Here is a 57,671-nt window from a genome sequence, read left to right as displayed (position 1 = left end):
TGCGTCTCGATCAGCAGATCAATCACCTTGGCCAGATTATTTCGTCTACGTTCAAATATTTCGGTCGCGCTCATCTTGGTTTGCTGGTCTATTTTTTATGCATGTGATTCAAATACATTACAATAAAAAAGCCCGCAATTGAATTACAGGCTTTTTAAACTTACATAAGGGGAATTAAGTGCCCTGTACCAGACGGCGCGCGCTGATAATTCCCGGCTGCTGCTCAAGACGGGCCAATAGCTTGGAAAGTTGTGCCAGACCTTTGACTTCAATCAGCAGCTTCATATTGGCAATACCGTCCGCTTCCGAAATGGTATTCACCTGACGGATATTGATCTGATCAGAGAAAATTACCTGGGTCAGATCTTTGAGCAACCCACGTCGATCGTAAGCTTCCACCACAATCTGTACGCTCTGACCACGTGTTGGCTGCATTTCCCAATCAGCTTCTACAGCACGTTCAGGCTCTTGGGTGATCATGCGAATATAATCTGGACAGGCCACCTTATGAATGCTCACCCCACGATTCAGGGTAATATAGCCAGCGATCGACTCACCATGCACCGGTTGGCAACATTGCGCGACATGCAGTTCCACGTTATCCAGACCGTCGATCAGAATCCCGTGAGCTGAAAGTGTATGACTAGCACGCGGATTCAAGGCAGGTTTTAGCACCAGTTCAGGTTCGTCCTGATCCAGATGCATATGACGATTCACCTGATTAATCAGGGCATGCAGGCTGATATCGCCATTGACCAGATTGACCAGAATGTCATCACCGGTTTTGACATTGAAGTGGTTGCAATAATCACTCAGATCAATCGATTTCGGGTGAATTGCCAGACGTGATAGTTCCTTGTTCAGTACTTCACGGCCAACTTCCAGATTCTTGCTGCGATCTTGCTGGCGGAACCAGTGGCGCAGCTTGTCCCGCGCACGGGCAGTTTTGATATAACCCAGCGAATTAACCAGCCAGTCCCGGTTCGGTTCCCGGTCTTTTTTGGTCAGAATTTCGACCTGTTCACCAGTTTTCAAAGTATAGGTCAGCGGTACATAGCGCTGATTTACCCGTGCGGCATAGCACTTGTTCCCTACTTCGGTATGCACATGATAAGCAAAGTCCAGCACCGTCGAATCACGCGGCAGCTCTTTGATATCACCATCACGGCTAAACACATAGATCTTTTCAAAACCTTCGAAATCTTGAATATGCTCAAAATTCTCTATTTCATCTTCAGATTCTTTATGTGCACTGCTTTCATTGCGCTCTTGATAATGCTCAAGTACCGCACGTAAAGAATGCAGACGATGGTTAAAGGAGCGATCTGTAGTTTTCGCGCCTTCTTTATAATTAAAGTGTGAACACACCCCAAGTTCAGCTTCGTCATGCATTGCATGGGTACGAATTTGTACTTCTAGTGACTTGTTCTCGGCAATCACTGCTGTATGTAAAGAACGATAGCCATTGGCTTTCGGGTTGGTAATATAGTCATCAAACTGATGCGGAATATGGCGCCAGATCTGATGCACAATACCTAAAGTGTGATAACACTCCGGCACACTTTTCACCAGTACCCGTAAAGCACGAATATCATAGAGCTGGTCAAAGCTCAGGTTCTTGCTTTTCATTTTTCGATAAATCGAATAAATGTGTTTCACCCGGCCATTAATTTCAGCTTCGATACCATGCTCGGCCAATTCATTGCGTAATTTATCAATCACAAACTGAATATACTGTTCACGCTCCAGACGCTTTTCATTCAGTAAGGAAGCAATTTCTTTATAACGTTCCGGCGCAAGATAACGGAAAGCCAAATCTTCCAGCTCCCACTTCAACTGGGCAATACCCAAACGGTGTGCCAGTGGTGAGTAAATGGTCAGAATTTCTCGAGCCACCCGTTCCTGACGCTCACGCGAGGAATTGGCCAGTTCACGCAAGGCATAAGTACGTTCAGCCAGTTTGACCAGAACGACACGTACATCTTCAGTGACCGAGATCAGCATTTTGTAAATGCCAGACAGATGTTCACGCTGGTTATTATTGAAATGATCTTCCAGGCGTTTATTTTTTTCGATCAGCTCAGACAGCTTACCCATGGCAAGCGTACCTTTGACCAGGCTATGCACCTGTTCGCCGAACTGTTCCAGTACTTCGCCGAGTGGCATGACGCCTTCACGAACAGCACGGTACAGCATGGCTGCGGACAAAGTATCTTCATCGACATGCAGATGCGCCAGAATATCCGCCATCTCAATACCGGTATAAAAGGTATTGGAGCGGTGCTGAACCGTACTTTGCAGCTCTCTTTCTAATGTTAAGTGGGCGACTTCTTCGAGCTGCGTTAAAGGTGCGCCATCTAATATGCCACGAACCCGATCCAACCATTCAGTCAGATCCTGGTGTGCTTGTTCGGCATGTTCTACAGTCGTCTCCTGTGACAACTCATTGAGTCGTCCAGGGAGTTGCTCACGTACTGTGACCATACCCGTCTCCTACTTTTAAAAACATCATTTCTTTAATCGTTTATTTGATTTTCTTTTTCGAACAATGCGATTGATTCAACATGTCCAGTATGTGTAAACATATCCATCACGCCCGCTTGGGTGAGACGATAGCCCTGTTGTACCAAGAGTCCTGCATCTCTGGCGAGTGTCGCAGGATTACATGACACATAAACGATTCTTTTAGCTCCAAACTGAGGGATATAATGCATTACTTCTTCTGCCCCGGCACGTGGCGGGTCGATTAATAATGCATCAAAACCTTGATTTGCCCAAGTGTGGTGCGAGAAATCTTTGGTTAAATCTTGTGAATAGAACGCTATTTGTGCAATACCATTGTTTTTGGCATTTTCCGCACCACGTCGAACCATTTCATCACTTCCCTCGACCGCAATCACCTGACCCGACGCACCAACACAGCGCGCCAGCGGCAAAGAAAAGTTTCCTAATCCACAAAACAGATCCAGAACCCGTTCACCCTGTTGTAGCTGAAGCAAATCACATGCCAATCGTACCATTTGCGGATTGATGCTTGAATTTACCTGGGTAAAGTCCAGAGGATTAAAGCCGAATTTCACATCAAAGTCATCAAGACCATAGTGTAAGCGTGCAGATGCTTCTGTATCATCTATTCGCGAAAGCGTTTCTTTGCCGGCAGGCTGCAGATACAGTTGCCAGCCTTTCTGTAACGTAAATTCGCGCAATTGGTTGACATCATCGGCAGATAATTTTGCAGTTTCACGCACCAGCAGCGCAATGTCCTGATCCCCCATGGCCAATTCTATATGACCGATGTCGGCCTTACCATTCAGACCTTGCAGCAATTGTTTAAGACGTGTAACCGAGCCAAACTCGCGATCCAAGATCATACAGCGATCAATCGGTGTCAGTTTGTTGGACTGATTCTCACGAAAACCCACCACCAGCTGATCCTTGGAAGGTAGATAACGCACCCCAATCCGGGCTTTACGGCGATAATCTTCACGTTGTGAACGTAAAGGCGGTAGCCATTGATCAGGCTGGATTCCAGCAAAATGCTGTAGATGCGATTTCAGCACATTCTGTTTCAGTTCAATCTGCGCATCCGCAGCGATATGCTGCATATTACAGCCACCACAGATCCCAAAATGCGGACACACCGGCTTCACGCGAATCTCGGAAGCGTCGCTCAACAATTCAAGACTGTCGGCTTCTTCGAGTTTTTTAACTTCACGGGTAATGCGGGCACGCACGGTTTCACCCGGCAAGGCATAACGGATAAAGACTTTCTTGCCATGTTTATGCTGCGGATGATCCGGATGTGAACCATAATGAGCGATACCACGTCCCTCATGCGATAGTGACTCAACCTGAAAAATGTACTCGGGTTGCTGGATAGGACGTGCTTGTGCTCGATGTTTCATGAAAACCTAGGGTATGGAGATGGGAAAATCAAATTGGGTAAATTCAGTTCGTTGCGAAGTCTCACGCCAAACTGATAAAAAGTCCGCATGCTGCGGTTGAGTCTGCAAATATTGAGTCGTGCTTTGCAGCAGATGCTGATAATCCGGCAGTAACAGCTGGCCTTTTAACAGCAACCAGCGGATATACACCAGCCAGGTATTCAGGACATCACCTTCACAATAAGACGTCAGTTCGGTCCATTGCTGATTGCGGACATATTCCGGAACCCGATAGGCTCCGTCACCGCGCTTGCCTGGATAGCCCAGCAAATGTGCAACATCATCCAGCTTCTGGAAATGACGGGCATGAAACATGGCCATCACATCCATCAAGTCGACATGACGATGATGGTAACGATTCTGGTAGTTATTATAACGCTTTTGCGTATCAATTTCGCCCTGATCGAACAGACTCGGTGCAGAGAGTCCATGATACATGGCGCGGTATAAAATTACTGGTAAATCAAACTGTGAGCCATTCCAACTCACTAGAGTCGGATGTCGCTTGTCAAAAATGGACAAGAATTTTTTCAAAATTTCTGCTTCAGAATGCTGTTCTCGACTAAAGGAAAACAGCTTCATACCCTGTTCATCCATCCATAAACCGGAAATACAGACAATTTCATGCAGCGGTAAACGCTGAAAATCAGAGCCTGAATCCTGACGGCGTAATTTGGTCAGGGCCTGATCCAGATCTGCTTCGGGCAGGTCCAGACCAAACAGATGCGCGCCTGATTTGAGATCGGTTTGGGTTTCAATATCGAAAGTTAAAACAGGCAGGCGCATAAAACAGTGCTCAAATAATTATTCAGGATCTTGTACAGAGAATAACCCTGTAGACAAGTAACGGTCACCACGGTCACAGATAATACACACAATCACTGCATCCGGATTTTCTTCTGCCAGTTTAATCGACGCCCACACTGCCCCACCAGAAGAGGTGCCGGCACTGATGCCTTCTTTCTGTGCCAGCTTGCGCATGGTTTTTTCAGCTTCAATTTGTGGAATATCAATAATGCGATCCACGCGACTGCGGTCGAAAATGGTTGGCAAATATTCTTCTGGCCAGCGACGAATTCCGGCAATGCTTGAACCGTCAGATGGCTGTAAACCCACGATCTGAATATCAGGATTCATTTCTTTCAGGTATTTTGACACACCCATGATGGTGCCGGTGGTGCCCATTGAGCTGACAAAATGGGTAATCTTGCCACCGGTTTGCTGCCAGATTTCTGGACCCGTAGTCAGGTAATGCGCTTCAACATTGTCCGGATTTCCGAACTGATTCAGCACCAGACCCACGCCATCATTTTGCATTTGAGCAGCAAGATCACGTGCACCTTCCATGCCCTGCTCTTTGGTTACTTCAATCAGCTCGGCACCATAAGCACGCATCGCATCCTTACGTTCCTGACTCATATTGTTCGGCATGATCAGCTTCATTTTATAGCCACGCATTGCTGCGACCATCGCCAATGCAATCCCTGTATTTCCGCTCGTTGCCTCAATCAGGGTGTCACCCGGTTTGATCTGACCGCGTTTTTCCGCTTGCATGATCATATTATAGGCCGGGCGGTCTTTCACCGAACCTGCCGGATTATTGCCTTCGAGTTTCGCGAGTACTGTAGCTTGAGTGTGACTTGCCAGACGCTGCAAACGCACCAGTGGCGTTTTGCCTACATAATGGTCTAACAAAAATTCATCTGCTTGAAAATCAGGGGTGGTATTACTCATTATTTGCACCTATATCGAGGTGCGGCTATTGTATGAAAAAATGCTTTTCCCTGCACCCATTTAGCAAGGCTTTTTCAGAAAACTCACTAAAACTCACACACTATCAAGCCATAAACTACATTTCCCGATAATTTAGCCAGGTGAAGCAGCTCGCTAATGAAGATGAAAATACTATTTCAGTCTGGCACTTTTACAGATTGAAATTTCGTGCGTCTTAGTCTTGCTGTACCTGAGCAAAATTAACTGAAATCTCTTGTATTTTTAACTGCTAATCCGAAGCTTTATAAAAATTATGCTTAAATTTTAACTGTCGATTTAAAGCATGCTAATATGCCAGGCATAAAGAAAATACTGCTTAAATCATGTCAACGATCAACAAAAAGCTGTTTAAACGCCTACACTTAAATCATGCCTATGGACAGCTGATTGCGCTGATTTTTGTGCCGATTACCATTTTGGCCTGTGTCGGTGCCATGCTGGTGTTGACTGAGACCTCGAATGCCGCACGTGCCCAGCAGAAGCAGATGGCCATTGCGATTCTCACCCGTTTTCAAGGCACCTCAGAATATGCACTGGATATCTTGAATCTGTATCCATGGCAATATGACCAGGCTCACAACGCCATGCAGAACATGCTGAATGAAAAGCATCTGGTTCGGGCAGCAGTTCTGGATGAAAATGGCAAGAACCGTTTGGGCATTGGTTTTCAGGAACAGGCGCCTTGGCCAGAATTTGAGAAAAGCGGCAATTTTGTTGGTCCGATTCTGCATCAAGATAATCATATCTATGCCATTAAAGTGAATGAAAACACTTTTTCTACCGGCTGGCTGGCGATCGAACTGGATAACCAGCCGCTAGCAATTGCCCGTTACCGGGTACTGATCGTACTGATTGCGACCGGATTACTGACCTTATTATTGTTATTACTTTGCTTGAATTTCTACTCACGGCGCTGGATCGCCCCAATGTATGAGATTCGCATGCAATTGCAACGCCTGAATGCCGATACCCTCGGCCAGCATATGGTGATTAACAGCACCGGCGAGCTGCGTTTATTGCAACGTGATATCGCCAATGTGGTGAAACGTTTGCATTTCAGCTTTCTGGAACTGCGTGAACATACCGAACAGACCGAAGACGATTTACGCCGCACCCTCGACACTTTAGAAGTCCAGAATATTACCTATCGTCAGGCACGCGACCAGGCGATCTCGGCCAACCAGGCCAAGTCGGTGTTTCTGGCCAATATTTCCCATGAATTGCGCACCCCGCTGAACAGTATTGATGGTTTTATTCATCTGTTGTTACGTCAGGGCAATCTCAGCAACGAGCAGAGCCTGTATTTGCAGACCATTCGTAAGTCTTCGGCGCATTTGCTGGCACTGATCAATGATGTTCTGGATTTTTCCAAAATTGATGCCGGCAAACTGGAACTGGAAACGGCACCTTTTGATCTGGAAGAAGCGATTTTTGATGTGATGGACATGTTGTCACCTCTGGCAGCACAAAAACATATTGATATGGCCTTCTATTATGCAGATGGTGTGCCAAAACACATTATTGGTGATGCGCTACGATTTAAACAGATTCTGACCAACCTGATTTCCAATGCGATCAAATTCACTCCGGATGGAGAAATCATTGTCCGGGCACGCATGGAACATGATGGAATGGATCAGTGTGTGCTGCATTTTAGTGTACAGGATAGCGGCATTGGCCTGAGTGGTACCGACCGTAAAAAGCTGTTTGAGTCCTTCTCGCAGGGTGATACCTCGGTGACCCGTCAGTTTGGCGGTACCGGGCTTGGTCTGGCAATTTCCAAACAGCTGGTCAGCCTGATGCATGGCCAGATTGGTTTTGAAGACAATCAGGAACGTGCTCCAACCGAAAAAGGCTCTACTTTCTGGTTTACTGCCCAGTTCCTGGTCGATGAAGATACCGTGATTGAGCATCCAGATTTTAGCGAATTGACCGTGGTGTCTTATCTTGCACATCCGGCAACTGCGAATGTGCTGCGGCATTATCTGGAAAATTATCAGGTTAAACATATTGAATGTGCATCAATTCTGGATCTGTTTAGCCGTCTGAATCATTTACAGAATAGCGAAAATACCTGGCTGATCGTCGATCATAGTGGTGACAGTGAGGTCTTGTTACGCGAAATCCGTTCACGTTATCAGGGTCATCTGGCTGTCTATGGTTATCAGATGCAGCTGGATCCAAGCATGCTCAACGACCATCGTGCCCGTGCCCTGCATCAGCCACTCAGCCGCAGCGCGCTGATTCAATTACTCGGCAATCAGCCGGTCTTCGATCAGGAGCAGCATGAAGAATTTAATGGTCAAGGCCTGCATATTCTGGCCGTGGATGATCATTTGCCGAACCTGATTGTTCTGGAAGCCTTACTGGGCGAACTCAATGTCACCACAACCAAAGCCCTCAGCGGGCAGGAAGCGATCGATATTATTCAGCGCCGTTATGAACAGGAACAGCCGGCATTTGATCTGGTCTTTATGGACATTCAGATGCCAGTCATGTCGGGGATCGATACCACCCGTGCTATTCGCTCGCTGGAATCAACTTTTGAAAATCATAGCCGTCTGCCGATTATTGCACTGACGGCACATGCGCTTTCTGATGAAAAACATAAACTGCTGCAAAACGGCATGGATGATTATGTCACCAAGCCGATTCAGATCGAGCAGATTATCCAAATTTTGACGCACTGGACCACCGAGCATTTTAAACGGATTCCGGTACTGGAACGTGCCAATGTGATTGATGCTCTGGATCCAAATATTCTGGACTGGCAGCAAAGCCTGCAACTGGCAGCCAATAAGGAGGATCTGGCGGTAGACCTGTTACGCATGCTGGTAGACAGCTTTGCAGATGAACTCGATGAAATGCAGCAACTGATTGAACTGGAAGATTTCCCACAACTGGAACATGTGCTGCATCGTTTATACGGCGCGACCCGCTATGTCGGTGCACCGACTTTACAGAAAGTCACCGGTGGCTTTGAACAGTTCGTTTCAACCCTGCGCAAAGAACGCCGTAAGGCCGATGAAAACTTTGTTCAGGACGTGCTGAAATATTTTGATGAACTCAAAGCCGTGGTTGAACAGGTTGAACAGGCTGCCCAGCAAATTTTGAAGCAACATTTGAATTAAACCTCTGAAGTGGCTCAGTCCATGACTTAAGAAGTGTGACTGAGCTGTCATGCAAGCCTAAAGGCTGCATGCTATGCTCAAGCCAGGAAAAATAAGGAAGAATGCCATGTCACTCGTGCGCTTGGAAAAAAATAACGGCATTGCCACTGTTACACTGAATCGTCCGGATAAACGCAATGCCATGAGCTTTGCCCTGCTGCGCGAACTGGTCGCGACTGCACAAAAAATCAAAAAAGATAAAAGCATCCGATGTGTGATTTTAACGGGAGAAGCCCAGGTCTTTAGTGCCGGTATTGATCTGGCAGATTTAAATAATCCTAAAAATCGTGCTTATGCCGCATGGGAACTGATCCGTCCGGGTCAAAGCTTATTTCAAAAAGCATTTCTGGTCTGGCAGGAATTGCCAGTCCCGGTGATTGCAGCGATGGAAGGCTTCTGTTTTGGTGCCGGCATGCAGCTTGCTCTGGCCGCAGATATCCGCATTGCCCATCCTGAGACCAAAATGTCAATTATGGAAACCCGTTGGGGACTGGTACCAGACATGGGACTCAGCCGCTCACTGAAAGGCCTGATTGGTATTGATCTGGCAAAAGAGCTGACTTTGACTGCCCGGATTTTTGAGGGCGAATATGCCAAAGAAATCGGTCTGATCACCCATGTCGATGAACAGCCATTGGCGAGAGCACAAGCCTTGGCTGAAGAAATGCTGCAACGTTCTCCAGATGCCCTGATGGCTTCTAAATTTGTACTGGATGCCATGCAGCATCGTCCGAATAAATCCCTGCGTATGGAAAAAATCTGGCAATTGAAATTGCTGCTGGGTAAAAACAGTCAATTGGCCCGTAAAAAAGACAAGAACCCAGAGGTTCAATTTGTGCCACGCCAATACAAATAAGTCGAGTCTGAGTCAAAGCAAGGAATAAGAGAAAGTATGCAATTGAATCTTGATACTAAAATTGCCTTCTTAGGGATGGGATTAATGGGCGCTCGCATGGCTATGCGTCTGCTTCAGGCAGGTTTTCAGGTGGCGGTCTGGAACCGTACACCTGCGGCCTGTTATCCGCTGTTAGACTTAGGTGCGACTGCGCTATCTTTAGACCAGATTGCAGATTACCCGGTGATACTCACCTGTCTGGCAGATGATCAGGCAGTGCAATCTGTTTTTGCTCAGATCGAACCGTATTTGCTTACGGAGCAAGTGATTGTGGATTTTTCCAGTCTTTCGGTACAGCAAACTCAAGCACTTGCCGCGCAAGCACAGGCCAAGAAAGTAATCTGGATTGACTCTCCAGTTTCAGGCGGTACCGCCGGAGCTGAACAAGGCAGTCTGGTGATTTTTGCCGGTGGTAATGCCGCGACTATTGAAAATCTTAATCCGATCTATGCAGTACTTTCACAGCGCGTCACCCGTATGGGCGACACAGGTACCGGTCAGGCGACCAAAATCTGTAATCAGCTGATTGTGGCTGCCAATAGCACCTTGATCGCAGAAGCGGTCGCCTTGGCTGGACTTGCTGGAGTGGATACACGTTTACTGGCGCCTGCGCTGGCAGGTGGTTTTGCCGACTCCAAGCCTTTTCAGATTCTGGCACCACGCATGGCCACGCAGACTTTTGAACCGGTGCAATGGAAAGTACAGACCTTATCCAAGGATCTGAATAATGCCGTGCAACTGGCCCAAAGCTTTGATCTGGATGTTCCGGTCGCGACTCAAGCTTTAACGCAGTTACATGCCCATCAAGCCCAAGGCTTTGCCGAAGCAGATCTGGCCACTGTGATCCAACAGCTGAAACACTCATAACGCTTGATTGATGCAACCCTGAATATTGAAGAGACCTACATGATTAAACTTGCCGTCAACCTGTCGATGATTTTTACCGAAGTGCCGCTTATAGAACGCTTCGCGCTGGCTCGTGCACAGGGCTTTAATCATGTGGAAATCCAGTTTCCTTATGAGCTCACCATTGGCCAGATTCAAAACCAGCTCAGCATGCATCGGCTGAACTTGTGCCTGATTAATGTGCCAGCGGGCGATTTAATGCAGGGCGGTCATGGCCTGGCCGGCATTCCAGGACAGGAAATCGAGTTTCGTCATGCTGTTGAGCAGACCATCCAGTATGCCACGGCGTTGAATGTACCGCGGGTGAACATTCTGGCAGGAAAACAGCCTAGGGATTGTGATCTTTTACCCTGCCTGAATACGCTGGCGAGTAACCTGAAAATGGCCTGTTCAATGCTGCTTGAGCATCAAATTGAACCGGTCTTCGAAATGATCAATGGCACCGATATGCCACGTTTTTTGATTCAAAATATTGCCCAAGCCCAGGAAATGCTGGAAGCGGTACATCATCCGGCCTTAAAAATGCAGTACGACTGTTACCACATGGCAATGATGGGCGAAGATGTCCTGGAAACTTTGCAAGAAAATATTGCCTCGATTGGTCATATCCAGTTTGCAGATTGTCCGGGACGGCATCAACCCAATACGGGTTCAATTCAATATCATGATATATTTCAGTGGTTAAAACATAGTCAATATCAAGGTTATGTCGCTGCCGAGTATAAACCTAGCGGACATTCCAACGATTCCTTTGACTGGAAAGCTGAGTTCTTTCCGGAGCATGACTGAGTGGACTGCGGCTTCATTTGAAATTCAGGACTAAAACCGCTATATTAGACCATGCATAATTGTTAGGAAATTACACTCCCCATGAATTTAGAACCATCGCCCAGCGCTTCTAATTCTCACGATCTTACTATGAATTCAAATTCTCAAGCTGTACAGGACTGCTTAAAAGTCGTACATGCTGCACTTGAAGATGTAAAAGCAAAAGAAATTGTTGAGCTTGATGTCAGCGGTATCAGTAATGTGGCTGATGCTATGGTCATTGCAAGCGGTACATCGACACGTCACATCAAATCATTGGCCAATAACGTTGCTGAAGAAGCACGTAAAGCTGGCTTCCGCCCTCTTGGTATTGAAGGCGAACGTGATGCTGAATGGATCCTCATCGACCTTGGTTATGTGGTGGTTCATTGTATGCTTCCAACAGCGCGTAAATTCTATGACCTAGAAAGCTTATGGCGCAATCCTACAGATACTGACTCTGTAGCGTAAAAACCGAATATTCAAAAAAGCGACCTGTGTAGGTCGCTTTTTTATTGCCTGTTCATCTAACTTTATAAGCATTAATACAACTCAATCTGTTCGCTATTTTTTAATTTCCATCTTGTCTTATGCACCGATTTGATTGGTATTTTAGGATCAATTCATCATCAACATAGACGTTCGATGATCACTCAATCATCCTTTTCCCAAGATATAAAATAAAAAATCCCCCTTTATTAAAAGGGGGACTTAGGAGGATTCTAATGATTTAGATGATTAGTGACCCGTACCATTAATGGCTTTAGTCATATCTTCCACCACTTTCTTGGCATCACCAAAGATCATCATGGTCTTGTCATTATAGAACAAGTCATTGTCGAGACCCGCATAACCGGTTGCCATAGAACGCTTGATCACCATAATCGTACGTGCCTTATGGGCTTCCAGAATTGGCATACCATAAATTGGCGATGTTGGATCATCTTTCGCCGCAGGGTTCACAACGTCGTTCGCACCAATCACTAGCACTACATCTGTTGCCGGGAAGTCCGAGTTGATCTCATCCATTTCCAGGATGTCTTCATACGGTACGTCCGCTTCAGCAAGTAGTACGTTCATATGACCTGGCATACGACCTGCTACAGGATGAATCGCAAAACGAACCGTTACGCCCTGCTCTTTTAGCAAGTTAGCCAATTCTTTTACCGCATTTTGTGCACGGCCTTGCGCCATACCATAACCCGGTACAATCACCACGCTGTCTGCATTTGACATCAGGAAGCCTGCATCATCTGCCGAGCCAGAACGGTGATTACGTTGGACCTGTTCACCTGCTCCTGCTGTCGGCGCAGCTGCACCGCCCATCGCACCGCCAAACAAAACGTTGATGATTGAGCGGTTCATCGCTTTACACATGATGTAAGACAGAATAGCACCTGAAGAACCCACCAGTGAGCCTGCAACGATCAACATGTTGTTTTCTAAGGTAAAACCAATACCAGCTGCTGCCCAACCCGAGAATGAGTTGAGTAGCGATACCACCACTGGCATATCACCACCACCGACTGGTGCAATCCATACCCAGCCGAATGCCAGCGCAAGACCTGTCATCGCCCAGAACGAGGTCATATTGCCAGTCAGGAAGAAGTGAACACCAAAACCTAACATTGCAATAAAGATAATTGCCTGAACCGGTTTCACCCATGCACCTGAAATGGTTTTCGCCCATTTCTTTGCAGCCAGTTTGCCGTAAGCAAAGACTGATGCTGTAAAAGTAATCGCACCTACGAAACAGCCCACAAATAGTTCAAATAAATGAACACGACTCATTTCATGAAAATTGATACCATTGGCAGCCAACAGGTCTGGACCTAGTTCAATCAATTTGTTGTTGTGAATAATGGCAGCGACAGCAATCAAGACCGCAGCCAGACCCACCAATGAGTGCATCAACGCTACAGTCTCAGGCATCTGGGTCATTGGAACTGTGCGTGCACGGGCAATACCCACGATTGCACCCAGTACCATTGCACCAATAATCATCCAGACCACTGGATTCTCAGCCACAAAGAAGGTAGTCACGACCGCAATGGCCATCGCGATCATCCCGTAACGGTTACCGGCAATCGCAGTTTTAGGACCTGATAAACCACGTAGCGTCAGGATAAAAAGAACGGCACCAATCAGGTAGAACCAATCCGCATATTCTCGAATCATTTCCATGGATTAACCCTCTTTTTTCTTTTGCTTAGGTTTAAACATTTCCAGCATACGAGCAGTCACGGCAAAGCCACCGAAAATATTAATGCTCGCCAGGAATACTGCAATCGCGCCAAGTACGCTCACCACGTTAATGGTCTGGAAATCCACGCTACCTTCAACGCCAATCACCGGCAGGCCAACAGTCTGAATCATTGCACCGACAATAATGATCGATGACAAGGCATTGGTGACCGCCATCAACGGCGTATGCAATGCTGGTGTTACACCCCACACCACGTAGTAACCTACGAAAATGGCAAGGACAAAAATCGTAATTGTTTCAACCATGAGTCTTCTCCTTAACCACGTTTCAGCAGCACTTGGCCGCCATGAGTGACGAGTAGGGCTTTTTGAATTTCTTCTTCTTGATTCAGGACAAAATTCTTATCTGCATCAAATAGTGTTTCAACGAAGTTAAATACGTTACGAGCGTATAAAGCAGAGGCTTCAGTTGATACAGTCGACGGAATATTTGGAATGCCGAGAATTTTGACGCCATTGTCGGTATGGACTGTTTCGCCACATTTCGAACCTTCGACGTTGCCGCCAGACTCTACTGCCATGTCCAAAATTACTGAACCTGGTTTCATTTTCGCAACTGTTTCAGCACGGATTAAACGCGGTGCATCACGGCCCGGTAAAAGCGCTGTGGTAATCACGATGTCAGCATTTGATACCGCTTTATCAACAATTGCAGCCTGATCGCGGATGTATTCTTCACCCGGCATCCAGCCATAACCATTTTTGGCAGCATCAGCCGCTTTTTGCTGCTCTTCAGCAGACATCGGCACGTCTAGCCATTTACCGCCCAGAGATTCAACCTGATCTTTGGCAGTTGGACGCAAGTCCGTGGCTTCAACGATGGCACCTAAACGTTTTGCAGTGGCAATCGCTTGCAGACCCGCTACGCCGACACCCATAATCACCACACGAGCCGGTTTAACCGTACCCGCAGCAGTCATCAGCATCGGGAACATGCGCTGGTATTCAGCCGCAGCCAAAAGCACCGACTTGTAACCTGCAAGGTTGGCTTGAGAAGACAAGACATCCATGTTCTGCGCACGAGATAAGGTTCGTGGCAAAAGTTCCAATGCAAATGCAGACACGTTTTGTGCCGCGAATTGGTCAAGCTCAGTATTACGGTAAGGATCAAACATTGCCACGATAGTGGTATTCGGGTTGAGTTTTTGAATTTCCTCACCTTTCGGTGCACGAACTTTTAAAATCAACTGACTGCCGGTGTAGGCATCATCCGTAATTTTGGCACCAACTTGTTCATAGGCACTATCGATATAGGCAGCTTTAACCCCTGCACCACGTTCGATAATCACGCTATGTCCTGCGCTGATCAATTTCTTTACTGTCTCTGGCGTCGCAGCGACGCGATTTTCACCGACAACAGTTTCGGCTGGAATTCCGATCTGCATGAGCGTTCCTCAAGCTAATTTTTCTTAAGTAAACATCGTGTAAAACGATGCTTCCCCTCAGGATGTGTTCTTGTTGAATTTTTGGATTCTAATCAAACTGTTTGAAATTACCACCTACTATTTATTTAATAAATACCTATATTTTGAACTGATGATTCATAAAAATGATGCTGCAATAGCACATTTATTTAATTCAACGGCTATTCATATTCGATGCTTTTATAAACGATATTCATTCCGCTGAATGAAATATCCAGATTTTACTGGTGTAAATAAGCGCAGATTTCTGATTTATTTTGTTACATTGATGATTCTGACAATGATTGCTGTATTTCCTGATTTAGAAGCAGACTTTCAATTTCTCTAGTCCCTATAGATAGCGGCACTTTAGCTGCGCCGTTTTTTTAGTTTTGACTTTTTTGACAGATTTAGCACTCAAGCAAGAGCACTGTTTTTAGATGTTAAAATCGTATTTTATGAAATGATAGAATTTGATTTGAGCAGATCTTCATCAGACACAATTAATAGATCTGACAAAAAGTAATCGCTAAAATTTTATAAGACTCAGGTCTCAAACAGTCAGATAAAGGGTAGAAAAAAAGCTGGATGACTATTTATTATATTAATGTACTGAACTTGATTCAAAATGGAAAATCTCATTTTCGCACCAAATTTGCGCAATAAAATAGAGTAAATATTCCACTTTTTTGACCTCAGTGCTCTTTTTTATTGTTTTTACTTTAAGCTGCGCTTTAATGAAGCAACCCCATCATTAAAAGATAAAAAATTCTGTAAATATTCACTCATACTTTCTATTTGAAATTGCACTTCTTTCATTAAGCTGCCTGAGTTCTAACAATTTTCAATGCTGGCAATATTTCTCTACTTTTAAAGCAAGAACTTCTGGCCTATAGTGCCCTCAATTTGAACATTATTCTCATTCCTCATTTAAGTTCTTCCGGTCTGAATACAAGGTTAGCCCTATGCACACGCCCCTCGATATTAGTCAAAATAAGCCCTTATTATGGCTGATGGCGATTGCATGCGGCTTATGTGCCGGCGCTAACTATTATTGCCAGCCGCTGATTTCATCGATTCAGCAGTATTATCAGGTGCCTGAATCACAAGTAGCGCTCACCGTCACCTTTGCTCAAATCTCTTATGCCTTGGGCCTGCTGTTTATTGTGCCTTTAGGGGACATGCTAAATAAAACCAAACTGATCCCCTTTCTCATGCTGGGTGCGGCAGCAGGTTTATTTATTTGTGCCAGTGCAGTGAATCTGCCGATGCTCTGGGTCGGCACTATCATTGCCGGACTGTTTTCCGTGGCTGCACAGATTCTGATTCCCTTGGCCACCATGGCGGTCAAACCGGAAAAAACCGGAGAAGTGGTGGGCTTCCTGATGAGCGGATTACTGGTGGGCATTCTGCTCTCGACCAGTATTGCCGGATTACTTTCCGACCTGTTTCACTGGAAAATGATTTATATCGTCAGTGGCATAAGTATGCTGGCTTTAAGTTTTTATTTGAAAGGAAAACTACCGAGCCTGCCACGTCTGAGAATCAGCTATACAGCGATTTTTAAATCTATGGGGATATTACTCAAGCAGGAACCACGTCTGGTATTGCGTTCACTGACAGGTGCGTGTGCTTTTGCTGCCATGAGTATGTTGTTCTCCACCATCGCTCTACTGCTAACGCAGGAACCTTTTCAGCTTTCTGATGTCATGGTCGGACTGGTCACGCTGGTCGGTGTATTTGGCGCACTTTCCACGCAGTTCATTGGCAAATGGGCCGATCGTGGCCATATCAAAACACTGAGCTGGATCGGCTGTTCTATCCTGGTGGGGAGCTGGCTGTTTTTATATTTTGGTGCAGTGTCTTTGCTGAGTTATATTTTGGGTTATGGGCTGATAAATCTTGGACTCGCGATTACGCACAGCTGTAACCAGAACGTAATTTTCCGCCTGCGCCCGGATGCCAAATCACGGGTCAATTCACTCTATATGACCTTGTATTTTATTGGTGGTGCATGTGGTTCAGCCTTAGGGGTTTATGCCTGGCATCACGGTGGCTGGAGCATGACCTGTCTGGCAGGACTTGGGCTAGCTTTGTGCGCTACCTTATTCGCCCTGCTGGATCAATGGTATCAGGCCAGAACAACTGCATAAGTATTTTGACTATATTTAGCTGACTTGCGCCGCCGGATAATAAGGCTTATTCAGATCAAGAGTTTGTGAATTTTCCAATAAAATACAGATAAAAACCGGCAATAAGGCTGCCAGAATCCGGCAGCTTTCCTCTAATGATTTATAATTCAGCGAGCTGTGATACGTGGCGCCACCCTGCATTATCTGATGGTGCAAGGTAGATAAACGCTGAAATATTCCAGCTAAAATTTCAACAGAATTTCGTTCTTTTAAAGCATGCTGTATATTTTTTTTCTGTGTTTCCAGATCAGCTTGACAGCTTTCCAGACTAATTTTCTGATGGCGATAATCCCAAAAGCTTTGTTCCACATAGGGATTGGCCAAGAGTGAGCGAATCGGCTGGTGGTATTTGTCCCAGAGAATATGATTAATTTTCTGATCCAGATCCTTTTGGCAGAGCATTTCCAGAAACTGCTGTAGCTTGCTTTGATCTTGAACTAGATCACTCTCATCTGCATAAATCGCCTGAAAGCTGATCCACAGGCTGATAAACTTAAAATCCAGATCCTGATCCAGGTCTAGCGATTTTTTAAACCAGCCTAAGCCCCGATGAATTCTTAAATTAAAATGTGCCGAATTTTGTGCTTTATGGCTTTTATAAATTTCCTCCAATAACAACATGATTATTCTCCTTATTTCTAGCGTTTTTATCTTCATCTTTCTCCTATCAAAATATACCATTCCAACCTGACTGGGAATTCCAATTTTATTTCTTGTTTCATTCCCTGGATTTATTGGCTTGGTTTAAGTTCGCCGAGTGGTTTTTCTGATTTTATGCTAGTATTACGCCCTCTTTTTGCGACGTCAGCCGATCCGGTTTTAGCCAAGAACCAATAGCTGAGTGATCGCATGGATTGCTTCTTCTTTCTTCCATTTCGTTAAGGCGTGATTTTGAATGACTGATCTGACCACCATTGAAAATAAACTTCAACCACGAATCAGTGTTGCGCCGATGATGGATTGGACCACCAAAGATTATCGTTTCTTTGCACGTATGTTTAACCCGAATGTGATTATGTACACTGAAATGGTCACCACAGGTGCGATCATTTATGGTGATGCCAAACGTCATTTGGACTTTAATGCGGAAGAGCAGCCAATCGTTTTGCAACTCGGCGGCTCGAATCCAAAAGATCTGGCAATCTGTACCAAGATGGCGCAGGACTGGGGCTATAACGAAGTCAATTTAAATGTAGGTTGCCCAAGTGACCGGGTACAAAATAATAAAATTGGTGCCTGTCTGATGGCGGAGCCTGATCTAGTCGCAGAATGTATTGCTGAAATGCGTCATGCGGTGGATATTCCAGTGACCGTAAAACACCGGATCGGAATTGATGATATGCAATCTTATGAAGAGATGCTGCATTTTGTCGATACCGTGGCCAAAACCGGCTGCAATAATTTTATCGTGCATGCGCGGATTGCCTTATTAAAAGGTCTATCACCTAAAGAAAACCGCGACGTGCCACCCCTACGTTATGAAGATGTCTACCGTTTAAAACAGGATCGTCCTGATCTGCTCATCGAGATCAACGGCGGAATTAAAACCTATGCCGAAACGCTGGAACATCTCAAACATGTGGATGGGGTGATGATTGGCCGCGAAGCCTATCATAATCCTTACTTACTGGCTGAACTGGGCCAGTTATGGAATCTGGATGCACCAGACCGTTTTGACATTATGCAACAGATGCTGCCTTATATTGCCCAGCGCATGGCCGAAGGTGCACCTTTATCCATTATTACCCGTCATATTTTAGGACTGTTCCAGAATTTGCCGGGTGCACGTAAATGGCGTCAGGCTTTAAGCGGTGGTAATGCCAAAACCTTGAAAGATGTAGAGACTGCACTTTTTAATATTCAGGAAGCGATGCAGCGTACCGAAGATTATGTACGTGAACATCAACAAGTTGAGTCCTAAACACAAAAAGCACCAATGATCGGTGCTTTTTTATAGCGATTGCGCATGAGTTATTGCGTATACGCCGTGATATTGCCGACCGGAATCGGCTCTTCCTGATAAGAAACATCTTGTAATGCAGGTTCAGCCACTGGTGTGATTAGAGAGCCGGAGACATTCTGGTTCGGTTCATCTACAGGTTCCAGATCATCCAAGGCTGAGGCCAGTTGCTGTAATTCTCGATCCAGTTGCTGACGATATTTTTCAATTTCAATTTCATCAATAAAAGCAAAGGCATCATCTTCAATCGACCAACTATACCCGCCATCTACCTTAAAGACTTTTACATGAATGGGATATTCCTCACCCTGATAATTCAGATGAGAAATGGCCTGAAACTCATTCCCCTGACGCTGGACAATTTTGACCTTTTTCACGGTAAAACGATAGTGTTGATAATCTCGATTGGAATTAAATTCACGTTGCATCTGCGTTTGAATATTTCTGGCCAGTTCATCCATCGAGACAAAATAACTGCATCCAGCCAGACAGGCGACCATCCATAACATCATGATTTTTTTCATAGCGCCCCCTCTTTTTTCTTTCCACTTCCTGCTTATAGCCGATATATACAGTATTTTTATCTTTGCTTATTCTGTGACCCATTTTATGCTTTTTTGCAAAAACAATAAACAAACAGCGCTTCGATTAAGACTAAATATTTATGGTTTCTATAGTTTTTTTGAATTAATGATAAAAAATCAGCTATAAAAAAACCCTGATGGATTCAGGGTTTTTTCGATACAGATCATTTTAAAAATCATCATCACTGGATGGATCACGATACAGGGCATCATGAATAGCTTCGATCAACTGCTGGGCAATCTCCTGCTTGGAGGCTTTTTCCAGATCACGTTTGTCTAGCTGATAATGCTCGGCAAAGAATACTGTCATGGCATTTTCATCCGAAGCAAAACCAATATCTGCACGTGAAACATCATTGCAGGCAATCATATCCAGCTTTTTCGCGACCAGCTTTCCGGCAGCATATTCTTCAATATTGCGGGTTTCTGCAGCAAATCCGACCATAAATGGACGTTTTTCCTGCTGGGCAATGGTGGCGACAATATCCGGATTTTTCACCAAGGCTACATTCAGTTCATCACCAGCTTTCTTGATTTTATGCTCGGCTACTTCTGCCACACGGTAATCGGCTACTGCAGCTGTCGCAATAAAGATATCGCAACCATTTTCCAGCATCTGCATGCTTTCATTCAGCATTTGTACGGCAGAAGAAACATTCTTACGTTTTACGCCATTTGGGGTATCCAGACTGACCGGCCCTGCAATCAAGGTGACATTTGCCCCTGCTGCATAACAGGCGGCAGCCAATGCAAAGCCCATTTTTCCGGTACTGTGATTGGAAATATAACGCACTGGATCAATCGCTTCGCGGGTCGGGCCTGCGGTAATCGTGACTTGTTTACCAGCAAGCAGGCCAAATTTTTCCGCAATCGCACGTTGGGCTTTATGGAAATATTCGGTTACCTGATGCGCTAAATCTTCCGGCTCAGGCATCCGGCCCAAACCTACATCACCACAAGCCTGTGATCCTGCGTCCGGCATGATCACATGCACACCATCTTCGATCAGTGTCGCAAGATTACGCTGCGTTGCTTTCGCCGCCCACATTTGCTGGTTCATGGCGGGTGCCACCCAGACGGGTGCTTTTGTTGCCAGATATAAAGTACTTAAGAGATCATCAGCCAGACCTGCGGCAAACTTTGCCAAGGTGTCACAGCTGGCCGGTGCTACCAGCAACAGATCTGCCCAACGTGCCAGCTCGATGTGGCCCATGCCGGCTTCTGCTTCAGTATCCAGCAATTCGGTATGTACAGGATTGCCCGATAAGGCTTGAAAGGTTAAAGGTGTAATAAAAGCCTGTGCACCGTGAGTCATGACGACCCGCACATCAAATCCGGCATCTTTCAGACGACGAACCAGAATTGCACTTTTATAGGCAGCAATACCGCCAGTAACGGCCAAAATGATATTTTTATGAGGAATTACACTTAGATCAAAGCTCACGAACAGATTACCTTGCTGTTGCAGTGGGGCTCACAATAGCATTAAATAATCGCATCCCCAAGAGATCAGCTTGCGGGAAAACTGATAATTCATAATAAATAAGTCTAATAACTATGCAATTTTCTATTAAAAACTGGCCGGAACAAGAACGGCCGCGAGAACGCTTAATTCAATATGGCGCAGAAAGTCTGTCCGATGCCGAGCTACTGGCCATTTTTCTACGTTCCGGTTCTCAGCAACATTCGGCAGTTGATCTGGCGCGTTTGCTGATTCAGCATTTTGGTCATTTGACTGCGCTACTGGATGCACCTTTACAGGAAGTCAGCCAGTTTCATGGCATGGGCATCAGTAAATATACCCAACTGATGGCCGTCAAGGAACTGGGACGGCGTTACATAGCCGAGCACCTGAAACAGGATGCACTAGAACTCACCAATTCCAAACGGCTGAGAGATTACTTACGTTTTGAACTGCTCGGTGAAACTCAGGAGGTATTTGCCGTGCTGTGTCTGGATGCCAGTTTAAGAAAAATTGCCTTTAAAAAACTGTTTTATGGCTCAGTGAATGCATGTGATATCTCTATTAATCAATTACTACGTTATGCCATTAGCCAACAGGCGACCTCGATTGTCATTGCGCATAATCATCCGCTGGGTCGGCCCTCTCCATCCAAGGCCGACCTGTTGTTAACCCGCCAGATTCAGCAGGCCTGCCAGCTGGTAGATATTCATCTGATTGACCATTGCATTATCGCTTTGGAGGGCAGTTTTTCCTTTGCTGAGCAGCAACTCATCAAACCGGAAATGCAGTATTGAATAGCACTTGACAAAGCAGGCACAACTCAACAAGATCATGAAAAAATTGTGATGATTCCAATAAATGATCGTACGTGACCAGCCGACTGTTTTTAAACTGCTGTTTTCCTGGCGGGGGACGATTTTACCTAAAGTTTTGCCACCTTTAGGCGTAGTGATGCTGATGTCAGCCATCATCGGTGGCTTGTCACATATTGGTTATTTTCATTTTCCAGAATTACCCCTGGTCGGCTTTACCCTGATTGGAGTGGTACTGTCGATCTTTCTCGGATTTAAGAACTCGGCCTGTTATGACCGCTGGTGGGAAGCGCGCAAACTTTGGGGCATTTTGATTGCCAATTCTCGTCATTTTGACCGTGATTGCCGGATGCTGTCCCAAGGTCGCCGTGAACGTGTAATTCAGCATGTGATTGTCTTTGCCAATGTCCTCCGTGACCGGCTACGCCATCAGACAGCCAATCCGACGGAACTGGTGGAAACCAGCGGCATGAGCCAGCAGGCTGTGACCCAACTCTATCAGCAGGCCAATGCGCCGCAATATACCTTAAGCCTGATTCAATGGGAGTTAATGCAGGCGCTCAAAGAAGGTGAAATCTCCGACATCATCTATATGCAGATGAATAATCATGTAGCAGAACTAAGTATTGTCCAGACCGGTTGTGACCGGATTGCAACAACGCCTTTGCCTTTTGCCTATTCGGTCTTGCTCAACCGCACCGTCTATTTTTTCTGTTTTATTTTGCCTTTTAGTCTGGGTTCAACGCTTGGTCTGTTTACGCCTTTGCTGGTCGGAATTTTGGCCTATACCTTTTTGGGACTGGATGCTTTAAGTTCGGAAATTGAAGAGCCTTTTGGTACTCAAAGCAACGACTTGCCTCTGGACTCGATGGTGCGTACCATTGAAATTGAACTATTAGGAACGTTGGGTAAACCAACGCCACCACCGATTCAGGCCAAAGATCATAATTTGCTATAATTTATAATTCTTTCCTCGCCCTTTGCTATTAGTAGCGAAGGGAAAATCTTCTCTCAAATGAAAAAGATCGAGGTAAAGGAATGACTAAACAAAACTCTCCCAAATTCCGACCTGCCCCGGTTTAAGACTCGGGACATTACCGAGTTTAATCCAGGGCATATGATCGCCATGAAAATCACTGCCAATCGAAACTTTAAGATCATGTTCAGCAATCATTCGATCCACCATCTGCCGGGTGGAACTTGGCTCAATTGCCGGGGGTAGTTCCACCGCATCTCCACCGAACTTGGCAAAGATTTCAATCAGGTAGCGGATATTGGTCGCAGATAAATCATATTTGGTCGGATGTGCCAGCACGGCGAAGCCGCCACTTTCATGAATCACATGAATCGTGTCTTCAAGACTCAAGCCATCAAATTTGACATAGGCTTTCTTGCCTTCCTTAATATATTTATCAAAAGCCTGTTGTGCACGGTTCACAATCCCCTTTTCTACCAGCGTTTTGGCAATATGCGTCCGTGTCACCCGATCAGAGATATTGTCTACTTTGGCGAGCACATCAATATAAATATCCTCCCCAATTAAAGGAACCAGCAGATCACAAATCTGTTTAGAGCGTTCAGCCCGGATTTTCTTTTGCTGATTGAGGGCTTTTTGTAAAGGCTCAGGATTTTGCATATTTAGCGCGACGATATGCACGCCATAGTTTTTTTTGGTGGCAGGGCGTGACCATTGGCTGGATATTTCCACCCCAGAAATGATCTTAATCTCATGATTTTTAGCGGCTTCCTCAGCCAATGCCAAACCGTCCATGGTGTCATGGTCCGTCAGGGCCAAAGTATGGACGAGTTTTTCCACAGCCGCTTCGACCAATTGCTGAGGACTGAAAGTTCCATCAGAAATATTACTATGTGTATGTAAATCTACGCCGTGCATCTCTATACTATGACATTTATTTGATCAGATTTAGATACTCTAACATGAAAGCACTTTTAGACTTTGTGCCACTCATTATTTTCTTTTATTTATATAAAACTGTAGATCCAAAAGACACTGACCATCAATTGCTGCAATTGATCGGTTCTGCGGGGGGTGTCGACAATAATAATATTCTTGTTGCAACCACAGGTCTGATTATTTCCATGCTGGTCGTCTATGGTGCGTTATTTGTCATGCAAAAATTCCGTCTGGACAAGCAGCAATGGATTGTCTTGTTTATGACGGTGATTTTTGGTGGCATCACCCTGATCCTCAGCGATGATTTTTATATCCGTCTAAAAGCCGTGTTACTGAATCTGGTCTTTGCCGGGGTCTTTTTATTATCCCCTTGGTTTAGCAAGGATAAAAAGCCTCTGATCCAGCGGTTATTTGGTCCAGTATTCAATCTAAGCGAAAAAGGCTGGTTCAAGCTGAACTATGCTTGGGTTGCCATGTTCGTACTGATGTCATTTCTGCATACCTTTTTCGCCTATTTGTGGATGGATGGAAAATATTGGGGTGAATTTACCGCATTCGGTGACATGATCGTGATGTTTTCCTTTATCATTATTCAGTTTATTGTATTGCGCAAATACTTTAAGACCGCTGAATAAGTCCAACTACAAACGATTGAGAGTCATCATGCCATTATTCGTCGTTAGCTGTACCGATCGGGAAGGTACAGTTGAAAAACGCCTCGCGATTCGTCCACAACATCTTGCACGTCTGGAACAGTTAAATGCTGAAGGCCGCCTGATTGTTGCAGGTGCCATGCCTAAGGATCCAGCCAATCCACAGGCCGGTTTTTATGGCAGTACCATTATTGTCGACTTTGACAGTCGTGAAGCGCTGGATACATGGCTACAGGATGAACCTTTCTTAAAAGAAGGTGTGTACGAACACATCGATGTTAAACCATTCAATAAAGCATTCCCTCAAGGATAAGGTTCATGCGTGTTGTTACTGCCAGTATCATTGGCCTATGTTTTATGATTTCTCCAGTATGGGCAGTCGAAGTTGCGCCTGCTCCTGTGACTCAGGAAAATCAGACAGCACAACCTCAAGGGACAGCGGTGACTTCCCAAACCCAGTCTACGCCGAAACCTGCCATTATTCCTGCCGTAGCATCTTCTGCCCAGCCGGTGCCACCTGCCGAGAATAAGCCATTAACTGCAGAAGAAATCGCCAAGCTCAAAGCCCAGCAAGATGCCAAGGTGAAAGCTTTGGTCAAAGATCAGGCCACCCGTTTGCAGCAACTGGAAAAAGCCAATCTGGAAGCACTATCGCAAAATCAAGAATTACAGCTCAAGAATGATAATCTTGGGGTGCAGGTACAGGTGCTGCAAAGTGAACGCAGTGCGCAGATGTTCCTCTACGGCGCTGCAACACTGGCTGTCGGTGTATTGCTCGGCTTCCTGATCGCGAGCTATGTTTATACCAAACGTCGTCGTCAATGGTAAGCTATAGCCCTTCCCGATATCTTTAAGGTTGTACCCGTTTTGTCGCATGCAATTCAAACTGCCGATCTGGATTGGCAATTGGTGGATGGCATTGATGTGCCTGTGTCCAAGCAATTTGGTGATGTGTATTTTTCCAAAGACAATGGCTTGCTGGAAACCCGGCATGTCTTTTTAAATGGCAATGATCTCAGTACGCGTTTGGCAGATTTAAAACCTTTTGAATATTTCTGTGTCGGTGAAACGGGCTTTGGTACTGGTTTAAATATTCTGGCCCTGTGGCAGCTCTGGCAACAGGTGCGTCCGGACAATCACAGTCATCTGCATGCGATTTCAGTTGAAAAATTTCCTCTTTCCAAAGCTGATCTGATTCGAGCCTTAAATGCCTGGCCAGAACTCAAGTCTTTAGCTGATCACCTCATCTCTCAATATCCGATGCCAATTGCCGGCTGTCATCGTCTCAGTTTTCCTGAAGAACGATTCAGTCTGGATCTATGGCTGGGTGATGCACATGATGTTTTCCCGGTGATAGAAAAAACTGCGCCGGTGAACGCCTGGTTTCTGGATGGTTTTGCACCTTCCTGCAATCCGGACATGTGGGAAGAAAATGTTTTAAATAATATTGTACGTTTATCCGAGATTGGGACAACTTTCGCCTCTTTCAGTGTTGCTGGCGTTTTAAAACGTGGCTTAAAAAATCATGGGATTTCAATTTCCCGTCCACGTGGTTTTAAGCATAAGCGTGAAATGCTGAAAGCGATCTGGAATCCGGCTGAAGAGACTGAAAGTTCATTAATACAAGAAATCACTCAAAAAAAAACTGAGCGAGATACAGAGACCAATATCAGACCTAGCCAAATCGCTGTGATTGGCGCTGGAATCGCCGGTTTAAGTACAGCCTGGGCATTCGCTCAACGTGGTCATCAAGTCACGATTTACGACCAGTCAGCGCCACTCTCAGGAGGTTCTGGCAATCCACTGGCTTTGCTCAATCCCAAACTCTGTCCGGTTGAGCAAAGTGCTGAACATCTGATGACATTGGCCTGGCAACATGCCTTAAATCATTACCAAAAATTTAAAGCTTTCCGCCCGATTCAGGTGAATCAACTGGCCTTAAAAAATCCTGAACAGCTTTTAGGATTAGCAGATGAATATCCTGAAGAAATTCTTGCTGTACAAGATACAGAAGATCAAGAGGTTCAAACCGAATTTCCAAGTTTAAAACTATTAGAAGCTGGTGCAGTTTCACCTCATCAACTGCGTGAGGAGATTTTGCTGCATCCTCATATTCAATATCAACAGACCAAAATTAGCCATATTGAAGCTGCTACAAAACCTCAGCTATTTTCAGATGAACAGGATCTAGGCGAATTCGATCATGTCATTGTCTGTACTGCACGAGAAACAACACAATTTTTTGCAGATTATCCAGCTCTGAAACCGATTCGTGGACAGGTCAGTTGGGTTAATAATCAAAATCAGCCCTTAAGTCAGAATACGGCTTATAGCTATGGCGGTTATTGTATGCAACTGGACGCTGAGCATCTGATTCTGGGTGCTTCTTTCTATCCAGGCCGGGATGATACCGAGGTGTTAGCAAAAGACCATGTGCATAACTACGAACTGATCCATAGTGTCTTCCCAGAATATGCACAATCATTAGCTTCTACCGATACCTGGCAAGGTCGTGCATCGGTACGGGCGCAAAGTCAGGATTATTTCCCCCTGCTCGGCAAGATGAAAGCAGATGAGGAAATTTACAGCTTTGCCGGTCTAGGCTCCAAAGGTTTTCTGTTTGCGCCACTCTGCAGTGAAATTCTGGCAGCCCAGATTCTCGGCGAAGCCTGTCCGGTGCCATCCAGTTTAGTAAAAAAACTCAGTGTGACCCGTTTTCAAAAGAAAGTGAAAGTCAAGAAGCCTTATTTTAGACCACAAATTTAATGACCATTTTGAATGAATCCCCCTTGCGAAGCAATGCTTCTCACCCTTTAGAAAAGGGAGATTGGGAGGCATTAAATCTCACCCATTAAAAAAGCGCCTTGCGGCGCTTTTTTTTTATTAACAGAAGGCTTTATGCATTCTGTTCAAGCGGTAAGCCTGCATCACGGGCAGCACGAGTACCACCCATCAGAATGACATATTCACGTGAGCTGTCAAAACCCTCTAGCTTTTCAGCAGCACGTGGAGCTTTACTGCCCCCACCACACAAGATGTAAATGGGTTGATCCGCTGACACCTGAGTTAGGCTCTCTGCTGAAAGATCGTTAATAGGCTGATTCACCGCCCCTTTCACGTGTGCTTCAGCAAAAGCACTTGAATCGCGTACATCCCAGATAATTGCATTTTCTGGGAACTCAAATGTTGTAATTTCTTGTTTACGGATCATTGCGCACTCCTTTGATGTAAACAACACTTGGCAAATGAAGAAAACATCCCTAGCATCTCAGATATTCTTTCCCTTTGTAAAGGTCTAAACTATGCCTTCTTTCGATATTGTTTCTGAATTAGAAATTTTTGAAGTAAATCATGCAGTTCAAAACACCCAAAAAGAAATCGCGACCCGCTTTGATTTCCGTGGTCAGGACGTTTCTATTGAACTGAATGAAAAAAACAAGGAAATCAAAATCTCGACTGAAAGCGATTTCCAGTGTGAACAAGTCTATAGCATGCTGGAAAGTCATTTCTTTAAACGCAAAGTCGATATTCAAGCGCTTGATCCACAAAAAATGACGGCTTCTGGCAAAAATGTGATTCAAGTGATCAAGCTTAAAGATGGACTTGACTCAGATACCGCAAAAAAAATTAATAAAGCCATTAAAGAAAGTGGGATTAAGGCGCAATCTTCTATTCAGGGTGACAAGATTCGTGTAACCGACAAGAAGCGCGATACCTTGCAGCAAGTAATGGCATTCTTGAAAGAACAGCAATTTGGTTTGCCTTTACAGTTCAATAACTTTAAAGATTAAGACAGCAACGTCTGTAGAAGGAATTATGGCAAAGAACAACCGATTAGCCAGATTAGTCAAAGCCACTGCACGATTACCGCAAGGCATTCGTACTGCTTTGTTAAGTAAAACTTTTGGCCGGGTGGTCCCGATGGTCGGCTCTGCCAAGATTCGTTATGAGGAAATGAGTGCGTCCAAAGTGGTAGTAAGTATGGCCAATCATAAAGCCATGCAGAACCATATCGGACAAATCCATGCATGTGCAATGGCCCTGCTGGCAGAAACAGCGACCGGCTTTGTGACGGCAATGAATGTTCCGGATACAGCAATTGTACTGATCAAAAGCTTAAAGGTTGATTTTAAGCGCCCGACACGCGGTGCCATGACTGCTGTTGCTACGCTCACGTCGGAGCAGCAAGCCCTGATGCAAAACTCGGATAAAGGTGAAACCCTGGTTCAGGTCACCGTCACGGATGAATCAGGTGAAGCTCCGATTCAATGTGAAATGCTCTGGGCCTGGATTGCCAAGAGCCAACTCAAGAAATCATAATTTCTTCTTTAGACAAAAAAATCCCAGAGATCAAATCTGGGATTTTTTATTTCAAGTCATCATTGTGCTGATTGCGATTCTAAAAGCTTCTGTTTCGCTTCTTCTGGAATCAGACGTTTGTTGCCTTTGACATCCACTGCAACAAAGGTAAATACACCTTCAGTCACTCGAATTGGTGGACGTGAATCATCATGACTATCCCAAACCTCGATTTCCATCTGGATAGAGGTCTTGCCCACTTTTAAAATTTTGGTATAACAACTAATCACGTCCCCGACTTTCACCGGCACCAGAAAAGTCATCTGGTTAATCGAAATCGTGGCACAGCGTCCCTTTGAAAATCGTTCTGCGTGAATCGCGCCTGCCAAGTCCATTTGTGAAACGATCCAGCCACCAAAGACATCACCACTCCAGTTGGTATCTGCAGGCATTGCGATCGTCTGTAGGGAAAGGATCCCCTCTGGTCTTACTTGAGAATCTGACACATTCACTCCGGGCATTTGAAGAATTAGGGTTGGGTATTTAACTGCTGATCAAGCCATTTTTGCAGCTCGCTTGACCGTAATGCACCGCTCATTCTAGCAATTTCGTTACTTTTATTCATTAACACCAGCGTCGGAATACTGCGAACATGAAATGCCGAACTTAAACGCGGATTGGCTTCGGTATCAATTTTGGCAAAAACTACATTTGGATATTGCTTCGCAACAGTCGCAAAATGCGGTGCCATCATTTTACAAGGCCCACACCAGTCTGCCCACAGATCAATCAGAATCGGTAAATCACTATGCGTGACAAATTGACTGAAATTCTGTTCATTCAGCTCAATTGGTACCAGTGGAATCAGGGCTTGATGACATTGACCACAAGCAGGGTTGGCAGTGAGTTTATCTTCAGGGACACGGTTTTTGGCCAGACATTCCGGACATACAATAATCATCTAGCGCACTCCAATATGTTGATGTAAGAATTCTAATTGGGTCGAAACTGCTTTTTCAAACCATTCCCCATGATAAATATCAAAATGCCGGATATTCCACTCATGATATTGCACAAATGGTGCAATATTGGTCGCAGCTTCACGACTGGATTCAATGGGAATCAGACTATCCAGTTTTGCCGCAATAAACAGGACTGGAATGTTAATCTTTCTGACTTCCTGAATCGGTCGATAGCGCATCAGTTTAAAGAATGCCCGTGCAGGAATATGACCACTCCAGTAATAATCCGGATTGACAATCGACAGATAACCTTCATAACTGTCCTGTGTCGGCATAAAACATAGCTCATGCGGATCAACTACAGGTAAGGTTTTTGGTGCCATACCAACCTTGGCCCCCATATAATCCTGACTGGAAACTTTAAGCGCCTTGGGGAGTTGCTGTAAAGGATATAGTTGGGCACTTTCAGCCCCATCGACAAAAGGCACCTGTACCATCGCCGCCTGAATATTTTTCAGCTCTGCTGCAAGTGTCAATACATGCCCACCACTTAAGGCCGTACCCCAGAGCACGATCCGTTTACTGTCAATCGATTTGCGTTCCTGAATATGTCTGATCATGGTTCGCCAGTCATCGAGCTGGGCATTGATCGACACCAGTTCACGTGGACGCCCAGTGCTGCCGCCCCAATAGCGATAGTCAAATAAAACCACCGCATAGCCGGCACTGGCAAAACGCTGGGCATATTGCACCAGTTTAAATTGACGTAAGGCAGCCAGACCATGAGCCATCAGGATTACGGCCGGTTTTTCTATATTTTTAGGCCGATAAAAATCTGCAGCAATCACTTCCTGACCGCTTTTGACATACAGTGGTTCAACTGTATAAGCCTGCATACGCGCTCCATTGCGTTATCTTATGGTTATCATCATTTATAAAAATTTCAGAACAGGTTCAGCATGTTTTCAGCTTAATGCTATCATAAAGCATATCGATATAAATGAAATGATGGAGTGGCGTCATGAGCGAAAATGTAGGTTTTGCTGGTCAAATTGGTCCTGAACACGTAACTCAAGTGGTTGAGAAAGGTTTTAAATCGATTATCAACAACCGTCCGGACATGGAAGGTGGTTCCGAGCAGCCAACCAGTGCACAAATCGAGGAAGCTGCACGTAATGCCGGTCTGGATTATGTATTCCAGCCAGTAGTAGCCGGTCAGATTACTGAGCTTGATGTACGCACTTTTGCCAATCATTATAATGAGTTGCCAAAACCGATCTTGATGTTCTGTCGTACTGGAAACCGCTCGAATAACTTATATCAACTGGCAAAACAGATGGACCTGCTGGATGATTAAGTCGTTTTGGAAAGGTGTGGTACTGGCAACCTATTTTAGCTGTATTACACCTGTTTTTGCTGCAAATGATCTTAGCCGTGCGCTGACCTCTACGGTGAGTGTTACGGGGCAAATGACACCAAGCAAGTTTCAGCAATTGATTCAGCAAGGTTTCAAATCTGTGATTGTAAATCGTCCTGATCAGGAAACTGGTAATAGTGTCACGGTGAGTCAATTACGCTCCATTGCAGAGAAATCTCAAGTGAGTGTGATTTATCAGCCTGTAATGAGTGGCCAACTTTCTCAGGCGAATATTGAAGAATTTGCTCGATATTATAATGAGCTGCCTAAACCGATTTTGATGGTTTGCCGAAGCGGCACACGTTCAGCGGCCTTGTTTAATCAGGCTAAATCTCAAGGATTGATTCATGAGTAAGTTATTGATTATTTTATGTTGTAGTTTGGCTTTTACAGGCTGTAGCTCGATGAATCTAAAGCCGACTGTGGGTGTGAGTGTGGGAACATCAATTTAGTTTTTTTAAATTTTAGTTCCCATAAAAAAACAGCGCCGAAGCGCTGTTTTTTCGTCAGATTAGATTATTAGTTGACACATGTTGTATATGGACTTACGCGGTTAGGTGCATAACTTCCATCAGCAGCATAATCACTACTTAAACTTGGCAATGTTAATGTTGTATAGCCTCTAGTTGGTGTTTGTGCAAGTGTAGTTTTCGCTCCTACTTCTACTGCGATCCAATGAGCATTTGCTTTTGGATATTCAATGATGAAGTCAAACCTACCAGTACTATCTGTACGATAGGTCGCGGTATATGGGTGAGTCGTACTATTATTTGCTGTACCACCTAAGAAACGAACCACACGTAATGCTTGACCATTAGCTGTCCAAGTTGATGTTGTTGGATCCACCGTACATGTCGTTGCTGAGTTTTTATCTTGAACTTGTGCAGGTATTGTACCTACTAATGGATAATAATAATCACCTGGTTTAATCCAACCTTTTAGATTCGTAAATGGATAAACCGCATCTAGTTCTTTAACTTTTAAGGTAATAGGATTGCCATCCACATCGACACCAGGTTGCTCAACTATTTTCCATGCATCTTTCTGAATTTCATATTTCCATTCACCTAAAACATAAGAAGTTGGACGAATATCTAAAACCACATCCTGATTTGCCACTGGCTTCCCATCAACATCAACCAGCTGAACAGAGCCTTCTTTTTGATAATAAATACCGTTACCTGTTGATGTAAGCTCTGTTGGATTAAAATTAACCGCAATAGAACCAATCGTTACTGGCACTTCGGAATTTACCACATCAATCACATGCGGTACACGTCGCTCTGTATTCTGCGTATCTTTAACTACAGCTTCTACACGTAAATCAGCAGCAACGAAGTCATAGGTTGGATTACGTAAACTTTCATCAATTACAATTGAAAATTTTGCCCAACCATTCTCATCACTTTCAATAGTAGATGCGCCATGAATATATGCACCATTTTGATTATATTGAGGAATTGTTAATGTAACTGCTTTACCAGCTTGACTTGAACCATCTAAGTCTACTACCAATACTGATACTTCGAAAGAATCACCACGGACATTTAACTTATCTTTAGATACTTTAATTTTTAAGTCCAATTCTGGCGCTAAAACTGTTGGTGAGTGCACTTGAATACTGCCAGGTAGACTTACTGAAGCACCTGTTGCGGTGGTATGGGTTGCCGTTAATTCGATTGGTAGAACTGGTAATACTAATGTACCTTGTAGTGATTTCATCGATACTTCAAATACAGCTTCACCAAATTGATTAGTAATGAGCTGTGAAGCCCCTTTAATACTAGTCGCATTTCGCGGATCAGCAATAGCTAAGCTAACTTTTTCATTCGCAACACCGCCTTGATTCTTATCAAGAAGTTTAACCGTCACAAATGCACTATCACCTGCTGAACTTAATGACACACGACTACTATCAATAGTTAAGTGATAAGGATTACTAATATCTTGAACAGCAAAATTTAGCTTCGTCTGAATTTCATTACTGCGTGGATCACGGATAGTTCCTGTTACTACAATAGATTCTAAAGCAGCAGATGTAATACCTTGTGGAATAATTAAGTCAATTGGCACTGAACCATTTCCTTGTATTACCACTCCGTCAGCACTCAGTTTAACACCTGCAGCAATAGCTTTTGGATTCAGAGTCAATCGCATTGGTGTACCAGCTGCAGTATTAATCCCCATTTCATCTTTAACAGCTGCATACACTTTAACTGTTTGCCCAGCTGTCACTGTTTTTACATCTGATGTTAAACGCGGATTTAAAGCATTTGCTGGAGCGGTGATACTAATTACACTTGTTTGCTGTAAACGATCGCCATTATTTAAGTTCGTACCAACTACGGCAAAGACAATACCATTTTTGATCAAACTAGCATCATAAACGCCCTCAGATACCGTTACCGTAAACTCGGCTTCCCCCTGACTATTCGTTTGCGTAGGCAAGTTACTTAGCGAAACACGGCTAGAGGTAAGGCTAGATAAAGCAATTGCAATTGGTGTATTAGGAATTGGTTTTCCATTTTCATCGACTGCTTTAACTTTAACTCGTGTTTCACCACCAAGTACAGAAATTGTATCTAATGGTTTATCATCTATTGTAGTAAACAGAAGATTAGCTAAGTCTGGTAATACTTCAACCGGTTTCGAAAGTTCAACTTTTTGAACTGCTGAATATGATGAACCATCAGGGCGCTTACCGAGAATTGCAATTGTTAAATCATTTGCATCTAAATTTGCAATTTGTTCAGCTGTTTTTGGATCAATACTTATTTGGAATACAGCTTTACCTGCATTATCAGTAATAAGTGAGCTTGGAGTTAATAACTTTATACCATTTGGTAATGCAGCATCATTTAAACCAATTGAAACCTGCTGTCCAGCTAAAATATCCCCATTAATATCTTTAGCATCTACTGTGATACTAATTACTTTTTCCCCACCCTCAAGAGCCAGGGCATATTGAGATAAACTTACATTAAAATAATCCAACACTTTTGGTAAGGTAGCAAATTTAATAGCAATATTATCTACCTTATTAGTAATAGCAGAACGAATAGTAAATTCTACGCCTGCTTTCGCTAAATTAGCTTGTGTAGATGTTCCATCATATTTATAACTATATATAAATGTCGCATAGCCTTCTGCATCTGTAACTTGTTCAGCCTGACTCACAAGGCTTAATTGCAAAGCTTTCATATCTGTACTAGATAAGGATGATTCAATATTTACACGTGCATTAACGAGTGGGTTTCCTTTATCATCTAATGCTTTTGCTCTTATAACAATATTTTGATTTTGAACGTAACTAAATGCATTAGTAATAGGATCAATCATTAATTGAGCGACTTTACTGTTCGCTTCAGGATCAGTTGTAAATGCAGATAATTCAATATGTCTACTAATCTTTTTTGTATCTGATCCGATAGGAGTTACTTCAATATCAAAACCATTCATTAAGGCATCATAATCACTTTGGTTTTGTGCTTTAACTTTTAAGCTAAATACAGCCAAGCCATTACTATCTGTTGTCACCTCGGTTGGTGAGGCATAAGAAACACCTTTAGTTAGTGAAATATTGTCTTTCACATTTAAGTTTACTAATTGATTTGCTAAGGCATCTCCATTTTTATCAACTGCAGCCACTCGTACTGTTACTATTTTTTCTACACCCAAGATAATAGATTTTATCCCGTCAGTATCAACAGTTAAATAGTCCAGTTCTGGCTTAGCTTGTGTAGCAAAGTTAAGTTTAATAGATTGAGTTTTTTTACTGTCTCTAACTGCAGAGAAAACTATATTTACACCTTGTTCAGCAGCAATTCTTTGAGGCTCAGACCCATTATACTTATAATCTAGTTCAAATATTGCATAGCCATCATCACGTGTTGCTGCTTCTGCATTACCATTTAAGCTTAAACCCAAGCTTTGAAATTGTGTATTCTTATTTAATTGTAATTTTTCACCGATTAAAGGACTACCTTTTTCATCAAGAGCTTTAACTTTTACTGTAATAGTTTGATCTTTTTTATAGTCAAAGGTATTTAATATTGGATCGATCTGTAAATAATCAATTGTTTTTTCAGAGACAATTTCATTATCTACAATAATATTAATCTTATTGCTTGCACCATTATCTGCAGTAAAAGTTGCTTCAATACCAGCATCAATTAAAGCATCAATTGCCTTTTGTGTAGGTGTTGGTGTCAGAGAAATTGTCTTAAGCTTAAAAGTTACAAAGCCATTTGGATCTACATCACGAGTTGCAGCACCATCAAAAGTAACACCATTAGATGTTGCCCCTGCATTCAAGCTGAGAGTGATATTACCCTTAGAAGCCCCTAATCCTTTATAATTTATTGCTTTAACTTTAATTTCGACACTATCATTAACTGCATTCACTTTATATGCAGATGCGATTTCTAAACGCTGAATTGCCTCTTGATTATTTACACTACTATCAGCAGTTACGACCTGTACCGTTGCTTTACCATTAATATCCGGATTATTTTCGTATGTGGCAGTAAGCTCAATTCCTCTTTGTGAAAGAGCAATTGGATAATTCGAGTTACTCTTTAAAGTGAACTCAGCATAACCTTCTGAATTTGTTGTAGCCTCATTTTTATCAAGTTGGACCCCATAATATTTCGCGATTGCATCTACAGCTAACTTGACTTGGGTATTTTTTAAAACATTTCCTGCACTATTTTTTGCAAATACGAGAATTTTTGCTGTGCCATCTTTGGCTGCAATAGAATCTTCTGGTGTAATAATTTCGAGTTTATTTACTACACTTGAAATATCTTTAAATGTAAGAGACGTTACTGCATTTTTTTCAGCACGATACTCATCAATTAACTTAAAACTTAGTTTTTGTGAACTTTCAACAAAATTTGCAATATCATCTGATGTCAGATTCGGATTTGCACTAATTTTAAAAGTCGCTTTACCTTGAGTATCTGTTGTTACTGATGAACCTGTTTCAACTATAAATTTACCATTCATTTCAGGAGGTAAAGTTAATTCAACAGTCTGACCAACTTTTGCACCACTTTTGGCATCCGTTACTTGTACTACAACGTCAGTAGAGCCTTTTGGCAAATTTAACACTAAACCTTGTGGTACATTAAGATTATAATCACTGATAATTGTACTTGTTTTTTTGATATTCAATGTATAAGGAATTGAGACTGTAGTTCCTTCAACCTTTGCTGTTAGTTGAACCTTTCCAGTATCAGTTTGTAATGCAGGAATATTTAATGTAAATAATGCAACCCCATTTTCATCTGAAGAAACTTTAGAGTTAGTACTTTCTACCCCCAAATCTTCTCCGCCAATACTTAAACGTACATCTTTACCTGCGATTCCACCTTTATCTATATTTAATACTTTAACTGCTATTTTGACTTGACTATTATCTTGAGCAATCTGTAAAGGTTTGCCTTCAATATCTTGTAATGAAATACTAAGACTATTTGCTACCTTTGAAGTATCTGTTTCTGATTGATTGTTATCACTTGTATTCCCTTCCCCAGTATTGCCACTTGGAGAACCATTATTGTAGTAACCATCACTTCCCCCACCGCCACAAGCGACCAATGAAATTGATGTCGCTAAAACTGTTGTGTTTACCCCTAATTTTTTTAAATTTATAAACAAACTCATGATTTTTCCCACTAGATATAATATTTAAGCTGCCATAAAGTTAGTCTTCTGGCTTTTATACAAAATTTACTCAAATTAGCAAAAATAAGCAATGTAGTTACATAATTTACATCGAAAACATTGTAAATATTAAGGTAAATAGTTAGTTGTTGAGAACTGAGTAAACATTTTATGCATGACCTCATCATCATCGGCGCAGGCACTGCAGGGATCAGTGCTTATAACGAAGCTATCAAATACACCCAAAATATTTTAATTATCAATGATGGATCGTGGGATACGACCTGTGCCCGTGTAGGTTGTATGCCAAGTAAATTGCTAATCTCTTCCGCAAATCGCATGCATGATATTCAAACTGCTGAAGAACTTGCTTTAAAACATAATTCTGTCATTGATCCTTCAGAGGTTATGCAACGCGTGCATGTCCTTAGAGAACGTTTTATTCGTGCAACCTTGAAAGGTGTCGATCAATGGGACAGCTCACATAAAATTTCCGGAAAAGCCAAATTTGTTGATCTCCAAACGATCGAAGTCAATGGACAATCCTATCGGGCCAAAAGTTTTATTGTCGCTGTAGGTTCACGCCCCAATATTGATGAAAATCTAAAGCAAAAATTAAAAGACAAATACATCACTTCAAATGAAATATTTGAGTTTTCCCAATTACCTAAGTCTTTAGCAGTGATCGGCAGTGGCATTATTGCAATTGAATTAGCTCAAGCTATGCAACGACTGGGTGTACAAACTACAATGTTTGCGCGTAGTCAAAAAGTAGGTGCCTTAACCAGTCCAGTCTTACAGAAACTGGCACAGGAGCAACTCAGTAAAGAACTCAATATCAAGTTTAAGAACTTGCCAGATGAAGTTGGAATACAAGCTGATAAAATAAAGATTAATTTTACAGAAAATGATCAGACTGAAAGTATTGAAGTTGACTATATCTTAGGCGCCACAGGTCGGCAAAGCAATATAGATCGTTTAGGTCTAGATCAACTCAATTCAACATTCAAGGACATCAAAAACCTTCCTATCGATAAAGAAACCAAACAACTTGCAAACCTACCTATATTTATAGTCGGTGATGCCGCACCTGATGCGCCGATTCAACATGAAGCCGCGCATGCGGGTAAACAGGCAGTTTATAACTGTTTAAATTATCCGGATGTAAAGCCTATTCCTGCCTTAATCCCATTGGCGATTGTATTTTGTCATCCTGAAATGGCGATTGTCGGAAAAAGTTTTAAACAGCTGGAAGATCAACACATCGAATTTATTCGGGGATTCGTCTCTTATGAAAATCAAGGACGTGCACTGGTTTTGGCAGAAAACTCAGGTGGAATAGAAGTTTATATTGCTAAAAAATCAGGTAAATTACTTGGTGCAGAACTCTTTTGCTCCCAAGCAGAACATCTGGCCCATTTACTGGCCTGGATGATTGATGCCGACCAGGATATTCACCAGATCCTAAAGAAACCTTTTTATCATCCTACGCTGGAAGAAGGCCTTAGAACTGCCTTTAAACATGCTCGACGTCAGTTTGATGCATTGCAAGAACAAAGTTGAGCAATCCGCCCCTTACTCGATAAGGTTAATTATCGCTCTAGCTTCATATTGAACACTGTATAAAGTTAACGTTATATGAATGCTAAATAGTCAAGACAATTATCTCGCCCATAAAAAAACACCCCCTGCGTTAGCAGAGGGTGTTTCGAATAATGAGCTGGCGATGACTTACTCTCACATGGGTAATCCCACACTACCATCAGCGCTAAGAGGTTTCACTTCTGAGTTCGGGAAGGGATCAGGTGGTTCACTCTTGCTATGGTCGCCAGCACAACTGGTATGATTACTTACTGAGGTCTTATGGTTGCCTTAGCTTTCTTCAAATCTTGCACTCTGTTCAAAGCAGTGCTTTGAACATCGTTCATTAACAGATATATCTGAGTTGTGTATTTTGTTCGTTTAGCGTAACTAAATCAAGCTGTTTTGTTTAATATCGAATCAATTGATCCTCACTTCTTTCGAAGTTCGTACAACAACTGTTTGGGTGTTGTATAGTCAAGCCTCACGAGCAATTAGTATTGGTCAGCTTCACATATCACTATGCTTCCACATCCAACCTATCAACGTCGTAGTCTTCAACGGCTCTTTAGGAGACATAAAGTCTCGGGGAAATCTTATCTTGAGGTAGGCTTCCCGCTTAGATGCTTTCAGCGGTTATCCCTTCCGAACATAGCTACCCGGCGATGCCACTGGCGTGACAACCGGTACACCAGAGGTTCGTCCACTCTGGTCCTCTCGTACTAGGAGCAGATCCTCTCAAATTTCCAACGCCCACGGTAGATAGGGACCGAACTGTCTCACGACGTTCTAAACCCAGCTCGCGTACCTCTTTAAATGGCGAACAGCCATACCCTTGGGACCTGCTTCAGCCCCAGGATGAGATGAGCCGACATCGAGGTGCCAAACACCGCCGTCGATATGAACTCTTGGGCGGTATCAGCCTGTTATCCCCAGAGTACCTTTTATCCGTTGAGCGATGGCCCTTCCATACAGAACCACCGGATCACTAAGACCTACTTTCGTACCTGCTCGACTTGTGGGTCTCGCAGTTAAGCGCGCTTTTGCCTTTATACTCTACGCGTGATTTCCGACCACGCTGAGCGCACCTTCGTACTCCTCCGTTACTCTTTAGGAGGAGACCGCCCCAGTCAAACTACCCACCAGACATGGTCCTCGTCCCGGATAACGGGACAGAGTTAGAACCTCAATATTACCAGGGTGGTATTTCAAGGACGGCTCCATCGCAACTAGCGTCGCGACTTCAAAGCCTCCCACCTATCCTACACAAGTAAGATCAAAGTTCAATGTCAAGCTGCAGTAAAGGTTCACGGGGTCTTTCCGTCTAGCCGCGGGTACACCGCATCTTCACGGCGAATTCGATTTCACTGAGTCTCTGCTGGAGACAGCGCCCCCATCATTATGCCATTCGTGCAGGTCGGAACTTACCCGACAAGGAATTTCGCTACCTTAGGACCGTTATAGTTACGGCCGCCGTTTACTGGGGCTTCGATCAAGAGCTTCGCTTACGCTAACCCCATCAATTAACCTTCCAGCACCGGGCAGGCATCACACCCTATACGTCCACTTTCGTGTTTGCAGAGTGCTATGTTTTTAATAAACAGTTGCAGGGGCCTGGTTTCTGAGGCTGTCGGCCGCTCAAGGAGCAAGTCCTATCACAGACAACAGCGTACCTTCTCCCGAAGTTACGGTACCATTTTGCCTAGTTCCTTCAGCAGAGTTCTCTCAAGCGCTTTGGTCTACTCGACCTGACCACCTGTGTCGGTTTCGGGTACGATTCCTGTGTAACTGAAGCTTAGAGACTTTTCCTGGAAGCATGGTATCAGCCACTTCACTGTACAAGTACAGCTTGCTATCAGTTCTCAGCATAGAGTACCCCGGATTTGCCTAAGATACATGCCTACAACCTTCCACCTGGACAACCAACGCCAGGCTGACTTAACCTTCTCCGTCCTCTCATCGCATTACACAGAAGTATTGGAATATTAACCAATTTCCCATCGACTACGCCTCTCGGCCTCGCCTTAGGGGTCGACTCACCCAGCCCCGATTAACGTTGGACTGGAACCCTTGGTCTTTCAGCGTGCGAGTTTTTCACTCGCATTGTCGTTACTCACGTCAGCATTCGCACTTCTGATACCTCCAGCAGACTTCTCAATCCACCTTCATCGGCTTACAGAACGCTCCCCTACCACGCATAATAAATTATGCATCCGCAGCTTCGGCATATAGTTTTAGCCCCGTTACATCTTCCGCGCAGGCCGACTCGACTAGTGAGCTATTACGCTTTCTTTAAAGGGTGGCTGCTTCTAAGCCAACCTCCTAGCTGTCTATGCCTTCCCACATCGTTTCCCACTTAACTATAATTTTGGGGCCTTAGCTGGCGGTCTGGATTGTTTTCCTCTTGACTACGGACGTTAGCACCCGCAGTCTGTCTCCCGGATAGTACTCATTGGTATTCGGAGTTTGCATCGGTTTGGTAAGTCGGGATGACCCCCTAGCCGAAACAGTGCTCTACCCCCAATGGTATTCGTCCGAGGCGCTACCTAAATAGCTTTCGGGGAGAACCAGCTATCACCAAGTTTGATTAGCCTTTCACCCCTATCCACAAGTCATCCCCTGGCTTTTCAACGACAGTGGGTTCGGTCCTCCAGTTAGTGTTACCCAACCTTCAACCTGCTCATGGATAGATCACCTGGTTTCGGGTCTATACCCAGCAACTAAACGCCCTATTAAGACTCGGTTTCCCTACGGCTCCCCTATGCGGTTAACCTTGCTACTGAATATAAGTCGCTGACCCATTATACAAAAGGTACGCAGTCACCGGACTAAGCCGGCTCCCACTGCTTGTATGCATGCGGTTTCAGGATCTATTTCACTCCCCTCACAGGGGTTCTTTTCGCCTTTCCCTCACGGTACTGGTTCACTATCGGTCAGTCAGGAGTATTTAGCCTTGGAGGATGGTCCCCCCATATTCAGACAAGGTTTCACGTGCCTCGCCCTACTCGACATCATCATATAAGCCCTTTCGTGTACAGGACTATCACCGTCTACGGTCGCACTTCCCAGAGCGTTCCACTAGAACTTATATGACTTAATGGGCTCTTCCCCTTTCGCTCGCCGCTACTGAGGGAATCTCAATTGATTTCTTTTCCTAAGGGTACTGAGATGTTTCACTTCCCCTCGTTCGCCTTGCAACACTATGTATTCATGTTGCAATACCTACCTTATGGTAAGTGGGTTTCCCCATTCAGACATCTCCGGATCACAGGATATTTGCCGCCTCCCCGGAGCTTTTCGCAGGCTATCACGTCTTTCTTCGCCTCTGACTGCCAAGGCATCCACCACATGCACTTAATTACTTGACTATACAACCCCAAACAGTCGTTCATCCTTACAAGCAGGATGAGCAACAGATTAACCAATCACTCAGTCAATCATACAGTTGGCGTCTTGTGCATTTAAGCACTGTACAGCTTCAATTAGATTCATATACCAAAACGCTTGATTCAGTTAATTTCGCTAGTAACTCATTTCCTCAACCTTCATCAACAAGTAATAAATCACTGTTAATGTCGATCTTAAAAACGAGTATGAACAAATTATTTCAACTCAAATATATTCTGTTAATGATTTTTCCAGCCTTCGTCAGGTCAGGAAACTGTGATAAATCACAGAGGTTATCAAGTGCGCGTATCATAACGCCTGTACTTGTTAATCTCTAGGATCTCATCACTTGATCGCTTAAGGACTAAACTAACAATCAACTGATTGTCTATTTATTAGCTTTTGTCTTTATACATTCCGAAGGAATGTATGGTGGAGACTAGGAGAGTCGAACTCCTGACCTCCTGCGTGCAAAGCAGGCGCTCTACCAACTAAGCTAAGTCCCCAGCTTATCAATAAGTCAATGTATCGTTCTGTTCTGTTTGCTTCAGCACTTTCATGCTTCGTTAGTCAGATTTGGTGGGTCTGACAAGACTTGAACTTGTGACCCCACGCTTATCAAGCGTGTGCTCTAACCAACTGAGCTACAGACCCTCAGATACATCGTATGAAGAACAACTTGTTGTGGATTCTTACCAATCGTCAATCTTTCGTTAAGGAGGTGATCCAGCCGCAGGTTCCCCTACGGCTACCTTGTTACGACTTCACCCCAGTCATCTGCCACACCGTGGTAAGCGTCCCCCCTAAGGTTAGACTACCTACTTCTGGTGCAACAAACTCCCATGGTGTGACGGGCGGTGTGTACAAGGCCCGGGAACGTATTCACCGCGGCATTCTGATCCGCGATTACTAGCGATTCCGACTTCATGGAGTCGAGTTGCAGACTCCAATCCGGACTACGATCGGCTTTTTGAGATTAGCATCCTCTCGCGAGGTAGCAACCCTTTGTACCGACCATTGTAGCACGTGTGTAGCCCTGGTCGTAAGGGCCATGATGACTTGACGTCGTCCCCGCCTTCCTCCAGTTTGTCACTGGCAGTATCCTTAAAGTTCCCGGCTTAACCCGCTGGCAAATAAGGAAAAGGGTTGCGCTCGTTGCGGGACTTAACCCAACATCTCACGACACGAGCTGACGACAGCCATGCAGCACCTGTATGTAAGTTCCCGAAGGCACCAATCCATCTCTGGAAAGTTCTTACTATGTCAAGACCAGGTAAGGTTCTTCGCGTTGCATCGAATTAAACCACATGCTCCACCGCTTGTGCGGGCCCCCGTCAATTCATTTGAGTTTTAGTCTTGCGACCGTACTCCCCAGGCGGTCTACTTATCGCGTTAGCTGCGCCACTAAAGCCTCAAAGGCCCCAACGGCTAGTAGACATCGTTTACGGCATGGACTACCAGGGTATCTAATCCTGTTTGCTCCCCATGCTTTCGCACCTCAGTGTCAGTATTAGGCCAGATGGCTGCCTTCGCCATCGGTATTCCTCCAGATCTCTACGCATTTCACCGCTACACCTGGAATTCTACCATCCTCTCCCATACTCTAGCCAACCAGTATCGAATGCAATTCCCAAGTTAAGCTCGGGGATTTCACATTTGACTTAATTGGCCACCTACGCGCGCTTTACGCCCAGTAAATCCGATTAACGCTTGCACCCTCTGTATTACCGCGGCTGCTGGCACAGAGTTAGCCGGTGCTTATTCTGCGAGTAACGTCCACTATCCAAGAGTATTAATCTCGGTAGCCTCCTCCTCGCTTAAAGTGCTTTACAACCAAAAGGCCTTCTTCACACACGCGGCATGGCTGGATCAGGGTTCCCCCCATTGTCCAATATTCCCCACTGCTGCCTCCCGTAGGAGTCTGGGCCGTGTCTCAGTCCCAGTGTGGCGGATCATCCTCTCAGACCCGCTACAGATCGTCGCCTTGGTAGGCCTTTACCCCACCAACTAGCTAATCCGACTTAGGCTCATCTATTAGCGCAAGGCCCGAAGGTCCCCTGCTTTCTCCCGTAGGACGTATGCGGTATTAGCATCCCTTTCGAGATGTTGTCCCCCACTAATAGGCAGATTCCTAAGCATTACTCACCCGTCCGCCGCTAGGTAATGTAGCAAGCTACATTTCCCCGCTCGACTTGCATGTGTTAAGCCTGCCGCCAGCGTTCAATCTGAGCCATGATCAAACTCTTCAGTTTAATACTATGTAGTGCCTTAAAGGGCACCAATCTTGGCTCATCAATTTTCTGACAAATATTTCTCAAATAAACTTCGAGTAATTTCTACCATCAATCAATGAAAATAATTTCGATCGATCAACCAGTAAAAATCCACACAAGTTGTTCTTCATAATCTCTTAATGATCTTCTTGCTAATTCGTCACCAGCAAGCTAGGTCGGCTATATTACTCTCTATCTCTAGAAAGTCAACCAGTAATGAAAATTATTTTTAAACTTATCAAATAAAACCCAACTCAATCAAACTCAACTAAGTCACTGTTTTATCAGAAGTTTTAATCTTCATCACCGCCGATGGATGTGCATTCTACAGCATTTCACACCCCTTGCAACCCCCCTTTTTTAAATAATTCAATAAAAAACTAACGACTGTTTATTTATTCTACAAAAATCGCACTTTTCTTCATTTCTTGAGCATTAAAGGGACTGAATTAGATAAATGACTTAATCTTTTTTCTGTTTTATTCTCTTCCTGAAAGCGTAAAGGCCGGCAATCTATGTATTCACAATAGCCTCCTTCCCCATTTTCGGTTTCTTCATTTATTTTTACTTGATAACTAAAACTTCCTACATAGCCCGCTGCCAGACCAAATTTAAAATCTCCACGACTTTGACCTTGTACCCAGATACAAGTACCGTCTGCGTTTTTATAACACCATTCAAATTCGCGCGGCAAATACATACTTTGCCGATTGGGTGTCGTGACACGCGGATAAACACGATGAACTTTAAAATAAACTTTGCGATCGAACATTTGGGTCCGCATGTTTTTTAAATCACGCAGATAGATCCGCGACTGAACAATACGATTAAAACCATCCCGAATTTGCGCCAACAACAGTTGCCGATTTTCACTGAGATTAATAATTTGATAAGTCAGGAAAGCCAAAGGCAGATAGGGAAAGTTAAAACTCCGCGCGTATTCAAAGCTTCCCAGACCATCGATCGTATATTGCTGCGCTTTATAGCTCACTGTTCCCTGACAATGACACAGCAAAGACCAGTGATCTGCCAAGGAAAAACGCATTTGGGTAAAATGAGAAATTAGCTGAGTGGTCTGAATATTTAAATCAAAACTGAGTTCCGAGTCAGAACGTTGCAAACGAAAATTTGGAAAACTTCCGCTCAATTGCTCACGATCCAGAAACTGAAATAGACTAGATTTAAAATGACAGTCCTGCTTGACAGAATAGTGATGCAATTGCCCCACCATATGTGGACTCGAACTGCAAATCACGGTGGCGGTATCTAAGGCTGTGGTTTCGATTGCACTGGGGTTTGCCAGCATGGGCGCATTGGGTTGCCCAATAATACTCAGAAAGTTTAAATAATAGAGCGGTGCCGGAAGTCCGGGGATCATTAATCCTTGATGAATAATTTTATATTTTGAGGTAAGGCCATGATAGGCGGGATAGCGCGAAACAGTAGGAGTCTGATTCAGCTGTTTCGAACGATCTAAAAAATCTTGAAGAAACCGCATCTCAGACTCCTTTTATATTTTTATAATGTACTCGATCTTTTTGCCATAAAGGTGGTCACGAAACCAGACAAGGCATAGAGAATAGAAATTACCAGAATGCCGACAGGAATATTATAAGTCATCGCTGCAAAGACGAATACGGCGATTGGTAGGACAAAAAATGGAACCCGTTTACGCTCTACTGTTTTGAATGAGTAATACTTGATATTGGAAATCATTAACAAGCCCACCGCAATAATGACTACTGCATTAATGACCTGAAGAGAAGGTTCACGAATATCAAAGATTTCTGGAAAATCCAGACCGACCCAGACCAATGACACAATCATGATGGCAGCCAGAGGACTTGCCACACCGATAAAATAACGTTTATCGACCACACCAATCTGTACATTAAAACGCGCCAGACGGAACGCAGCACACGCGGTATAAACAAAGCAGGCTGCCAGACCAATACGACCCAAATCACTTAAGCCCCAGCTATACATCAAAATAGCGGGAGCTACACCAAAAGCCAGCATGTCAGAAAGGGAATCGAACTGTTCACCGAACGGACTTTGTGCGCCAATCGCACGAGCTACACGGCCATCTAGTCCATCCAGTAATGCCGCAATAAAAATCGCATAAATAGCTTGCTGAAAATTACCATTCATACTGGCAATAATCGAGTAGAAACCTGATAACAACGCTGCTGTTGTAATCAGGTTCGGCCATAGATAGATGCCTCGACGCTTAACTTTTTGCCCTTCCTGGGTATGCTCCTCTTCTTCTACCTCAAAGGTGATGCCATCAAAAGGCACTTCAGTTGAAGAGTCGCGTTCCGGTTTGCTTATATTTGTCATTCTTGTCGATCCTAGCTATGACCTGATCTTTAAAAAAATTACTCGCCCACTAACCAGCGAACTGCAGCGTGACCACCATTTTCACTCATGCGAAGATGCGGGAATAACCACTGTAGCGCTTCATCTGCATCTTCAGAGAATTTCCAAGGCGGGTTAATCACCAGCAAACCACAACCGTTCAAGCCTACTGGGGTATCATCCGGCCATACACAGACTTCACAAACCAGTTGACGGCGGATACCAGTCTTGAACATTTTCTTCTCGAAGCGTTCGATCATGGCACGGTCTTTAATTGGATACCAAACCGCGAATACACCTGTCGGCCATTTCTTATACGCGGTAACCAGCAGTTCGACCAACTGCGGGAAATCTTTACGCTCCAGTTCATATGGCGGATCGATCATCACCAGACCACGTTTTTCTTTCGGTGGAATGACAGCCAACAGACCTTCGTATGCATCACGCTCATGCAAACCGGCACGCTTGTCAAAAATATTATGACGAAGTTGCTGGAATACATCACGCTGCATTTCAAAAATGGTCGCTTTATCAATCTCGCGCATGCCTTCTAGGGCAAACCACGGTGAACCCGGATAAGCACCCTTACCAAAGTTTTCACGCATATTTTCAACAATTTTCAAATATTGTTGTACGCCTTCAGGTGCATTACGCTTGATCGAATCATCCAGCTTAACAAGACGATGAATACCGTTTAAAAACTCACCTGATTTTTGCGCTTCGGCAGTCGACAAATCATATTTACCTGCACCACCATGTGTATCTACATAGCGATAAGGTTTGTTTTTTGCATTCAGTCGAGTCAACAACTGAAGCAATAAAACGTGCTTCATCACATCGGCAAAGTTGCCTGCGTGGTAAGAGTGACGGTAATTCATGTTTCAATTATTCCTAAGATCAATTGCTATTTTAACATGAAAAACTATTTCGTTCAGAAACGATTATTGCACTAAAATAGCGGACCTTTTTTTACCACACTATCGAGAATTGAAAAAATGGAAGCAGTTATCATCCCAGGGGATTGGAATGTTGATCAAATCTTAGATGATTTAGATCAACATGGCTTTAGTATTGTTGACGATGCTTACTCTAGCGAATATCAACATGCAGTGAGTCAAGAATGCTTAAGCCACTTAAACGAATTTCGTAATGCAGCCATTCAAAATGGTGTCGTTAACAACATCCGTAGTGATCATATTCTTTGGTTACAACCTGAATTTCAAATTTCCCACCGACACATTCAAACCCTTCAACAATTTTCTCAAATTTTAAACCGCGCGTTTTATTTAGGCATCAAAGATGTCGAAGCGCATTTCGCTTGCTATCACGCGGGTGAGTTCTATGCCCTGCACCGTGACAACCCCCAAAGTAAAAATGGCCGGATGATTTCCAGTGTGTATTATTTACATGGACAATGGCAGACGGACTGGGGCGGTGAACTACGCCTGCAGGACAAACATGGCCAGTGGCATATTATCCAGCCAAAACCGAACCGAATGGCGCTGTTCCAGAGCGATTTATTACATGAAGTTTTAATCTCTAAACAGCAACGCCTATCCATTACCGCCTGGCTAAGAAGTGATACCTCACTACTCTAAGACACGCTGCCGCTTTAAATTTTAATTTTTAACCTCATATAGCCATTATTGAGAAATGAGGATTGCGTTGATGCGATTAACGACCAAACAGATTATTCAACGTCTGGGTGAAACTGACCAATTGTATTTAAAAGGCAATACGCCGGAATTAACGCTTGAACGTGCTGATCTTCGTTTACAGCTGGTGACTTTAAGTGAACTGCGTCAGGAACAGCGACATTTCCTGCAAGAAGCCGTAGTGTTGCTGGAACAAGGCCGGGTAGAATTTGAAGAAATGCCGCTGCGCATGTATATCAACCTATCTTTGCATCTGGCCAAGGCTTATATGATGTTTTTTGAATTGACCAAAGAGCACCATTTCGCCCTGATTACTCAGCAAATTTTAAAGCCAATGGCCAGTTATGAACATGGGGACATTTATTTCTTTCTGGCCTATGCCAGTGCCAGTAAAAATGAGCCGGCCCTGACCCGCCACTGGTTAGGTAAGTACACCACCACTGCCGAATTTGAGCTGGAATTATTACAGCAGCATCATGCATTTAATGATTATCGTCAGCACGAATGGTTTAACAAAATATTAAAAAGCAAAATGCATTAAGCCAAAGAACAAAAACGCCTCAAATGAGGCGTTTTTTAATACAAGCTATATCATCTTATTTTAAATATCAGAAAAATATAGGAAAAATGATCAAGCAGGTTGACGTCTATAAGCGTCCATGTGCAGTTGCTGATTCAGTTCATCGACCCAAATTGCCCAATCATCATCTTGTACCAAATGGCTGATTAATAAAGAACGCTGGGCTTTATTCCAGAATGGCGCATCATGCAAGGACAGCCCTGCTGGCAGTTGATGGGTGCGTACATACAATTCAATAGCCGCAGGACTATTGGCGAGACCGAGCTGAGAAAACAAGAGCTCTAAGGATGGTTGGTTCTTTGCGAGCATCGCGCCCTCCTTATATCAGATAAATTGTAATTATTTATAGATCTAACTTATAAGATAAGACAAAAAAAACCTAGTCCTTTGACTAGGTTTGTTGTTTCTTTTTGTATGAATGCATTTAAACGCTTTGTTTGTCGCTTTCCACATGTAAAAGCTGATTTAACTTGTCAATAATGACAATCCATTCATCATCTTGGTGCCAATGTTCACGCAGGAAGGCACTTTGTCCCTCACTCCAGAATTCGGCATCTGGCAATGCGACTTCAGATGGCAATTGATGGGTATGGGTAAATTGATTAATTGAGGCTTCATCAGAAGGCAAACCCAATTGTTCAAATAATAATTCTAAAGTTAACTGTTGTTCCGTAAGCATAAATAGACTCCATCGTAGCGTTAAATTATGAGCGTGTTGAGATTCGAATTCTTAGGTTGATTTATGGCTGGGTATGTCACAGGAACCTGAACCCTCTGCCTCAATATGTAATTGTTCATTTAACACATCGACAAAAATGGCCCAGTCATCATCTTTCTTCCAGTGACTGATCAGAAAGTCATGCTGTGATTTACTCCAAAAGGGAGCTTTATGCAGCGGTACATCCATACCAATTTGATGCGTACTAATAAACTCATCAATGGCTTCCGGACTCGAATCCAGACCCAATTGTTCAAAGAAAAGTTCGAAGGTAGCGCGTTGCTCTAACATCTGAACCTCCATCTTTTTATCTATAATCTTGTTTCTACCTTAGATGGCTCATAGCGAAAACTCAGTTGTCTCTCCTTCACAGCTTGTTATTTTTTGTTGATTAAAGTGAGTGATATAAAAAAAGCACCCCAAATGGAGTGCTTTTTCAACTTAATCTGAAAAGATCAAATTATTTAAGCATGTCAGCAATTGCTGCGCGCTCTTCTTCAAGTTCATTCAACGTGAAGTTGATACGCTCTTGACTGAATTCGTCGATTTCTAGACCTTGAACGATTTTGTATTCACCGTTTTCAGTCGTTACAGGGAAACCGAACATTACGCCTTCAGGAATACCGTAAGAACCGTCAGAAGGAATACCCATAGTTACCCATTCGCCGTTTGTACCAAGAGCCCAATCGCGCATATGGTCGATTGCAGCGTTAGCAGCAGAAGCAGCAGAAGACAAACCACGTGCTTCGATAATCGCAGCACCACGTTTACCAACAGTCGGAAGGAATGTATTTGCATTCCATTCTTGGTCGTTGATCATGTCTTTAACGCTTTCGCCGTTAATTGTTGCAAAACGGTAGTCGGCATACATGGTTGGAGAGTGGTTACCCCAAACTGTAAGATTTTTGATGTCTTTAACCGCTTTACCAGTTTTAGCAGCAATTTGAGATGCAGCACGGTTGTGGTCAAGACGTAACATTGCAGTGAAGTTTTTCGCTGGAAGATCTGGAGCAGATTTCATTGCGATGTAAGCATTCGTGTTTGCAGGGTTACCAACAACTAGAACTTTAACGTCACGGCTTGCAACTTCGTTCAATGCTTGACCTTGACCGATGAAGATTTCACCGTTCACTTTAAGCAGGTCAGCACGTTCCATACCTGGACCACGTGGACGTGAACCAACTAATAACGCATAGTCAGCATCTTTAAATGCAACTTTAGGATCATCAGTACCGATCATGTCTTCTAGTAATGGGAATGCACAATCTTGAAGCTCCATCATTACGCCTTTAAGCGCTTGTTGAGCTTTCTCAAAAGGAACTTCGAGCAATTGCAAAATCACTGGTTGATCTTTACCTAGCATTTCGCCGCTTGCGATACGGAATAATAGGCTGTAACCAATTTGACCTGCAGCGCCAGTAACGGCAACACGAACTGCTTGCTTCATCTAATTATCTCCAATTGAGGATATTCAATGCGATTAAATAGTTAGTATTTAATCTAATAATCGTAAACGCGAAAGATTGTACTCCAATCCTTTGCCAGATGCATATAAAAGAGGACGGATTTCACCTAAAGTCTGATAGGAAATATAAATTAAATCGGCAAAAAAGCTCAGTATGTTCCTTTTATTGTGACAGTTTTTGGGCATGTATTAATAATGTTGGCAGGACAGGATTTGTAATTGCCATTGGGGCGATAACAGACCTTGATCGAGGTAAGCACGCTAGCTGACTGAGTCTGCTGGCAGTTGAATCGCAAGGCATTGCTCGGTAATTTCGGATTAATTTTCACAAATTTCGCCCGTAGTACCTCGACAGAAATCGTAATATTTTCCTGTTCCGTCAGTTCCGTCGGTACTTTCAGACGGTCAGCATAATTGATAATCGTGCGGAAATACTGGCTGGCATTCATCGGCACACAGCCGCCGATATTGCGCCATAACAAGGTTCGGGTATTCTCATCCGGCATGATTCTGGCCACTACCTTGGATTGCAGTGGTGACAGCTTTGCAGAACTGGTGGTCGTACAGTTTTGTGATGTGGTTTGAGGGTATAAGCCAGAGATATTCAGCGAATAGCCTTCCAGACATTTTCGTTTCTTGGCATATTCCGGGTACAGGCTACATAAAGCCGGCACCAGTTGTACATCCATGACATAGTCTGTCGGCGTGGCGAACGCTGCCGGACTGCTGGTAAAAACCACCAGTGCCACCAATCCGGCCCAGACTCGACGATCCTTCATTAGTTTCATGAATAAACCACCATCCCCCCAATAATTTTAATTTTATTGTGTATTACGTAATGGTATCAGTTGCATGCGTTTACCTACCGACTGTGCCCCCTGTCCTAACAAGATGCCATAATGCGTGGCATTGGTCATGACATGTTTCACATAATCTCGGGTTTCGAGTAAAGGAATACTTTCAGTATATTGATCTGCGGCAATCCCCTGAAATTCTGGCTGCCAGCGGCGGGCACGGTTTGGACCGGCATTATAGCCTGCCGTTGCCAAAACCGGACTATCACTGAGCTGACGCTGAATCGTAGATAAATAGAATGTTCCGTAGCGAATATTGGTGTTCATATCAGTCAGTGCTGCCGGATTATAAGCTTCACCCATCTGACGCGCCACCAGCTTGGCCGTATCCGGCATGATCTGCATCAGACCACCCGCGCCCACATGTGAACGTGCCACCGTATTGAAACGGCTTTCCTGACGCATCAAACCATACGCCCAGGCCGGATCAATACCTGCATTTCGGCTATGACTGACCACATAGTTCTGATGCGGCATCGGATAGCGGTAGTGATAGTTATGTTTGCTTGCAGTACGATCAGCAGCATAAATGGCCCGATCATGCCAGCCCATGTCCATGGCCCGTTTTGCTGCTGCCAGTAACAGGTCATCGTCATGTTTAAGATAAGCCTGACGCACCGCCCAGTTCCATTCCCGGTTAATGTAGTTATCCGGGGCACTGATATTACGTAAAGTGAAAGCACGGCGGAAATGAATATCCTGATTCAAACGCTGCATGGCCTGACTGGATGGCTGCGCTGGATTGGGGGTACTTGCAGTCACCTGTCCCAACTTGTCACGTGCCAAAAGATTGTGATAGTCATCCCCGGTTGCCAGTTTGCGATAAATACTTTGAGCGGTCTGTTTAGAACTACGGTCTGAACGCTGTTCGCTGGCACGTGCCAGCCAGTATTGCCAACGATCTTCCTGTTTCTGGTTGACGCTCATGCTGTCAATAGCACGGATCAGACTTTCCCAGGCACTAAAACGAATCGCCTGACGCGCATAAATCTCGGCTTCTTCCGGGCTAAATGGCAGACCATAGCTGGCATCTAGCGCATTTAACACTTCACGGTTGAAGTTGTTTTTCATCACTGTGGTACCACCGATATAACCGACAGCACGATATAAGGCGCGTTGTACCTGTACTGGTGTACCTTCCGCGGTCCGCTTGACGATAGACAAAGCTGAGTCCAAATCGCTATCGGCCAGACGTCCCAGCGCATAAATCAGATAGGCATGCTCTGCCGCAGTACTTTTAGGCGCAGACCACAAATAATTAGTGGGATTGGCCTGAATCGAATTCAGTTGTGCCAGAGACAGATTTAGACCAATGCCTTGCGCTGTCGCAATGGCCTGACCTGACTGTCCGGCACGAAGTTGTCCCCAGAGTCGCTGCTGACGGTCTTCTGAGGTCATGAGTGGACTGGATAGCATCATCCGGCCTAAACCAGTACAAGAATCAGGCTGGCTATTGGTAGTTAACCAGACTTCTTTAAACTCGGCATAGACCAGTTCATCGCCAGCTTTGGCGCGCACTTGTGCCACTGCACAGGCTTCGGCAGGATCAGCATTGGTTACATAAGGCAATACCGGTTGAGCAGTACTAAAGTCTGCCATTTTTACCTTTTCTTCGACATAGTCTGCTGCCAGCTTTTCAGCCATGGCGGATTGAGGGTAACGCTGGGCAAAGCTGATAATCTGACTAACAGGCTGCATGGCAAGATTCTGGTTTAAAATCCAGTATTCCGGATAATAGCCCAAGGCATCATTCTGCATAGACAGACGATATTGCTGTAACAGTTCAGTATTACCTGCATTGGCTGCACGCAAGGCATCATTAAATTGTTCTTCTGCTGCCTGTGTACTCGCTGAACAGATACATGCCACACTTAAAGTAATTAATTTATAGTATTTATACATAGTTTTAGTGTGTTTCAACATCCCTTTGCCTTCTATCATCGATTTTATGCTTTGCCCATGTTGCATATCATAAGAGCTAGTTTGAAGATTATAACCAACTCTATTGTTCAGTTATGTAACCTTATGATTAAGCAATATTAATCTACAGACAATTTTTGCCCATAAATCAATATTTTTCCACAGTTAATTTGGGCTATAAGTTTAAGCGACTTTCCTGCTAAAATATGCGCCTTTCCAAGATTTCAGTCTGTGAATTGAATTTTTATTCACCTGTTTGATGCATCAATCAGGCTGTTCGTTCACTCTTTCAACGTATTACCTTGTAGGAGCCTACATGACGGTTCAAACCTTCATTCCGAATGGTGCCCCAGCTGCCTCAGAAAACACTGTTACCCAGCCAGCGCACACCCCTGTTAGCGATGCTTCAGTGAAAAAGCTGTACATCGAAACGCAAGGGTGTCAGATGAATGAGTACGACAGTCACCGTATGGCAGACCTGTTAGGCGATTCCCATGGCTATGTGCTGACCACTGATCCGAAAGAGGCCGATATTCTGTTGATGAATACCTGCTCGATCCGTGAAAAGGCACAGGAAAAAGTATTCTCCGAGCTGGGCCGCTGGCGCAAGCTCAAAGACAAAAATCCGGACCTGATTATTGGTGTCGGTGGTTGTGTGGCATCTCAGGAAGGTGACAACATCCAGAAACGTGCCAATTATGTCGATATGATTTTTGGCCCGCAAACCCTGCACCGTTTGCCACAAATGCTGGATCAGCATTTTGAGCAGATCGAAAAGCCGAAAAAAGAAAAAATCAAACTGGTGGATATTTCCTTCCCGGACATCGAGAAATTCGACTTTCTGCCAGAGCCGCGTGTAGAAGGTTATAAAGCTTTTGTATCCATCATGGAAGGCTGTTCTAAATACTGTTCTTTCTGTGTTGTACCTTATACCCGTGGTGAAGAAGTTTCTCGCCCACTCGATGACGTACTGGCGGAAATTGCCGGTCTGGCTGAAAAAGGCGTGCGTGAAATTTCGCTTTTGGGTCAGAACGTGAATGGTTATCGTGGTGAAACCTTTGAAGGCAACATCTGTACCTTCGCAGATTTATTACGTCTGGTCGCTGACATTCCGGGAATTGGCAGGATTCGTTATACCACCTCGCATCCGCTCGAATTTAATGATGACCTGATCCAGTGTTACCGCGACCTTCCACAAATGGTATCGCACCTGCACTTGCCAGTACAAAGTGGCTCAAATGATGTGTTACAAGCGATGAAACGTAACCACACTATTGATGTCTACATCGAGAAAATTGCCAAGTTACGTAAAGTACGTCCAGACATGCATTTATCGTCGGACTTTATTATTGGCTTCCCGGGCGAGACCGATGAGAACTTTGAAGAAACGTATCAGTTCATCAAAGATCTGGATTTTGACCATTCCTATAGTTTCATCTATTCAAAGCGTCCGGGTACGCCTGCGGCAGAACTGGAAGATACAACTCCGGAAGATGTGAAAAAAGAACGTCTGGCCAAAGTTCAGCAATGGATCAAGCGTTCCAGTATTGACAAGACCGATGCCATGCTGGGTACGCTGCAACGTGTGCTGATCGAGAAAGTTTCTGATAAAGATCCGAATATTCTGGTGGGTACTGCGGACAACACCCGTTATGTCAACTTTATTGGTGATCCTGCCTGGGTCGGCCGCTTTGCCGAGATCGAAATTACCGAAATTAAAACTTTAAATTTAGTTTACGGTGAGCTCTTGAATCTTGAGCCTGACGTGGCGTAATGTAGAGCACATAACGTACACTTCTATAAGGAACACTCTTGACTGCAGCGATTCGACGTACAGTAGCTTTTCCTGGAATTTCGATGGACCGTATACAGGCCATGTTAGGTGCTTACAACGGTCATTTGAAACAAATTGAACAACGATTAGATGTCAAAATCTCCCATCGGGGAGAAAGTTTCATTATTGATGGTGAAATCGATGCTGTTGAGAGAGCTGAGCTGCTCTTGCAACGTCTGCATGAAGAATCTGAACAGAGTACACAGATCAGTGCAGACACCTTGCATCTGATGATTCAAGGCAGCCAGACTGACCGCGAACTTCAGCAGGATCTGGAAGATCAGGAGCATACCGGTCTGGATGCGGTCTGGTTACAGACCCGTAAAGGCCGGATCAATCCGCGCGGTGCAAACCAGAAGCGTTATGTGCAACGTATTCTGCAAAGTGATATTTCCTTTGGTATTGGCCCGGCAGGGACAGGTAAAACTTACCTTGCCGTTGCTGCCGCCGTCGATATGCTGGAACGTAACGAAATCCAGCGGATTTTATTGGTACGTCCTGCCGTCGAAGCCGGTGAAAAACTCGGTTTCCTGCCGGGTGATCTCACCCAGAAAATCGATCCATATTTGCGTCCGCTATATGATGCCCTGTATGAAATGCTCGGCTTTGAAAAAGTAGCCAAGCTGATCGAACGTCAGATTATTGAAGTGGCACCACTGGCCTATATGCGTGGTCGTACCCTGAACCATTCTTTCGTAATTCTGGATGAAGCGCAAAATACCACCCCTGAACAGATGAAGATGTTCTTGACCCGTTTAGGTTTTGGATCACGTGCGGTGATTACCGGTGACGTGACGCAGGTGGATTTACCACGTGGCCAGCAATCTGGTCTGTCACATGCTTTACGTGTGATTGACAAGATTCCTGAAATTCACATTACCCGTTTCCATTCCCGTGATGTGGTACGTCATCAACTGGTACAGAAAATTGTTGAAGCCTATGAAGGCTGGGACAGTGAGCAGCAGCGTTTAAGTGCCGAAGCACGTGCCGAGCGTAAAGCCCGTCAGGAAGCCTTGATCGCTGAAAATGATGCTGCGGCAGATGCACAGCATTAAGTTTATTTAAGGATTTGTTTTGAAACTGAGTCTTTCCCTACAACAGGACTTTCAGTCACCTGAACTGGTACTGAAACGTGCATATATCAAAAAAGTTGTAGAAACCAGCTTACGTCATATCGGCACACAAAGTGATTGCGAAATTGGTATTGCCTGTGTCGATCATGACGAAAGCCATAAACTGAATCTGGAATATCGTGGCAAGGATAAACCGACCAATGTGTTGTCTTTTCCAAGCGAACTGCCAGATGAAATGGCGCAATTTCTGGATGCATTTCCGATTGGTGATCTGGTGATTTGTATTCCGGTGGTGCTTGCTGAAGCAACTGAGCAGCAAAAACTTCCCCTCACCCATTTCACCCACATGCTGGTTCATGGCACCTTACACTTAATGGGTTATGACCATGAAACCTCTGATGAAGATGCTGACGAGATGGAAAGCATTGAAATTGAGATTCTGGCCAAACTGGGTTTTGAAAATCCTTATCTGGAACGAAATTAAGATTAAAAAGAAAATGAAGGAAGCGGGCTCAGGCTCGCTTTTTTATTGTTTCCCCTCACCCCAACCTTCTCGCATCAGGAGAGGGAGTTTGAATACCTATCGCAATGGTAGTTCTCCCTCCCTTTGGGAGGGAGTTAGAGGGAGGGTCAGTGATATAAACTGAAAGAATTAACGCACCTCAAACTCAGCTTCGGCCGGATCAAAACGCCAGGTACGAATAACTCGTAGTTCGGAAATTTCCTTCATTTTGCTATCGAAAGCACCAAATGGCGCCGCCTTACGCACGGAAGATTTCGCGGCCTCATCCAGCATGGCATGTCCTGAACTGTCAATTAATCGAATCGCTCGAATTCCGCCATTCTGGTTCAGGATCACCATCAGACGCACTTCCCCTGCCAGA

Annotated in this window: 50 protein-coding genes, 2 tRNA genes and 3 rRNA genes (2 of these 55 running past the window's edge); 23 read left to right on the top strand and 32 right to left on the bottom strand. The window is 44.2% G+C overall.

The genetic code is table 11. The features are described from left to right. The 5 genes from PYW33_RS02635 to cysM all read right to left on the bottom strand — a co-directional run. Positions 1 to 74, bottom strand: the start of a protein-coding gene (locus PYW33_RS02635; RefSeq protein ID WP_004645154.1) for a hypothetical protein. Its footprint begins 577 nt before the window's first position; the window shows 74 of its 651 coding nt (coding positions 1-74); the start codon lies at positions 72 to 74; its stop codon lies off the left edge, out of view. 100 nt (positions 75 to 174) lie between these two features. Continuing rightward, positions 175 to 2,484 (bottom strand): RelA/SpoT family protein, encoded by a 2,310-nt coding sequence (locus PYW33_RS02630; protein WP_004645153.1) that lies wholly within the window; start codon positions 2,482 to 2,484, stop codon positions 175 to 177. Positions 2,485 to 2,516: 32 nt separating this feature from the next. Beyond that, entirely contained in the window at positions 2,517 to 3,905 is a 1,389-nt protein-coding gene (gene rlmD / locus PYW33_RS02625) for a 23S rRNA (uracil(1939)-C(5))-methyltransferase RlmD (RefSeq protein ID WP_004645152.1), read from the bottom strand. Between the two features lie 6 nt (positions 3,906 to 3,911). Beyond that, positions 3,912 to 4,730, bottom strand: a complete 819-nt coding sequence (locus PYW33_RS02620; protein ID WP_004645151.1) for a 3'-5' exonuclease — start codon at positions 4,728 to 4,730, stop codon at positions 3,912 to 3,914. 18 nt (positions 4,731 to 4,748) lie between these two features. After that, positions 4,749 to 5,678 (bottom strand): cysteine synthase CysM, encoded by a 930-nt coding sequence (gene cysM / locus PYW33_RS02615; RefSeq protein WP_004645150.1) that lies wholly within the window; start codon positions 5,676 to 5,678, stop codon positions 4,749 to 4,751. A 362-nt stretch (positions 5,679 to 6,040) separates the two neighbouring features. Between cysM and PYW33_RS02610 the strand changes: the two genes are divergently transcribed. The 5 genes from PYW33_RS02610 (at position 6,041) to rsfS (ending at position 11,966) form a co-directional block, all read left to right on the top strand. Further along, a complete protein-coding gene (locus tag PYW33_RS02610) occupies positions 6,041 to 8,848 on the top strand; it encodes a GacS-like sensor histidine kinase (RefSeq protein ID WP_004645149.1) in 2,808 nt (935 codons plus the stop codon). Between the two features lie 106 nt (positions 8,849 to 8,954). After that, the gene (locus tag PYW33_RS02605; protein ID WP_004645147.1) at positions 8,955 to 9,743 is read left to right on the top strand and encodes a crotonase/enoyl-CoA hydratase family protein; all 789 of its coding nucleotides are present in this window, start codon (positions 8,955 to 8,957) and stop codon (positions 9,741 to 9,743) included. Positions 9,744 to 9,779: 36 nt separating this feature from the next. Beyond that, complete coding sequence (locus PYW33_RS02600; protein WP_004645146.1) at positions 9,780 to 10,649, top strand: NAD(P)-dependent oxidoreductase; 870 nt, start codon at positions 9,780 to 9,782, stop codon at positions 10,647 to 10,649. A gap of 39 nt (positions 10,650 to 10,688) precedes the next feature. Beyond that, positions 10,689 to 11,477 (top strand): hydroxypyruvate isomerase family protein, encoded by a 789-nt coding sequence (locus PYW33_RS02595; RefSeq protein WP_004645145.1) that lies wholly within the window; start codon positions 10,689 to 10,691, stop codon positions 11,475 to 11,477. An 81-nt stretch (positions 11,478 to 11,558) separates the two neighbouring features. After that, entirely contained in the window at positions 11,559 to 11,966 is a 408-nt protein-coding gene (gene rsfS / locus PYW33_RS02590; protein WP_004645144.1) for a ribosome silencing factor, read from the top strand. Between the two features lie 267 nt (positions 11,967 to 12,233). Here rsfS and PYW33_RS02585 read toward each other — a convergent pair whose 3' ends face one another. Genes PYW33_RS02585 through PYW33_RS02575 form a run of 3 tightly spaced genes read right to left on the bottom strand, consistent with a single transcriptional unit; the run spans position 12,234 to position 15,145 of the window. Then, on the bottom strand, positions 12,234 to 13,679 hold the full coding sequence (locus tag PYW33_RS02585) for an NAD(P)(+) transhydrogenase (Re/Si-specific) subunit beta (protein WP_004645143.1): 1,446 nt from the start codon (positions 13,677 to 13,679) through the stop codon (positions 12,234 to 12,236). Positions 13,680 to 13,682: 3 nt separating this feature from the next. Beyond that, positions 13,683 to 14,006 carry a proton-translocating transhydrogenase family protein gene (locus PYW33_RS02580; RefSeq protein WP_004281642.1) on the bottom strand — a complete coding sequence of 108 codons (324 nt, stop codon included), beginning with the start codon at positions 14,004 to 14,006 and terminating at the stop codon, positions 13,683 to 13,685. A gap of 11 nt (positions 14,007 to 14,017) precedes the next feature. Beyond that, entirely contained in the window at positions 14,018 to 15,145 is a 1,128-nt protein-coding gene (locus tag PYW33_RS02575; protein ID WP_004645141.1) for a Re/Si-specific NAD(P)(+) transhydrogenase subunit alpha, read from the bottom strand. A gap of 983 nt (positions 15,146 to 16,128) precedes the next feature. On the opposite strand from PYW33_RS02575, the gene PYW33_RS02570 reads away from it, so the two are divergent. After that, positions 16,129 to 17,316, top strand: a complete 1,188-nt coding sequence (locus PYW33_RS02570) for an MFS transporter (RefSeq protein WP_004645139.1) — start codon at positions 16,129 to 16,131, stop codon at positions 17,314 to 17,316. A gap of 15 nt (positions 17,317 to 17,331) precedes the next feature. Here the strand turns inward: PYW33_RS02570 and PYW33_RS02565 are convergent, their stop codons facing one another. Further along, positions 17,332 to 17,976 (bottom strand): hypothetical protein, encoded by a 645-nt coding sequence (locus PYW33_RS02565; protein ID WP_004645138.1) that lies wholly within the window; start codon positions 17,974 to 17,976, stop codon positions 17,332 to 17,334. A 274-nt stretch (positions 17,977 to 18,250) separates the two neighbouring features. Between PYW33_RS02565 and dusA the strand changes: the two genes are divergently transcribed. Further along, positions 18,251 to 19,276: a tRNA dihydrouridine(20/20a) synthase DusA gene (dusA, locus tag PYW33_RS02560; protein ID WP_004645137.1), complete on the top strand. Its 1,026-nt coding sequence runs from the start codon at positions 18,251 to 18,253 to the stop codon at positions 19,274 to 19,276. A 50-nt stretch (positions 19,277 to 19,326) separates the two neighbouring features. Here dusA and PYW33_RS02555 read toward each other — a convergent pair whose 3' ends face one another. Both PYW33_RS02555 and coaBC read right to left on the bottom strand, forming a co-directional pair. After that, positions 19,327 to 19,839: a hypothetical protein gene (locus PYW33_RS02555; protein WP_004281611.1), complete on the bottom strand. Its 513-nt coding sequence runs from the start codon at positions 19,837 to 19,839 to the stop codon at positions 19,327 to 19,329. Between the two features lie 229 nt (positions 19,840 to 20,068). Next, the gene (coaBC, locus tag PYW33_RS02550; RefSeq protein WP_004645136.1) at positions 20,069 to 21,343 is read right to left on the bottom strand and encodes a bifunctional phosphopantothenoylcysteine decarboxylase/phosphopantothenate--cysteine ligase CoaBC; all 1,275 of its coding nucleotides are present in this window, start codon (positions 21,341 to 21,343) and stop codon (positions 20,069 to 20,071) included. A gap of 113 nt (positions 21,344 to 21,456) precedes the next feature. On the opposite strand from coaBC, the gene radC reads away from it, so the two are divergent. Continuing rightward, positions 21,457 to 22,158: a RadC family protein gene (gene radC / locus PYW33_RS02545; protein WP_004645135.1), complete on the top strand. Its 702-nt coding sequence runs from the start codon at positions 21,457 to 21,459 to the stop codon at positions 22,156 to 22,158. 64 nt (positions 22,159 to 22,222) lie between these two features. Then, the gene (locus PYW33_RS02540) at positions 22,223 to 23,134 is read left to right on the top strand and encodes a bestrophin family protein (protein WP_004281608.1); all 912 of its coding nucleotides are present in this window, start codon (positions 22,223 to 22,225) and stop codon (positions 23,132 to 23,134) included. Positions 23,135 to 23,218: 84 nt separating this feature from the next. Here PYW33_RS02540 and PYW33_RS02535 read toward each other — a convergent pair whose 3' ends face one another. Continuing rightward, on the bottom strand, positions 23,219 to 24,070 hold the full coding sequence (locus PYW33_RS02535; RefSeq protein ID WP_004645133.1) for a PHP domain-containing protein: 852 nt from the start codon (positions 24,068 to 24,070) through the stop codon (positions 23,219 to 23,221). A gap of 44 nt (positions 24,071 to 24,114) precedes the next feature. On the opposite strand from PYW33_RS02535, the gene PYW33_RS02530 reads away from it, so the two are divergent. Genes PYW33_RS02530 through mnmC form a run of 4 tightly spaced genes read left to right on the top strand, consistent with a single transcriptional unit; the run spans position 24,115 to position 27,510 of the window. Further along, entirely contained in the window at positions 24,115 to 24,726 is a 612-nt protein-coding gene (locus tag PYW33_RS02530) for a septation protein IspZ (protein WP_004645132.1), read from the top strand. 28 nt (positions 24,727 to 24,754) lie between these two features. Beyond that, a complete protein-coding gene (locus PYW33_RS02525) occupies positions 24,755 to 25,057 on the top strand; it encodes a YciI family protein (RefSeq protein ID WP_004281605.1) in 303 nt (100 codons plus the stop codon). A gap of 5 nt (positions 25,058 to 25,062) precedes the next feature. Beyond that, positions 25,063 to 25,572: an SH3 domain-containing protein gene (locus tag PYW33_RS02520; protein ID WP_004645131.1), complete on the top strand. Its 510-nt coding sequence runs from the start codon at positions 25,063 to 25,065 to the stop codon at positions 25,570 to 25,572. A gap of 39 nt (positions 25,573 to 25,611) precedes the next feature. Further along, positions 25,612 to 27,510, top strand: coding sequence for a bifunctional tRNA (5-methylaminomethyl-2-thiouridine)(34)-methyltransferase MnmC2/FAD-dependent 5-carboxymethylaminomethyl-2-thiouridine(34) oxidoreductase MnmC1 (gene mnmC / locus PYW33_RS02515; RefSeq protein ID WP_004645127.1), 1,899 nt, complete (start codon positions 25,612 to 25,614; stop codon positions 27,508 to 27,510). A 130-nt stretch (positions 27,511 to 27,640) separates the two neighbouring features. On the opposite strand, the gene PYW33_RS02510 is transcribed toward mnmC, so the two are convergent. Then, positions 27,641 to 27,955: a rhodanese-like domain-containing protein gene (locus tag PYW33_RS02510; RefSeq protein ID WP_004645126.1), complete on the bottom strand. Its 315-nt coding sequence runs from the start codon at positions 27,953 to 27,955 to the stop codon at positions 27,641 to 27,643. A gap of 91 nt (positions 27,956 to 28,046) precedes the next feature. On the opposite strand from PYW33_RS02510, the gene PYW33_RS02505 reads away from it, so the two are divergent. Together PYW33_RS02505 and PYW33_RS02500 are read left to right on the top strand one after the other, a co-directional pair. Next, complete coding sequence (locus PYW33_RS02505; RefSeq protein WP_004281601.1) at positions 28,047 to 28,535, top strand: YajQ family cyclic di-GMP-binding protein; 489 nt, start codon at positions 28,047 to 28,049, stop codon at positions 28,533 to 28,535. Positions 28,536 to 28,560: 25 nt separating this feature from the next. Beyond that, positions 28,561 to 29,064 (top strand): DUF4442 domain-containing protein, encoded by a 504-nt coding sequence (locus PYW33_RS02500; protein ID WP_004645125.1) that lies wholly within the window; start codon positions 28,561 to 28,563, stop codon positions 29,062 to 29,064. 59 nt (positions 29,065 to 29,123) lie between these two features. Here the strand turns inward: PYW33_RS02500 and PYW33_RS02495 are convergent, their stop codons facing one another. Genes PYW33_RS02495 through PYW33_RS02485 form a run of 3 tightly spaced genes read right to left on the bottom strand, consistent with a single transcriptional unit; the run spans position 29,124 to position 30,901 of the window. Continuing rightward, positions 29,124 to 29,564: an acyl-CoA thioesterase gene (locus tag PYW33_RS02495; protein WP_370940778.1), complete on the bottom strand. Its 441-nt coding sequence runs from the start codon at positions 29,562 to 29,564 to the stop codon at positions 29,124 to 29,126. An 8-nt stretch (positions 29,565 to 29,572) separates the two neighbouring features. Next, positions 29,573 to 30,004 carry a thioredoxin TrxC gene (gene trxC, locus PYW33_RS02490; RefSeq protein ID WP_004645123.1) on the bottom strand — a complete coding sequence of 144 codons (432 nt, stop codon included), beginning with the start codon at positions 30,002 to 30,004 and terminating at the stop codon, positions 29,573 to 29,575. Next, positions 30,005 to 30,901 carry an alpha/beta hydrolase gene (locus tag PYW33_RS02485; protein WP_004645122.1) on the bottom strand — a complete coding sequence of 299 codons (897 nt, stop codon included), beginning with the start codon at positions 30,899 to 30,901 and terminating at the stop codon, positions 30,005 to 30,007. Positions 30,902 to 31,026: 125 nt separating this feature from the next. Here PYW33_RS02485 and PYW33_RS02480 point away from each other — a divergent pair, with 125 nt between their 5' ends. Together PYW33_RS02480 and PYW33_RS02475 are read left to right on the top strand one after the other, a co-directional pair. Beyond that, positions 31,027 to 31,362, top strand: coding sequence for a protein tyrosine phosphatase family protein (locus PYW33_RS02480; protein ID WP_004281596.1), 336 nt, complete (start codon positions 31,027 to 31,029; stop codon positions 31,360 to 31,362). Next, positions 31,355 to 31,777 carry a protein tyrosine phosphatase family protein gene (locus PYW33_RS02475; protein ID WP_004645120.1) on the top strand — a complete coding sequence of 141 codons (423 nt, stop codon included), beginning with the start codon at positions 31,355 to 31,357 and terminating at the stop codon, positions 31,775 to 31,777. The genes PYW33_RS02480 and PYW33_RS02475 overlap by 8 nt, the downstream gene beginning before the upstream one ends. A gap of 164 nt (positions 31,778 to 31,941) precedes the next feature. Here PYW33_RS02475 and PYW33_RS02470 read toward each other — a convergent pair whose 3' ends face one another. Next, positions 31,942 to 37,089, bottom strand: coding sequence for an Ig-like domain-containing protein (locus PYW33_RS02470; protein ID WP_023278690.1), 5,148 nt, complete (start codon positions 37,087 to 37,089; stop codon positions 31,942 to 31,944). A 171-nt stretch (positions 37,090 to 37,260) separates the two neighbouring features. Between PYW33_RS02470 and PYW33_RS02465 the strand changes: the two genes are divergently transcribed. Beyond that, the gene (locus PYW33_RS02465; protein ID WP_004645116.1) at positions 37,261 to 38,652 is read left to right on the top strand and encodes a dihydrolipoyl dehydrogenase; all 1,392 of its coding nucleotides are present in this window, start codon (positions 37,261 to 37,263) and stop codon (positions 38,650 to 38,652) included. A gap of 155 nt (positions 38,653 to 38,807) precedes the next feature. Here PYW33_RS02465 and rrf read toward each other — a convergent pair. The 8 genes from rrf to PYW33_RS02425 all read right to left on the bottom strand — a co-directional run bounded on the left by rrf (position 38,808) and on the right by PYW33_RS02425 (position 47,566). After that, a 5S ribosomal RNA gene (rrf, locus tag PYW33_RS02460) occupies positions 38,808 to 38,922 on the bottom strand. 221 nt (positions 38,923 to 39,143) lie between these two features. Beyond that, positions 39,144 to 42,038, bottom strand: a 23S ribosomal RNA gene (locus PYW33_RS02455). Positions 42,039 to 42,487: 449 nt separating this feature from the next. Further along, positions 42,488 to 42,563 (bottom strand) — tRNA-Ala (locus tag PYW33_RS02450). A gap of 71 nt (positions 42,564 to 42,634) precedes the next feature. After that, positions 42,635 to 42,711: transfer RNA gene (locus tag PYW33_RS02445), tRNA-Ile, on the bottom strand. Between the two features lie 60 nt (positions 42,712 to 42,771). Then, positions 42,772 to 44,309, bottom strand: a 16S ribosomal RNA gene (locus PYW33_RS02440). The 16S, 23S and 5S rRNA genes sit together here with 2 tRNA genes alongside, the layout of an rRNA operon. Before the next feature lie 442 nt (positions 44,310 to 44,751). Then, on the bottom strand, positions 44,752 to 45,828 hold the full coding sequence (locus tag PYW33_RS02435; RefSeq protein ID WP_004645114.1) for a DUF6670 family protein: 1,077 nt from the start codon (positions 45,826 to 45,828) through the stop codon (positions 44,752 to 44,754). 20 nt (positions 45,829 to 45,848) lie between these two features. Further along, on the bottom strand, positions 45,849 to 46,670 hold the full coding sequence (pssA, locus tag PYW33_RS02430; protein WP_004645113.1) for a CDP-diacylglycerol--serine O-phosphatidyltransferase: 822 nt from the start codon (positions 46,668 to 46,670) through the stop codon (positions 45,849 to 45,851). Between the two features lie 38 nt (positions 46,671 to 46,708). Next, entirely contained in the window at positions 46,709 to 47,566 is an 858-nt protein-coding gene (locus tag PYW33_RS02425) for a 23S rRNA (adenine(2030)-N(6))-methyltransferase RlmJ (protein WP_004645112.1), read from the bottom strand. 117 nt (positions 47,567 to 47,683) lie between these two features. Between PYW33_RS02425 and PYW33_RS02420 the strand changes: the two genes are divergently transcribed. Both PYW33_RS02420 and PYW33_RS02415 read left to right on the top strand, forming a co-directional pair. Continuing rightward, positions 47,684 to 48,286, top strand: a complete 603-nt coding sequence (locus PYW33_RS02420; RefSeq protein ID WP_004645111.1) for a 2OG-Fe(II) oxygenase — start codon at positions 47,684 to 47,686, stop codon at positions 48,284 to 48,286. Positions 48,287 to 48,356: 70 nt separating this feature from the next. Then, entirely contained in the window at positions 48,357 to 48,884 is a 528-nt protein-coding gene (locus PYW33_RS02415; protein WP_004281425.1) for a hypothetical protein, read from the top strand. Positions 48,885 to 48,974: 90 nt separating this feature from the next. Here the strand turns inward: PYW33_RS02415 and PYW33_RS02410 are convergent, their stop codons facing one another. The 6 genes from PYW33_RS02410 to PYW33_RS02385 form a co-directional block, all read right to left on the bottom strand. Next, the gene (locus PYW33_RS02410) at positions 48,975 to 49,232 is read right to left on the bottom strand and encodes a DUF2789 family protein (RefSeq protein ID WP_004645106.1); all 258 of its coding nucleotides are present in this window, start codon (positions 49,230 to 49,232) and stop codon (positions 48,975 to 48,977) included. Between the two features lie 115 nt (positions 49,233 to 49,347). Next, positions 49,348 to 49,602, bottom strand: coding sequence for a DUF2789 family protein (locus PYW33_RS02405; RefSeq protein WP_004645105.1), 255 nt, complete (start codon positions 49,600 to 49,602; stop codon positions 49,348 to 49,350). A gap of 51 nt (positions 49,603 to 49,653) precedes the next feature. Further along, complete coding sequence (locus PYW33_RS02400; RefSeq protein WP_004645104.1) at positions 49,654 to 49,932, bottom strand: DUF2789 family protein; 279 nt, start codon at positions 49,930 to 49,932, stop codon at positions 49,654 to 49,656. A gap of 169 nt (positions 49,933 to 50,101) precedes the next feature. Continuing rightward, a complete protein-coding gene (locus PYW33_RS02395) occupies positions 50,102 to 51,088 on the bottom strand; it encodes a malate dehydrogenase (protein WP_004645103.1) in 987 nt (328 codons plus the stop codon). 167 nt (positions 51,089 to 51,255) lie between these two features. Beyond that, a complete protein-coding gene (locus PYW33_RS02390; protein ID WP_004645102.1) occupies positions 51,256 to 51,894 on the bottom strand; it encodes a ribonuclease T2 family protein in 639 nt (212 codons plus the stop codon). A 33-nt stretch (positions 51,895 to 51,927) separates the two neighbouring features. Continuing rightward, positions 51,928 to 53,862, bottom strand: coding sequence for a lytic transglycosylase domain-containing protein (locus PYW33_RS02385; protein ID WP_016807089.1), 1,935 nt, complete (start codon positions 53,860 to 53,862; stop codon positions 51,928 to 51,930). 334 nt (positions 53,863 to 54,196) lie between these two features. Between PYW33_RS02385 and miaB the strand changes: the two genes are divergently transcribed. Genes miaB through ybeY form a run of 3 tightly spaced genes read left to right on the top strand, consistent with a single transcriptional unit; the run spans position 54,197 to position 57,271 of the window. Then, positions 54,197 to 55,654 (top strand): tRNA (N6-isopentenyl adenosine(37)-C2)-methylthiotransferase MiaB, encoded by a 1,458-nt coding sequence (gene miaB / locus PYW33_RS02380; protein ID WP_004645100.1) that lies wholly within the window; start codon positions 54,197 to 54,199, stop codon positions 55,652 to 55,654. Positions 55,655 to 55,692: 38 nt separating this feature from the next. After that, positions 55,693 to 56,769: a PhoH family protein gene (locus tag PYW33_RS02375; protein WP_004645099.1), complete on the top strand. Its 1,077-nt coding sequence runs from the start codon at positions 55,693 to 55,695 to the stop codon at positions 56,767 to 56,769. A gap of 19 nt (positions 56,770 to 56,788) precedes the next feature. After that, positions 56,789 to 57,271 carry an rRNA maturation RNase YbeY gene (gene ybeY / locus PYW33_RS02370; protein WP_004645098.1) on the top strand — a complete coding sequence of 161 codons (483 nt, stop codon included), beginning with the start codon at positions 56,789 to 56,791 and terminating at the stop codon, positions 57,269 to 57,271. 168 nt (positions 57,272 to 57,439) lie between these two features. On the opposite strand, the gene PYW33_RS02365 is transcribed toward ybeY, so the two are convergent. Continuing rightward, positions 57,440 to 57,671: the final stretch of an energy transducer TonB gene (locus PYW33_RS02365; RefSeq protein ID WP_004645097.1), read on the bottom strand. Its footprint extends 626 nt past the window's final position; only the last 232 of its 858 coding nucleotides appear in the window; the start codon falls outside the window, past its right edge; it ends in the stop codon at positions 57,440 to 57,442.

Source organism: Acinetobacter lwoffii (genome assembly GCF_029024105.1).
Lineage (GTDB): Bacteria > Pseudomonadota > Gammaproteobacteria > Pseudomonadales > Moraxellaceae > Acinetobacter > Acinetobacter lwoffii.
The sequence above is the reverse complement of the archived record's forward strand: the minus strand, read 5'-3'. Positions and strand labels throughout refer to the sequence as shown.

What these genes read in the sequence shown, in the direction of transcription:
- PYW33_RS02630 (WP_004645153.1), bottom strand. Translation starts at nt 2,484, where the DNA reads ATGGTCACAGTACGTGAGCAACTCCCTGGACGACTCAATGAGTTGTCA.
- rlmD (WP_004645152.1), bottom strand. Translation starts at nt 3,905, where the DNA reads ATGAAACATCGAGCACAAGCACGTCCTATCCAGCAACCCGAGTACATT.
- PYW33_RS02620 (WP_004645151.1), bottom strand. Translation starts at nt 4,730, where the DNA reads ATGCGCCTGCCTGTTTTAACTTTCGATATTGAAACCCAAACCGATCTC.
- cysM (WP_004645150.1), bottom strand. Translation starts at nt 5,678, where the DNA reads ATGAGTAATACCACCCCTGATTTTCAAGCAGATGAATTTTTGTTAGAC.
- PYW33_RS02610 (WP_004645149.1), top strand. Translation starts at nt 6,041, where the DNA reads ATGTCAACGATCAACAAAAAGCTGTTTAAACGCCTACACTTAAATCAT.
- PYW33_RS02605 (WP_004645147.1), top strand. Translation starts at nt 8,955, where the DNA reads ATGTCACTCGTGCGCTTGGAAAAAAATAACGGCATTGCCACTGTTACA.
- PYW33_RS02600 (WP_004645146.1), top strand. Translation starts at nt 9,780, where the DNA reads ATGCAATTGAATCTTGATACTAAAATTGCCTTCTTAGGGATGGGATTA.
- PYW33_RS02595 (WP_004645145.1), top strand. Translation starts at nt 10,689, where the DNA reads ATGATTAAACTTGCCGTCAACCTGTCGATGATTTTTACCGAAGTGCCG.
- rsfS (WP_004645144.1), top strand. Translation starts at nt 11,559, where the DNA reads ATGAATTTAGAACCATCGCCCAGCGCTTCTAATTCTCACGATCTTACT.
- PYW33_RS02585 (WP_004645143.1), bottom strand. Translation starts at nt 13,679, where the DNA reads ATGGAAATGATTCGAGAATATGCGGATTGGTTCTACCTGATTGGTGCC.
- PYW33_RS02580 (WP_004281642.1), bottom strand. Translation starts at nt 14,006, where the DNA reads ATGGTTGAAACAATTACGATTTTTGTCCTTGCCATTTTCGTAGGTTAC.
- PYW33_RS02575 (WP_004645141.1), bottom strand. Translation starts at nt 15,145, where the DNA reads ATGCAGATCGGAATTCCAGCCGAAACTGTTGTCGGTGAAAATCGCGTC.
- PYW33_RS02570 (WP_004645139.1), top strand. Translation starts at nt 16,129, where the DNA reads ATGCACACGCCCCTCGATATTAGTCAAAATAAGCCCTTATTATGGCTG.
- PYW33_RS02565 (WP_004645138.1), bottom strand. Translation starts at nt 17,976, where the DNA reads ATGTTGTTATTGGAGGAAATTTATAAAAGCCATAAAGCACAAAATTCG.
- dusA (WP_004645137.1), top strand. Translation starts at nt 18,251, where the DNA reads ATGACTGATCTGACCACCATTGAAAATAAACTTCAACCACGAATCAGT.
- PYW33_RS02555 (WP_004281611.1), bottom strand. Translation starts at nt 19,839, where the DNA reads ATGAAAAAAATCATGATGTTATGGATGGTCGCCTGTCTGGCTGGATGC.
- radC (WP_004645135.1), top strand. Translation starts at nt 21,457, where the DNA reads ATGCAATTTTCTATTAAAAACTGGCCGGAACAAGAACGGCCGCGAGAA.
- PYW33_RS02540 (WP_004281608.1), top strand. Translation starts at nt 22,223, where the DNA reads ATGATCGTACGTGACCAGCCGACTGTTTTTAAACTGCTGTTTTCCTGG.
- PYW33_RS02535 (WP_004645133.1), bottom strand. Translation starts at nt 24,070, where the DNA reads ATGCACGGCGTAGATTTACATACACATAGTAATATTTCTGATGGAACT.
- PYW33_RS02530 (WP_004645132.1), top strand. Translation starts at nt 24,115, where the DNA reads ATGAAAGCACTTTTAGACTTTGTGCCACTCATTATTTTCTTTTATTTA.
- PYW33_RS02525 (WP_004281605.1), top strand. Translation starts at nt 24,755, where the DNA reads ATGCCATTATTCGTCGTTAGCTGTACCGATCGGGAAGGTACAGTTGAA.
- PYW33_RS02520 (WP_004645131.1), top strand. Translation starts at nt 25,063, where the DNA reads ATGCGTGTTGTTACTGCCAGTATCATTGGCCTATGTTTTATGATTTCT.
- PYW33_RS02510 (WP_004645126.1), bottom strand. Translation starts at nt 27,955, where the DNA reads ATGATCCGTAAACAAGAAATTACAACATTTGAGTTCCCAGAAAATGCA.
- PYW33_RS02505 (WP_004281601.1), top strand. Translation starts at nt 28,047, where the DNA reads ATGCCTTCTTTCGATATTGTTTCTGAATTAGAAATTTTTGAAGTAAAT.
- PYW33_RS02500 (WP_004645125.1), top strand. Translation starts at nt 28,561, where the DNA reads ATGGCAAAGAACAACCGATTAGCCAGATTAGTCAAAGCCACTGCACGA.
- PYW33_RS02495 (WP_370940778.1), bottom strand. Translation starts at nt 29,564, where the DNA reads ATGCCCGGAGTGAATGTGTCAGATTCTCAAGTAAGACCAGAGGGGATC.
- trxC (WP_004645123.1), bottom strand. Translation starts at nt 30,004, where the DNA reads ATGATTATTGTATGTCCGGAATGTCTGGCCAAAAACCGTGTCCCTGAA.
- PYW33_RS02485 (WP_004645122.1), bottom strand. Translation starts at nt 30,901, where the DNA reads ATGCAGGCTTATACAGTTGAACCACTGTATGTCAAAAGCGGTCAGGAA.
- PYW33_RS02480 (WP_004281596.1), top strand. Translation starts at nt 31,027, where the DNA reads ATGAGCGAAAATGTAGGTTTTGCTGGTCAAATTGGTCCTGAACACGTA.
- PYW33_RS02475 (WP_004645120.1), top strand. Translation starts at nt 31,355, where the DNA reads ATGATTAAGTCGTTTTGGAAAGGTGTGGTACTGGCAACCTATTTTAGC.
- PYW33_RS02470 (WP_023278690.1), bottom strand. Translation starts at nt 37,089, where the DNA reads ATGAGTTTGTTTATAAATTTAAAAAAATTAGGGGTAAACACAACAGTT.
- PYW33_RS02465 (WP_004645116.1), top strand. Translation starts at nt 37,261, where the DNA reads ATGCATGACCTCATCATCATCGGCGCAGGCACTGCAGGGATCAGTGCT.
- PYW33_RS02435 (WP_004645114.1), bottom strand. Translation starts at nt 45,828, where the DNA reads ATGCGGTTTCTTCAAGATTTTTTAGATCGTTCGAAACAGCTGAATCAG.
- pssA (WP_004645113.1), bottom strand. Translation starts at nt 46,670, where the DNA reads ATGACAAATATAAGCAAACCGGAACGCGACTCTTCAACTGAAGTGCCT.
- PYW33_RS02425 (WP_004645112.1), bottom strand. Translation starts at nt 47,566, where the DNA reads ATGAATTACCGTCACTCTTACCACGCAGGCAACTTTGCCGATGTGATG.
- PYW33_RS02420 (WP_004645111.1), top strand. Translation starts at nt 47,684, where the DNA reads ATGGAAGCAGTTATCATCCCAGGGGATTGGAATGTTGATCAAATCTTA.
- PYW33_RS02415 (WP_004281425.1), top strand. Translation starts at nt 48,357, where the DNA reads ATGCGATTAACGACCAAACAGATTATTCAACGTCTGGGTGAAACTGAC.
- PYW33_RS02410 (WP_004645106.1), bottom strand. Translation starts at nt 49,232, where the DNA reads ATGCTCGCAAAGAACCAACCATCCTTAGAGCTCTTGTTTTCTCAGCTC.
- PYW33_RS02405 (WP_004645105.1), bottom strand. Translation starts at nt 49,602, where the DNA reads ATGCTTACGGAACAACAGTTAACTTTAGAATTATTATTTGAACAATTG.
- PYW33_RS02400 (WP_004645104.1), bottom strand. Translation starts at nt 49,932, where the DNA reads ATGTTAGAGCAACGCGCTACCTTCGAACTTTTCTTTGAACAATTGGGT.
- PYW33_RS02395 (WP_004645103.1), bottom strand. Translation starts at nt 51,088, where the DNA reads ATGAAGCAAGCAGTTCGTGTTGCCGTTACTGGCGCTGCAGGTCAAATT.
- PYW33_RS02390 (WP_004645102.1), bottom strand. Translation starts at nt 51,894, where the DNA reads ATGAAACTAATGAAGGATCGTCGAGTCTGGGCCGGATTGGTGGCACTG.
- PYW33_RS02385 (WP_016807089.1), bottom strand. Translation starts at nt 53,862, where the DNA reads ATGTATAAATACTATAAATTAATTACTTTAAGTGTGGCATGTATCTGT.
- miaB (WP_004645100.1), top strand. Translation starts at nt 54,197, where the DNA reads ATGACGGTTCAAACCTTCATTCCGAATGGTGCCCCAGCTGCCTCAGAA.